The organism is Bacillus sp. FSL W8-1202, assembly GCF_038006165.1.
Taxonomy (GTDB): Bacteria; Bacillota; Bacilli; order Bacillales; family Bacillaceae; genus Bacillus; species Bacillus subtilis.
The window spans coordinates 749,730-807,400 of record NZ_JBBOUR010000001.1; the positions used below are offsets into that span (position 1 = coordinate 749,730).

At 45.1% G+C, this 57,671-nt stretch carries 56 protein-coding genes and 2 pseudogenes (2 of these 58 cut by a window edge); 10 read left to right on the top strand and 48 right to left on the bottom strand.

What is annotated here, in order from left to right; all coding sequences use genetic code 11:
- The 22 genes and pseudogenes from bacD to spsA all read right to left on the bottom strand — a co-directional run.
- Positions 1–1,245, bottom strand: partial view of an alanine--anticapsin ligase gene (gene bacD / locus NSQ09_RS03835; RefSeq protein ID WP_038427999.1) — the 5' portion only. The gene continues 174 nt to the left of window position 1, outside the view; only the first 1,245 of its 1,419 coding nucleotides appear in the window; it begins with the start codon at positions 1,243–1,245; its stop codon lies off the left edge, out of view.
- A gap of 18 nt (positions 1,246–1,263) precedes the next feature.
- On the bottom strand, positions 1,264–2,025 hold the full coding sequence (gene bacC / locus NSQ09_RS03840; RefSeq protein WP_041334816.1) for a dihydroanticapsin 7-dehydrogenase: 762 nt from the start codon (positions 2,023–2,025) through the stop codon (positions 1,264–1,266).
- 2 nt (positions 2,026–2,027) lie between these two features.
- Positions 2,028–2,722, bottom strand: a pseudogene (bacB, locus tag NSQ09_RS03845) (3-((4R)-4-hydroxycyclohexa-1,5-dien-1-yl)-2-oxopropanoate isomerase).
- The gene (gene bacA / locus NSQ09_RS03850; RefSeq protein WP_009968341.1) at positions 2,712–3,326 is read right to left on the bottom strand and encodes a prephenate decarboxylase; all 615 of its coding nucleotides are present in this window, start codon (positions 3,324–3,326) and stop codon (positions 2,712–2,714) included. The pseudogene bacB and the gene bacA overlap by 11 nt, the downstream one beginning before the upstream one ends.
- A 227-nt stretch (positions 3,327–3,553) precedes the next feature.
- Complete coding sequence (locus NSQ09_RS03855) at positions 3,554–4,906, bottom strand: IS1182 family transposase (RefSeq protein WP_014478984.1); 1,353 nt, start codon at positions 4,904–4,906, stop codon at positions 3,554–3,556.
- A 147-nt stretch (positions 4,907–5,053) separates the two neighbouring features.
- A complete protein-coding gene (locus tag NSQ09_RS03860) occupies positions 5,054–6,292 on the bottom strand; it encodes an MFS transporter (RefSeq protein ID WP_341030579.1) in 1,239 nt (412 codons plus the stop codon).
- Between the two features lie 209 nt (positions 6,293–6,501).
- Positions 6,502–7,914: an amino acid permease gene (locus NSQ09_RS03865; RefSeq protein ID WP_015250969.1), complete on the bottom strand. Its 1,413-nt coding sequence runs from the start codon at positions 7,912–7,914 to the stop codon at positions 6,502–6,504.
- A complete protein-coding gene (locus NSQ09_RS03870; RefSeq protein ID WP_017696234.1) occupies positions 7,914–9,614 on the bottom strand; it encodes a M20 family metallopeptidase in 1,701 nt (566 codons plus the stop codon). The genes NSQ09_RS03865 and NSQ09_RS03870 overlap by 1 nt, the downstream gene beginning before the upstream one ends.
- A gap of 73 nt (positions 9,615–9,687) precedes the next feature.
- Positions 9,688–11,235, bottom strand: coding sequence for an L-glutamate gamma-semialdehyde dehydrogenase (pruA, locus tag NSQ09_RS03875; protein WP_017696233.1), 1,548 nt, complete (start codon positions 11,233–11,235; stop codon positions 9,688–9,690).
- 226 nt (positions 11,236–11,461) lie between these two features.
- Positions 11,462–12,736, bottom strand: coding sequence for a glutamate dehydrogenase (gene rocG / locus NSQ09_RS03880; RefSeq protein WP_152425637.1), 1,275 nt, complete (start codon positions 12,734–12,736; stop codon positions 11,462–11,464).
- Positions 12,737–12,913: 177 nt separating this feature from the next.
- Positions 12,914–13,376: pseudogene (gene bslB / locus NSQ09_RS03885) on the bottom strand (biofilm surface layer hydrophobin BslB).
- A gap of 324 nt (positions 13,377–13,700) precedes the next feature.
- Positions 13,701–14,156, bottom strand: coding sequence for a dTDP-4-dehydrorhamnose 3,5-epimerase family protein (locus NSQ09_RS03890; protein ID WP_014481242.1), 456 nt, complete (start codon positions 14,154–14,156; stop codon positions 13,701–13,703).
- The gene (gene rfbD, locus NSQ09_RS03895) at positions 14,149–15,000 is read right to left on the bottom strand and encodes a dTDP-4-dehydrorhamnose reductase (protein ID WP_069837836.1); all 852 of its coding nucleotides are present in this window, start codon (positions 14,998–15,000) and stop codon (positions 14,149–14,151) included. The genes NSQ09_RS03890 and rfbD overlap by 8 nt, the downstream gene beginning before the upstream one ends.
- 13 nt (positions 15,001–15,013) lie before the next feature.
- A complete protein-coding gene (gene rfbB, locus NSQ09_RS03900) occupies positions 15,014–15,961 on the bottom strand; it encodes a dTDP-glucose 4,6-dehydratase (protein ID WP_072173258.1) in 948 nt (315 codons plus the stop codon).
- Positions 15,961–16,701, bottom strand: a complete 741-nt coding sequence (locus NSQ09_RS03905; RefSeq protein WP_014478328.1) for a sugar phosphate nucleotidyltransferase — start codon at positions 16,699–16,701, stop codon at positions 15,961–15,963. The genes rfbB and NSQ09_RS03905 overlap by 1 nt, the downstream gene beginning before the upstream one ends.
- A 24-nt stretch (positions 16,702–16,725) precedes the next feature.
- Positions 16,726–17,745 (bottom strand): PseG/SpsG family protein, encoded by a 1,020-nt coding sequence (locus NSQ09_RS03910; RefSeq protein WP_341030580.1) that lies wholly within the window; start codon positions 17,743–17,745, stop codon positions 16,726–16,728.
- 2 nt (positions 17,746–17,747) lie between these two features.
- On the bottom strand, positions 17,748–18,470 hold the full coding sequence (locus tag NSQ09_RS03915) for a glycosyltransferase family protein (protein WP_326228038.1): 723 nt from the start codon (positions 18,468–18,470) through the stop codon (positions 17,748–17,750).
- Positions 18,463–19,584 carry an N-acetylneuraminate synthase family protein gene (locus NSQ09_RS03920; protein WP_341030581.1) on the bottom strand — a complete coding sequence of 374 codons (1,122 nt, stop codon included), beginning with the start codon at positions 19,582–19,584 and terminating at the stop codon, positions 18,463–18,465. The genes NSQ09_RS03915 and NSQ09_RS03920 overlap by 8 nt, the downstream gene beginning before the upstream one ends.
- Positions 19,584–20,453: a GNAT family N-acetyltransferase gene (locus NSQ09_RS03925; protein WP_341030582.1), complete on the bottom strand. Its 870-nt coding sequence runs from the start codon at positions 20,451–20,453 to the stop codon at positions 19,584–19,586. Before NSQ09_RS03925 ends, NSQ09_RS03920 begins: the two co-directional genes overlap by 1 nt.
- The gene (locus tag NSQ09_RS03930; protein WP_341030583.1) at positions 20,454–21,623 is read right to left on the bottom strand and encodes a DegT/DnrJ/EryC1/StrS family aminotransferase; all 1,170 of its coding nucleotides are present in this window, start codon (positions 21,621–21,623) and stop codon (positions 20,454–20,456) included. It lies immediately after the preceding gene.
- A 20-nt stretch (positions 21,624–21,643) separates the two neighbouring features.
- A complete protein-coding gene (locus tag NSQ09_RS03935; protein WP_014481250.1) occupies positions 21,644–23,068 on the bottom strand; it encodes a CDP-glycerol glycerophosphotransferase family protein in 1,425 nt (474 codons plus the stop codon).
- Between the two features lie 4 nt (positions 23,069–23,072).
- The gene (gene spsA, locus NSQ09_RS03940) at positions 23,073–23,843 is read right to left on the bottom strand and encodes a spore coat dTDP-glycosyltransferase SpsA (RefSeq protein ID WP_015250957.1); all 771 of its coding nucleotides are present in this window, start codon (positions 23,841–23,843) and stop codon (positions 23,073–23,075) included.
- Positions 23,844–24,162: 319 nt separating this feature from the next.
- Here spsA and gerQ point away from each other — a divergent pair, with 319 nt between their 5' ends.
- Positions 24,163–24,708 (top strand): spore coat protein GerQ, encoded by a 546-nt coding sequence (gerQ, locus tag NSQ09_RS03945; RefSeq protein ID WP_003227448.1) that lies wholly within the window; start codon positions 24,163–24,165, stop codon positions 24,706–24,708.
- 43 nt (positions 24,709–24,751) lie between these two features.
- Here gerQ and NSQ09_RS03950 read toward each other — a convergent pair whose 3' ends face one another.
- From NSQ09_RS03950 to NSQ09_RS03960, 3 genes are all read right to left on the bottom strand, one after another.
- The gene (locus tag NSQ09_RS03950) at positions 24,752–25,123 is read right to left on the bottom strand and encodes a DUF423 domain-containing protein (RefSeq protein WP_003227446.1); all 372 of its coding nucleotides are present in this window, start codon (positions 25,121–25,123) and stop codon (positions 24,752–24,754) included.
- Positions 25,124–25,184: 61 nt separating this feature from the next.
- The gene (locus NSQ09_RS03955) at positions 25,185–26,507 is read right to left on the bottom strand and encodes a purine/pyrimidine permease (RefSeq protein ID WP_015384975.1); all 1,323 of its coding nucleotides are present in this window, start codon (positions 26,505–26,507) and stop codon (positions 25,185–25,187) included.
- Between the two features lie 19 nt (positions 26,508–26,526).
- Complete coding sequence (locus NSQ09_RS03960) at positions 26,527–26,844, bottom strand: YwdI family protein (protein WP_003243806.1); 318 nt, start codon at positions 26,842–26,844, stop codon at positions 26,527–26,529.
- Between the two features lie 167 nt (positions 26,845–27,011).
- Between NSQ09_RS03960 and NSQ09_RS03965 the strand changes: the two genes are divergently transcribed.
- Complete coding sequence (locus NSQ09_RS03965) at positions 27,012–28,382, top strand: aldehyde dehydrogenase (RefSeq protein WP_064627612.1); 1,371 nt, start codon at positions 27,012–27,014, stop codon at positions 28,380–28,382.
- Positions 28,383–28,406: 24 nt separating this feature from the next.
- Here NSQ09_RS03965 and NSQ09_RS03970 read toward each other — a convergent pair whose 3' ends face one another.
- The 5 genes from NSQ09_RS03970 to NSQ09_RS03990 form a co-directional block, all read right to left on the bottom strand.
- Positions 28,407–29,084 (bottom strand): uracil-DNA glycosylase, encoded by a 678-nt coding sequence (locus NSQ09_RS03970; RefSeq protein WP_003242965.1) that lies wholly within the window; start codon positions 29,082–29,084, stop codon positions 28,407–28,409.
- Positions 29,085–29,097: 13 nt separating this feature from the next.
- Positions 29,098–29,904: a glycosyltransferase family 2 protein gene (locus NSQ09_RS03975; RefSeq protein ID WP_017696218.1), complete on the bottom strand. Its 807-nt coding sequence runs from the start codon at positions 29,902–29,904 to the stop codon at positions 29,098–29,100.
- 89 nt (positions 29,905–29,993) lie between these two features.
- Positions 29,994–30,527 carry a hypothetical protein gene (locus NSQ09_RS03980; protein ID WP_017696217.1) on the bottom strand — a complete coding sequence of 178 codons (534 nt, stop codon included), beginning with the start codon at positions 30,525–30,527 and terminating at the stop codon, positions 29,994–29,996.
- 47 nt (positions 30,528–30,574) lie between these two features.
- Positions 30,575–31,210 carry a permease prefix domain 1-containing protein gene (locus NSQ09_RS03985; protein ID WP_121591270.1) on the bottom strand — a complete coding sequence of 212 codons (636 nt, stop codon included), beginning with the start codon at positions 31,208–31,210 and terminating at the stop codon, positions 30,575–30,577.
- Positions 31,203–31,541 (bottom strand): PadR family transcriptional regulator, encoded by a 339-nt coding sequence (locus NSQ09_RS03990; protein WP_121591271.1) that lies wholly within the window; start codon positions 31,539–31,541, stop codon positions 31,203–31,205. Before NSQ09_RS03990 ends, NSQ09_RS03985 begins: the two co-directional genes overlap by 8 nt.
- Before the next feature lie 143 nt (positions 31,542–31,684).
- On the opposite strand from NSQ09_RS03990, the gene NSQ09_RS03995 reads away from it, so the two are divergent.
- Positions 31,685–32,500 (top strand): bifunctional hydroxymethylpyrimidine kinase/phosphomethylpyrimidine kinase, encoded by an 816-nt coding sequence (locus NSQ09_RS03995; RefSeq protein WP_014481258.1) that lies wholly within the window; start codon positions 31,685–31,687, stop codon positions 32,498–32,500.
- 90 nt (positions 32,501–32,590) lie between these two features.
- Here NSQ09_RS03995 and NSQ09_RS04000 read toward each other — a convergent pair whose 3' ends face one another.
- The 3 genes from NSQ09_RS04000 to scrA all read right to left on the bottom strand — a co-directional run bounded on the left by NSQ09_RS04000 (position 32,591) and on the right by scrA (position 35,754).
- The gene (locus NSQ09_RS04000; RefSeq protein ID WP_003243437.1) at positions 32,591–32,839 is read right to left on the bottom strand and encodes a hypothetical protein; all 249 of its coding nucleotides are present in this window, start codon (positions 32,837–32,839) and stop codon (positions 32,591–32,593) included.
- Between the two features lie 93 nt (positions 32,840–32,932).
- Positions 32,933–34,372 carry a sucrose-6-phosphate hydrolase gene (sacA, locus tag NSQ09_RS04005; RefSeq protein ID WP_341030584.1) on the bottom strand — a complete coding sequence of 480 codons (1,440 nt, stop codon included), beginning with the start codon at positions 34,370–34,372 and terminating at the stop codon, positions 32,933–32,935.
- Entirely contained in the window at positions 34,369–35,754 is a 1,386-nt protein-coding gene (gene scrA / locus NSQ09_RS04010) for a PTS system sucrose transporter subunit IIBC (protein WP_341030585.1), read from the bottom strand. Before scrA ends, sacA begins: the two co-directional genes overlap by 4 nt.
- 301 nt (positions 35,755–36,055) lie before the next feature.
- On the opposite strand from scrA, the gene NSQ09_RS04015 reads away from it, so the two are divergent.
- Complete coding sequence (locus NSQ09_RS04015) at positions 36,056–36,826, top strand: formate/nitrite transporter family protein (protein ID WP_041334568.1); 771 nt, start codon at positions 36,056–36,058, stop codon at positions 36,824–36,826.
- 38 nt (positions 36,827–36,864) lie between these two features.
- Here the strand turns inward: NSQ09_RS04015 and sacT are convergent, their stop codons facing one another.
- Together sacT and NSQ09_RS04025 are read right to left on the bottom strand one after the other, a co-directional pair.
- On the bottom strand, positions 36,865–37,695 hold the full coding sequence (gene sacT / locus NSQ09_RS04020; RefSeq protein ID WP_041334565.1) for a sac operon transcriptional antiterminator SacT: 831 nt from the start codon (positions 37,693–37,695) through the stop codon (positions 36,865–36,867).
- A 39-nt stretch (positions 37,696–37,734) separates the two neighbouring features.
- Positions 37,735–38,037 carry a hypothetical protein gene (locus tag NSQ09_RS04025; protein WP_003222155.1) on the bottom strand — a complete coding sequence of 101 codons (303 nt, stop codon included), beginning with the start codon at positions 38,035–38,037 and terminating at the stop codon, positions 37,735–37,737.
- A 529-nt stretch (positions 38,038–38,566) separates the two neighbouring features.
- Here NSQ09_RS04025 and vpr point away from each other — a divergent pair.
- Positions 38,567–40,987 carry a serine protease Vpr gene (gene vpr, locus NSQ09_RS04030; protein WP_041334562.1) on the top strand — a complete coding sequence of 807 codons (2,421 nt, stop codon included), beginning with the start codon at positions 38,567–38,569 and terminating at the stop codon, positions 40,985–40,987.
- Between the two features lie 37 nt (positions 40,988–41,024).
- On the opposite strand, the gene NSQ09_RS04035 is transcribed toward vpr, so the two are convergent.
- The 3 genes from NSQ09_RS04035 to rodA form a co-directional block, all read right to left on the bottom strand.
- Positions 41,025–42,026 carry an LLM class flavin-dependent oxidoreductase gene (locus tag NSQ09_RS04035; RefSeq protein WP_017696212.1) on the bottom strand — a complete coding sequence of 334 codons (1,002 nt, stop codon included), beginning with the start codon at positions 42,024–42,026 and terminating at the stop codon, positions 41,025–41,027.
- A 173-nt stretch (positions 42,027–42,199) separates the two neighbouring features.
- On the bottom strand, positions 42,200–42,949 hold the full coding sequence (gene nfsA / locus NSQ09_RS04040; RefSeq protein WP_017696211.1) for an oxygen-insensitive NADPH nitroreductase: 750 nt from the start codon (positions 42,947–42,949) through the stop codon (positions 42,200–42,202).
- Between the two features lie 105 nt (positions 42,950–43,054).
- Entirely contained in the window at positions 43,055–44,236 is a 1,182-nt protein-coding gene (rodA, locus tag NSQ09_RS04045) for a cell shape-determining peptidoglycan glycosyltransferase RodA (RefSeq protein WP_015250943.1), read from the bottom strand.
- Positions 44,237–44,730: 494 nt separating this feature from the next.
- Here rodA and ywcE point away from each other — a divergent pair, with 494 nt between their 5' ends.
- Positions 44,731–44,994, top strand: a complete 264-nt coding sequence (gene ywcE / locus NSQ09_RS04050; RefSeq protein ID WP_003227411.1) for a spore morphogenesis/germination protein YwcE — start codon at positions 44,731–44,733, stop codon at positions 44,992–44,994.
- Positions 44,995–45,036: 42 nt separating this feature from the next.
- On the opposite strand, the gene qoxD is transcribed toward ywcE, so the two are convergent.
- Genes qoxD through qoxA form a run of 4 tightly spaced genes read right to left on the bottom strand, consistent with a single transcriptional unit; the run spans position 45,037 to position 48,983 of the window.
- A complete protein-coding gene (qoxD, locus tag NSQ09_RS04055) occupies positions 45,037–45,411 on the bottom strand; it encodes a cytochrome aa3 quinol oxidase subunit IV (protein ID WP_003227410.1) in 375 nt (124 codons plus the stop codon).
- A 1-nt stretch (position 45,412) separates the two neighbouring features.
- Entirely contained in the window at positions 45,413–46,027 is a 615-nt protein-coding gene (qoxC, locus tag NSQ09_RS04060) for a cytochrome aa3 quinol oxidase subunit III (RefSeq protein ID WP_003227409.1), read from the bottom strand.
- A gap of 13 nt (positions 46,028–46,040) precedes the next feature.
- Positions 46,041–47,990: a cytochrome aa3 quinol oxidase subunit I gene (qoxB, locus tag NSQ09_RS04065; protein ID WP_003227407.1), complete on the bottom strand. Its 1,950-nt coding sequence runs from the start codon at positions 47,988–47,990 to the stop codon at positions 46,041–46,043.
- Between the two features lie 27 nt (positions 47,991–48,017).
- Entirely contained in the window at positions 48,018–48,983 is a 966-nt protein-coding gene (gene qoxA / locus NSQ09_RS04070; RefSeq protein ID WP_010886637.1) for a cytochrome aa3 quinol oxidase subunit II, read from the bottom strand.
- Positions 48,984–49,498: 515 nt separating this feature from the next.
- On the opposite strand from qoxA, the gene NSQ09_RS04075 reads away from it, so the two are divergent.
- Positions 49,499–49,744, top strand: a complete 246-nt coding sequence (locus NSQ09_RS04075; protein WP_009968363.1) for a GlsB/YeaQ/YmgE family stress response membrane protein — start codon at positions 49,499–49,501, stop codon at positions 49,742–49,744.
- Positions 49,745–49,814: 70 nt separating this feature from the next.
- On the opposite strand, the gene galT is transcribed toward NSQ09_RS04075, so the two are convergent.
- The 4 genes from galT to slrC all read right to left on the bottom strand — a co-directional run bounded on the left by galT (position 49,815) and on the right by slrC (position 53,682).
- The gene (gene galT, locus NSQ09_RS04080; protein WP_041052938.1) at positions 49,815–51,356 is read right to left on the bottom strand and encodes a UDP-glucose--hexose-1-phosphate uridylyltransferase; all 1,542 of its coding nucleotides are present in this window, start codon (positions 51,354–51,356) and stop codon (positions 49,815–49,817) included.
- A 3-nt stretch (positions 51,357–51,359) separates the two neighbouring features.
- Entirely contained in the window at positions 51,360–52,532 is a 1,173-nt protein-coding gene (locus NSQ09_RS04085) for a galactokinase (protein ID WP_041334557.1), read from the bottom strand.
- Between the two features lie 77 nt (positions 52,533–52,609).
- Positions 52,610–52,993 (bottom strand): GtrA family protein, encoded by a 384-nt coding sequence (locus NSQ09_RS04090; RefSeq protein WP_003227398.1) that lies wholly within the window; start codon positions 52,991–52,993, stop codon positions 52,610–52,612.
- Between the two features lie 17 nt (positions 52,994–53,010).
- Positions 53,011–53,682: a transcriptional regulator SlrC gene (gene slrC / locus NSQ09_RS04095; RefSeq protein WP_341030586.1), complete on the bottom strand. Its 672-nt coding sequence runs from the start codon at positions 53,680–53,682 to the stop codon at positions 53,011–53,013.
- A gap of 354 nt (positions 53,683–54,036) precedes the next feature.
- Here slrC and slrA point away from each other — a divergent pair, with 354 nt between their 5' ends.
- From slrA to NSQ09_RS04110, 3 genes are all read left to right on the top strand, one after another.
- On the top strand, positions 54,037–54,195 hold the full coding sequence (slrA, locus tag NSQ09_RS04100; protein WP_014478351.1) for a transcriptional regulator SlrA: 159 nt from the start codon (positions 54,037–54,039) through the stop codon (positions 54,193–54,195).
- A gap of 442 nt (positions 54,196–54,637) precedes the next feature.
- Complete coding sequence (locus NSQ09_RS04105) at positions 54,638–54,946, top strand: DUF485 domain-containing protein (RefSeq protein WP_341030587.1); 309 nt, start codon at positions 54,638–54,640, stop codon at positions 54,944–54,946.
- The gene (locus tag NSQ09_RS04110; protein WP_041334550.1) at positions 54,943–56,484 is read left to right on the top strand and encodes a solute symporter family protein; all 1,542 of its coding nucleotides are present in this window, start codon (positions 54,943–54,945) and stop codon (positions 56,482–56,484) included. The genes NSQ09_RS04105 and NSQ09_RS04110 overlap by 4 nt, the downstream gene beginning before the upstream one ends.
- A 12-nt stretch (positions 56,485–56,496) precedes the next feature.
- Here the strand turns inward: NSQ09_RS04110 and NSQ09_RS04115 are convergent, their stop codons facing one another.
- Both NSQ09_RS04115 and efeB read right to left on the bottom strand, forming a co-directional pair.
- A complete protein-coding gene (locus tag NSQ09_RS04115; RefSeq protein WP_014478353.1) occupies positions 56,497–57,117 on the bottom strand; it encodes a DsbA family oxidoreductase in 621 nt (206 codons plus the stop codon).
- A gap of 90 nt (positions 57,118–57,207) precedes the next feature.
- Positions 57,208–57,671, bottom strand: partial view of an iron uptake transporter deferrochelatase/peroxidase subunit gene (gene efeB / locus NSQ09_RS04120; RefSeq protein WP_341030588.1) — the 3' end only. The gene runs 787 nt beyond the window's last position; only the last 464 of its 1,251 coding nucleotides appear in the window; its start codon lies beyond the right edge, outside the window — the gene reads right to left on this strand; its stop codon occupies positions 57,208–57,210.

The window sequence follows — 57,671 nt, forward strand, 5'->3', positions numbered from 1 at the left end:
GATTTCAGTATCCCCTTTTAAAAGCCCGTCAGGCAGATCGATCGCTTCAATGACCAAATCCTCAGCAGTTTCTGGAATCTGGCCATTTTGTTTGAAATGCTGCGGGTACAAATGGCAGTCGGCGACATAATAAGGCTCTTGATCCAATAATCCGTCCGGCAGATCGGCGTCTTTTCCGAAACAGAGGACATCTAATAATAATTGCGCCATATCAAGGCCGAAAACCTTTTTAATGTTAGGGATCATATTCCAGCCGGCAAATCTGGCTGCTGATTCTATTAAACCCGGTTCTCTGTTTTTCATTAGCTTGATCTCTGTATGTGTTGCGCAATTTTGCAGGCCAAGCCCTTCATTTGCCTTTTTGGCAGCTTCGACAATTTTCTTTTTTGCCTCTTCATCCAGAATGGACGGCGTAATGTGGGATGTCTCTGTAAACCCGATTTGCGGCGTTTTATCATGAATGGCGATCGGGAAATACTCACCGTCAGCCATGATGCCTTCTATACTGATATAGTCGGAGTATCCTTCTGTTTGATACCAGTCTCCGTACTCACCCTGTAAAAATTCTTCAGCGATAAACGGCGCTTCAAACGTAACCGCCTTTGGCACGTTAATTGATTTCAGATAGTCATTGACTCTGTTAAATTCATCTTCTGCCGTCTCAGTGTCCGTAATCAGCGTTACACCGATTGAACTCGCTAAGTATGTAGGCTTTAAGATAAGAGGTGTGCCGATCTCTTCAAGAGCAGCACGGAAATCTTCAAGAGTTGTGACTCGTTTGTTTTTGATCGATTTGACTCCGGCCTTATTAAAAGCGTCCCTCATTTTATTTTTATCTCTGGCATTTTCGGCTGCCTGCACGCCGGCACCTCTCAAGCCCAGACGTTCACAGGCTTTCGCCATCGGAGCAATGAATAATTCATTGTTTGTTGTGATGGCATCCGCCCCAAACATTTCGGCAACCTTGACGATTTGCTCGACGACCTCTTCCTCAGGCTTGTTATGATCCTCATGCGCCCAATAAATGGAATCAGGATGCTCAAAATCAGCTAAACTCTTAAAATAGTCTTTATCTTTTATGACCGCGACCGAGTATTTTTCAATCAATGCTGCATGGGAGGCTGTAATTGCAAAAGGTCTTGGAATAAAGCTGACCAGGTTATATTTTTCAGCAGCGCTTTTATAAAACATGTGCGGCGGGCAGCCTCCAAGATCAGCGATGACCAATACTGTTTTTCTCTCCATATGTAAAACACTCCTTCTCTATTGTGCGGTGTATCCTCCGTCTGCGGTGATGGCGCTTCCGGTCATATAGCTTGATAAATCCGAGGCTAAAAACAGCATCACGTTTGCTATTTCTTCAGGTTTCCCAAGCCTCAGCAGCGGATTTACCTTCGCCTTTTCTTCTTTGATCTCTTCAAGTGTGCCTTCATTATTTTCAAGGAATGATTTTTCATTAAGCGGTGTGTCAATGATCCCCGGGCATACGCAGTTCACGCGAATGTGATGCTTCGCATAATCAACGGCCATTGATTTAGTCAGCTGCAAAACCCCGCCTTTGCTGGCGTTATAGGCAGGAATATCAGGCCATGCCACGAGTCCGCCGACAGAGCACGTATTAATGATGTTACCCTTGCCGGCGGCCAGCATATGCTTGAGTGCATGTTTGCTCATTAAAAACATGCCGGTCAAATTGACTTGCAGCACCTTGTTCCAATCGCTGAGCTCCATCTCGTGAATGGGCGCCACGATTTCGATGCCTGCATTATTAATCAAGACATCGAGTCCGCCAAATGTATGAACCGCCGATTCAACTGCGTGCTGGCAGGCAGCTTCGTCTGTGATGTCCGTTTGCACAAAGTGCAGCCTGTCATTATTTTCTTTTCGTACCATTGCTTCTCCCTGCGCTTCGTCAATATCCGCCACAACCACATTGGCCTGCTGGCCCAAAAAAGCCTGAACCGCAGCATAACCAATGCCTGATGCGCCTCCTGTTATGAGGACGGTTTTATCGGTGAGGTTCATGATCATTCATCCGCCTTCATTTTTTTTGCTTTTGCTCTGTTGTAGCGCGGCGGGAAGAAGATATTAATCGATTCGAACGGTTGATGGCACCGTGATCTTCGCGAGGCTCACAGAAATAGGCTGTGCCGAATTTCATCTCGACTGTGCAGCCTTCGACCGTCATGTCATAGCCGCCGCCGATGCAGATGCCTATTTGTTCATTCCGATGTTTATGGAAAGGCATTTCTCCGCCATTTCCAGGGATTTTGGCAAGCATAATTTCTACCCAATCCTCAACAAAGAACGTGACTTCCATGCCCGGCAGCAGGTCTCTTGTTTTGAAAATATCCAAAAAGTAGTCCTCAGGACTTGTATATGTTTCATCAGCTTTCAGCCGCTTGATATCAATAGCAATCACTTCTTGGTCTGTGTCGTTTCTTGCCCCGTGAGGCACATGCGGCGGCGCGATATAGGCAGATTCCAAGGCTGTCATTTTTCTTGTCACATCTCCGACAGTCATCATCAGCTCGCCAGAAACGACCATGCCGATTTGGACCTCCTTATGCTGATGGGGTTCAACATTGGTATGCGGCGGGACGTAAGACATTAATACTTCAGTATCCCCTCGTACGGTTGAATACTGCCTCACTCCGTTTTCCCATTCAATTAATTTCGGTGTCGGGAAATAAAGCTCCTGCATATCTTCTTTAGTTTTCATCATCAACGTCTCCTTTTCCAAATAATGACCAGCTCATTGGAATGCTTTTGAATGTTTTTACAAAGGTTAGCCCGTACTTTTGCCGTGCAAGCTCATTGGTTAAGGCAATGTCATACAAACCTTCTTTTACTTTTCTTGCGGCTTGACTGGTTGAATTGACTAGTTTGAAACGAACATCTTTGCGGGTAAAATATTTGATTAAATTAATAGGTGAAGGATGTGAAACAATAACAGATGTATCAAGCATATCGTCTCTGAATTCAAAATCAGGACGAACAGCCAGGCCGTACATCGGTGTATCGCACCTGAAGATCTGCAATAGCTGCAAATCCGGCCTCATGTAGAAATGCTTAATGCCATCGTAAGCATGTGGGACGATGGTATATTCCAGCGGGCTTTGGAGCGTCCTTTCGATACATGATTCAAAAGTATCATGCAAGGACAATTTACTGTTCAGCCCTTGTAGAAGAGTAAAATTGGAAATGAAATGCTTTGCTGCGTACTCACTGCTTGTCCCCTCAGGGCCGAGCGTGTTGACTGTAATGAGTTTGGATAGTGAATCAGTTCTTTTTTTTGTCTGAATGCTATTATCCAATATAATCATGAGCACCAACCAATCTTTTAAAATTTTAAGTAAATTTTATCCAGCAGAAATTGAACTATCAATGTTTTTTGAAAATATTGATAATTATTCCCATACAAACAAAAAAACCCTTTAAAAAGGGTTTCAGCTTGTAGAGAAAACGCGTTTTTTCTACAAGCTTTTTTGTTTTATACAGTTTCTTTAGATATTCATCAGGTTTCAGATGCAGAAAAAGCGCTCCCACATGCCTAGCCCTGCTTGGCTAGGTATGTGGCAATTTTCTTCATGTTCTGGCATGCGGCTGTGAGGAGAACTTGTTCACTCACATTTCGTTTTCCCCTCAACCTGCAATAGCGAAGCCCATGCAGCTGTTTTGAATCTGCAAAGCTTCGCTCTATTTTTTCTTTTCTTTTTTTGTAGAGGTTTTTTCCTGAAACAGACAAGCGATTTTGTCTGACCTTTTCTTTATGATCTTCCCATACATGTCGAGTAATCACTTTCTGCCGATTCTTTGATTTTGTACAGTTTTCAAGCAGTGGGCATGAGGAACATATTTCAGGATTTGATTTATATGACCGGTAGCCTTTTCGGTCAGTTGTTGAGTATGTAAGTGTTTGGTGATTTGGACAAATGTATCTGTCTTGTTCACTGTCATAATGAAATTTCCATTTTGGAAACAAGCCTCGGATAGGGTGATAACGTCTATGTGCGATGACACCAAAGATTTGGCGGTCAGATAATCCTTTACAGATCGGAGTCGTTAAATATCCGGAATCAAGGGCGACGGCTTCTACTTGAAAACCAAATCGTGCGATTTGGTGGTCTAATCGGTCAAGATAAGGCACAGAATCATGGACATTTCCAGGTGTGACGTAGGCATCGGTGATAATGTTGTATTTCATATCTGTTGTGCGGTGATCTAAATAGAAAAAACCTTCTGGTTTGTTTTCACGATACAGATAGCCACTTTCCGGATCGGTTGTACTGTGGCGGATCTCTTTTTCAGCTTTCACCTCCTCTTTGGCTGTTAATGGCTTTTTTCCGTGTTCCTCCCGATCCTCTTGAATGGCTTCATTTAAATCCTTGATATAGTTTTGGGTATCCTGCGCAATTGTTTTTCTTGTGTATTTATGCTTGTTGGCATTGGCTTTAAGGTGTGTGGAGTCGGTGAATAGGACTCGTCCGCCCACCATGTCATGATTGATGGCCTGAAGAACGATCTCATCAAAAATGTCTTGGAAGATGGTTGTATCTTTAAAGCGTGTGCGTCTGTTCCAGCTGATGGTGGAGTGGTGTGGAACCGGGTCGTTTATGTTCAATCCGAGAAACCATCTGTACGCCATATTGTAGTAAATTTCTTTTTCAAGCTGTCTTTCTGAACGGATACCATAGAGGTATCCGATAAACATCATTTTAAATAAAATAAGCGGATCAAGTGAGGGGCGGCCTTTGTTTTCACTGTAGTAAGGTTTCACCTTTTCAATGATGAAAGAGAAGTCTATGTGTTTATCAATTTTCCGAAGCAGGTGATCCTCTTCAACGAGTTGGTCAAGCAGAACAAATTCGGCTGTGTTTTGAGAAGAGTTTCTTGTGTGGAACATGAGAAAGACACCGTCCTTTTAAGTCTTTCTTTTATTTTATTACAGAAGAATGGATATTTTAAGGAAAAATAAAGGCTGTCGAGATTTTCTCGACAGCCTGAAACCCTTTAAAAAGGGTTTTTAATTATAGGAATTTAGAAACTTTGTTTATTGAAATAAGGACTGATCGGCCTTCTGCTCAAGTTTGCCGTACTTTTTATATGCGAATACACTGAGCACAAATCCGAGGACTGTGATGGCGGCGCAAATCAATCCGACAGCTGCATAGCCGTATGCTACATATACGGGTCCCATTAAAGCAGAACCTAATGTCACGGCCAGATTCGAGGCGAGGCTGTAAAACACCATGACTTTTCCGCGATGACGCTCTGAGCAGTCACTCAAAATGGTGCTGAGCAGCGTCACCGTCAAACTTTGCATTAATCCCCAAATAAATAGGCTGGCGATTAACAGAAACATAGACGCCGGCGCATATGGTAAACACGCCAGCAGAACGCTGATGACCCCCAGCGCAATCAAAAGGGAGCGCTTTTTTCCGATGCGGTCGGCTATCTTTCCTGTAATCACACTCATGGAAAACCCGATTCCATAAATCATGATAAATAAGCCCGCAGCCGTGTTTCCTCCGGTAAAAACGTCCTGAAGATAGGTGCCTAAAAAGGAATACATACCGTAAAAACCAATCATATTACAAAAGGTTATCGTGATATAAACAGGTACACGAGGGACTTTTAGCGCATCCCGGAATGTTCCTGCCGGCTCTTCTATTTCTTCCTTGCCGCTGTTTTTATGTTGGGCATGGCGGCGCATTTCAAGGAGAATCAGCAGGACAACTAAAACGCCCATCAAGGTGAAAATCCAAAACGTCCATCTCCAATGCAGGACGCCGCCGATAAATGATCCGAGCGGCACTCCGAAAATCAGCGCCAGCGACCAGCTTGAAACGATCAGTCCCATCACCTTGCCCCGGTATGTATAAGGAACACGATCACCGACAACTGCGTAAGCGGTCGGAACAAACGCTCCCGCAGCTAATCCCGAAAGCGCCCGGCCTAAAAAGAAGAAAAAAATATTTTGAGCCAAAGCGCATATCACCGTTCCTATGATAAAAATCATAAGCCCGGCCAATAAGCTTAGTTCTCTGGAGTATTTATCGCCTAATGGAACCAAAAGCGGCGCACCGATAAAAATCATAACGCCGTAAATACTGATAGATAATGCAAGGACACTGACATCTGAGCTGAAGGCTTTTGCTAAATCCGGCAGCAGCGGTGAGATCACAAGCTCTTCAGATCCGGCCGCAAATACCCCCATCGTTAAAGCCAGTGCCAACAATAACGGAAAATGATGTTTTGTTTTGATGCCATTGTTTTGATTGCTGTTCATTCTTTCTCAAACACCTCTTCCATAATCTTCTTATCATAAAGTTGTATTATAGTTTAGCATTGTTTTTTCACTATTTACAATTCGAACGAAATATTTATTAGTTTTATTATTTTCATTTAAATCCCATTATATATTTCTATATTTCATTCTGAAAATACACGAGGGTGTAACGCGTAAAAAAAGCTCTCCGGCCTCCCGGAGAGCTTTTTCTATTGCGCCTCTGTCTGCTTTTTTTCAATCGGTTCATGATTTATACGCTTTTTGATGCTTAGATGATAGTATGCATAGCAGAAAATAATGATCGGCACACCGCAGTACAAGCCAATTCTTTGATCCGGAATGAAAATAAGGCTGATCAACACGCAGCCATATAAACAAAATCCGAGAATCGGGACTAGCGGATAAAGCGGCGTTCTGAACTCCAGATCATTCACATTTCCGCCTTCGGCAAGGAAACGTCTGCGAAAGAAAAATTGCGACGCACAAATGGACATCCACGCGACAACTGTCACCATGCCCGAGATTGAGATACACCATAAATACACTGTTTCTGCGGCCATGACACTTGTCAGCAGCGAACAGCCTGAAATGCCTAGCGTAATCAGCAGGGCATTCATCGGCACGCCTTTTTTTGTCAGTCTGGTGAGAAAGGATGGACCCATTTGATTTGATGAAAGTGACCACATCATACGCGACGCCGCATACAACCCCGAATTAGCAACAGATAAAATGGCTGTTAAGATGACAAAGTTCATGATATCTGCCGAAAATGGGATGCCGATTTGATCGAGTACCGCTACAAACGGGCTTTCAATCACCCCCGCCGTTTTGTACGGAAGGATGGCAACCAAGACGAACATAGCGAGCACAAAGAAAAACAGCGTGCGCCAAATGACATTTCGAATGGACTTTGGCAGTGTTTTTTCCGGGCTTTCACTTTCCCCTGCCGCAATGCCGACAAGCTCCGTTCCCTGGAACGAGAAGTTCACCATGACCAGCGTAAACATAACGGCCAGCACCCCATTAGGGAAAAGTCCTCTATCAGTCATAAAGTTAGACAAAAAGGGTGTCTCCTGTCCGCCTTTAAAGTCAATCAAACCAAACACAGCGGCTCCGCCAATCACAATAAATAAAATGATCGCCGCCACTTTGATGCTTGAAAACCAAAATTCCATTTCCGCAAAGCTTCTGACAGAGAGCGCATTAATCAAAAAGATAACGATGCCGAACACGAGGCACCATATCCAGATTGGAACGGAGGGCAGCCACCTTTGCATCAAAATGCCTGCTGACGTCAGCTCTAACCCCACTGTATTCGCCCAGCTGAACCAATACAGCCAGCCAATCATAAAGCCTGTCGACGGTCCCAGAAATTTAGTGGCGTAGGCCTGAAACGATCCGGCCACCGGCATGGCAACAGCCAATTCTCCTAAACAAAGCATGACGAGATACATTAAAAATCCGCCGATGATATACGCGGCAATGGCGCCGAGCGGTCCCGCCTGGCTAATGGTAAAGCCAGAGCCTAGAAACAGCCCAGTGCCAATCACCCCTCCCAAAGCAATCATAAACAAATGTCTGCTTTTCATGCTGCGCTGCAATTCATTTTTATGATTCTGCATCATCCTTCCCCCTTTGGTTCTTTTGCCGTGATGGTCATCCGGTAGCTTTGCAAAAGATGAACGGTGGTTTGCTGTATGAGGAGAGGCAATACATGAAATGTGTACGGTTTATAGACTCGTTCTGTCCATTTATGGCCGTCTTTTCCGTACACGCCCATATTAATGGATGGAATATTCAGCTTGCGTATGTCTTTGAACGGAATGGTCCCAATCATATTCCACCCAGGGAAGTTCCTGATAAAAGAATCAATTTCGCCATCGGTTTCGTGCAGTGATAAAAAACTGCCGTCTGCCAAGTAGGGGAAAAACTTTTTGAAGACAAATGTTTCGCCTGTCGATTCAGCGGTTTTGTCAGCCGCTTCTTTTATCACATGCTGCAAAAGCTGATCTCTTGCGCTATCTTCTTTCAAATAGTTATGCGGCAGGTAAGGAGGTGCGTAAAATAGAATGACTTTTGCGCCTTGATCGGGGTCAAGCTTTTGAAGCTCTTCGATTGCCTGAAAGCATCTCATGCGAAGTTCAAGGTGCTCGTTGGCTTTGAATGTCTGCTCGATACACTGCTCGGGATCTATCCCCCGGTTTCTCAGCTTTTCTAAGTATTGCTCCAGGCTATACACTTGAATGTCCCATGATAAATGTTTCTTTGGCAGGTTGGCTCTTTTTGCATATTCTTCATAATAATCTGATAATTTTTGTTCTGTCTCTCGGCATGCTTCCTCAGTGACTTCAATAAGCAAATCCATCATTTCTTTTGCTGTTCTTTCATAAATAAAACAATTGAAGTACAAGCTGGTGCTGACAGCCGTTTGCACATTATAGGATTCCTTGTTATCACGCTGATACAAACAGGATGGGGGCAGAACCAACTCCCCTTCAACCTTTTCTGCCAGATGGATGTTATTGTGGAGACGGCTTGTGATTTCAGATGAAATGAAATTTGGGTCAATTCCTGCCAGTGTATCGCCAACATGGACTTCACGCCCGTAAATGTAAAAGCAAGGCAACAGTTTTCCCGCGGCTCCGGTATAGATATATCTTGTCTGATCACCATCGTAAAGCGGGGTAATAAAATCCGTATTAATAGCAGCCAAATAGTGAAGCTGTTTTTCTTTTTTTAGCCGGTTCAGCTCTGAAATGCTGGCAAGAATGCCCGAATGCTGGCTCTCCTCATCGGGATTGGCCATAAACAATACATTTCCCGGCAACGTCTCAAGGTTCTCCGAAAAATGCAGGAGATTGGCTAAATGCACGGCGATGCCGCTTTGCATATCAACAGATCCTCTTCCGAACATCCAATCGCCTGATTTGGCATCCCGCTGAACATCCTGATCGAACTCATAGCGGCTGAAATACTCGGCCAATTTCTCACAATCAAAAGCGATATCCTTTAAAGGGCCGAAATCTTCAATTCCAACTGTATCCAGATGGGCATGGTAAATGACTGTATTTCGGCTTTCTCCATGTCCTTTAATAAACGCAAAAATATTTTTGCGATTGTATGGGTCATTGGGAATGGCCTGTTCCCACACATGACTGGGGTTTTCCTGAAAATAAGGATAGCTCGTGATCACTTCTTTGATGAAATCTGCTTTTGTCCCTTCTCCAACGGTGCCGTTCACGCTGCTGAGGCTGACCAGAGATGCTGTCAGCGCCTCCACTCTTTCAGCCGGATTCATGTGACTGATTTTTGTATACTGCATAAATTGTCCTCCTGATCAAAAAGTTGAAATCGTGCGATCCGCTAAAGAATCGCACGATTTTATTTCTCTCAAATCAAAAAGCTTCGGACGTTGTTTTGGCTTGCATATGAAGAATTAAGTAATCAGGACCGCCTGCTTTTGAGTCTGTTCCTGACATATTAAAACCGCCGAACGGCTGATAGCCGACAATTGCTCCGGTACATCCTCTGTTAAAATATAGGTTTCCGACATGGAAATCCTCGCGCGCCCGTTCAATGTGCGCACGTTTTTTCGTCAGAAGCGCACCTGTTAATCCGTATTCCGTGTTATTGGCAATCTCCAGCATATGATCGAAATCACGCGCTTTGCAAATCGCAACAACCGGGCCAAAAATTTCTTCCTGCATCAAGCGGGCGTTTTCATCAACATCTGCAAAGATCGTCGGCTGAATAAAGTAGCCTTTTGAATCATCGCCTTCTCCGCCGGCCAATAGCTTGCCTTCAGATTTGCCGATTTCAATGTATTTCATCACTTTGTTGTAGGATGCTTCATGAATCACGGGACCCATATACGTATCAGGATCTTCTGGATTGCCGACAGTCAGCGTTTTGGTCAGCGCCACAGCTTTTTCCACCACTTCATCATAAACATCCTGATGAATGACCGCGCGGGAGCCCGCAGAACACTTCTGTCCTGAATATCCAAATGCTGAATACACGATAGAGGATGCAGCAAGGTCAAGATCAGCGTCCTTGTCGACAAGCACTGTGTCTTTTCCGCCCATCTCAGCAATTACCCGTTTGAGCCATTTTTGGCCCGGCTGCACTTGGGCGGCTCGCTCATAAATCCGGCAGCCGACTGCACGGGAACCTGTAAATGAGACAAACCGTGTCTTCGGATGCTCAACTAAGAAATCACCGATCTCCGCACCATCTCCCGGAATGTAATTCAGAACGCCGTTTGGCAGACCCGCTTCCTCCATGACCTCGACAAATTTTGCTGCCACTACCGGGGCTGCGTCAGCCGGTTTTAAGAGAATCGTATTTCCTGTCACAATCGCTGCCGCCGCTGTTCCCGCCATAATCGCAAGCGGGAAATTAAATGGAGAAATGACGATGCCCACGCCAAGCGCTTCGTAATGATATTGATTGAACTCGCCAGCACGGCTCTTCACCGGAGCCCCTTCCTTGAGCTTTAACATTTGGCGCGCGTAGAACTCTAAAAAGTCTATCGCTTCAGCCGTGTCCGCATCTGCTTCCTTCCACGGTTTTCCCGCTTCCTTCACAAGATAGCTTGAAAATTCATGCTTTCTTCTGCGCAAAATAGCCGCTGCCTTAAAGAGAATATTCGCGCGGTGCTCAGGTCTTTGTTTTTTCCAGGAATCAAATGCCTGCAATGCGGCTTGCATCGCTTTTTCAGCAAGCTCTTGATCCGCTGTAGACGCGTACCCAATGATCTCTTCTTTATTTGCCGGGTTAATGGAAATGATTTTGCGGTCCGTTTCAATTTTTTCTCCATTTATGACAAGCGGATAATGCTTGCCGAGCTGAGTGTTTACAAAGGCCAATGACTCCCCAAATGCAGTTTTATTCTTTGCTTCCGTAAAATCGGTAAATGGTTCGTGCGCGTATGTGACTGTCATATGTAGTCCCCCTCGTGTTATGAAATATATCTTCGCATATGAATAAAAATGCAAGAATCATGCCATTTTCTTGTCTTTTGCTGAAAAAACTTGTTGAATCGAACAGAAATTTGTCTAACAGGTGATCACCTTTCTCTTTTTCCGATCTTGAACGCAAATTTATTTTGCGATTTTTGCTCTTTACGCAAAAAACAAATGCAAAATTATTTTGCGGAGGCTTCTCAAATTACACCCATCCGCGGAAACGCGATGCTTCTGCCGATTTCCTGATGCCCGTCATGTAAGCCGCCAAACGCATATCCACTTTATGTGTTGCCGCTGTTTGATAAATTGTTTCGAACGAGCTGACCATGACGCTTCTCAGTTTTTCTGCAACCTCTTCTTCCGACCAATAATATCCTTGGTTGTTTTGCACCCATTCAAAATAAGAAACCGTGACGCCGCCGGCACTCGCCAGGATATCCGGCACAAGCAGCACGCCTCTTTCATTCAGGATCTTAGTGGCATCAATGGTTGTCGGGCCGTTCGCCGCTTCAACGACGATTGACGCCTGAATGTTATGTGCGTTTTTGGCTGTGATTTGATTGGAGATCGCGGCAGGCACTAAAATATCGCATTCCTTTTCAAGCAGCTCCTCATTTGTGATGACGTCAGTAAATAAATTGGTGACCATACCGAAGCTATCCCGTTTATCGAGCAAATAAGGGATATCAAGGCCGTCTGGGTTGTAGAGCCCGCCATTGGCATCAGAAATCCCGATCACCTTCGCGCCCGCATCGTGCATGAATTTGGCCAGGAAGCTACCCGCGTTTCCAAAGCCCTGTATGATGATGCGCGCGTTTTGCAGCTTGATCCCTTTTTTCTTCACCGCCTCTTCAATACAAATCGTGACGCCCTGTGCCGTCGCTGTTTCCCGTCCTTGCGATCCTCCCAAAACAAGCGGTTTACCTGTAATAAAGCCCGGAGAATCGAATTCCCGCAGCCGGCTGTACTCATCCATCATCCACGCCATAATCTGCGAATTGGTGTACACATCGGGAGCTGGAATATCCTTTGTCGGACCGACGATCTGGCTGATGGCACGGACATACCCCCTGCTCAGCCTTTCCAGTTCTCCAAATGACATTGTCCGCGGATCACAAATAATACCGCCCTTCCCGCCGCAGTAAGGAAGATTGGCAATCCCGCATTTGAGCGTCATCCAAATGGATAATGCCTTTACTTCCTCTTCATTAACTTCTGGATGGAAGCGAACGCCCCCCTTTGTCGGACCGACAGCATCATTGTGCTGTGACCGGTAGCCTGTGAACACTTTGACGCTCCCATTGTCCATTTTGACCGGAATGCGGACAGTGAGCATTCTCTGCGGCTCTTTCATGAGTTCATACATATCTCCCGGATAACCCAGCTTCCGAAGGGCTTCCTTAATGATTGTTTGGGTAGACAGAAATAAGTTAAGAGCTTCTTTTTCTTCATCTTTCGAGACTTGCTTTGCTGACATCTTTTTTCACCTCATTGTTTTTTTGGCCGGCTGTAATGTAAGCGCTTTTAAAAATCAGCCCGCCAATTCCTTTCTGCATTGAATTCACCCTTATCATCATGCAAGATCCGTACCAGCTTTTGAATCCACAAAAAAAGAGACTGAAAACATCTCAGTCTCTGACTACAAATCTATCGATTAACGGGGATCAATCACCAGCTGCGTTTCAGCATAAAAACTGCCGATTCCCAAACCGTTTACTACATCGCCTTTAATCGTGTAAGTGCCTGCGCGAGGAAGAGTTTTGCGCACCATGACGAGGTCAAATTCGGATGCGCCTAACAAATCAAGCGTAAGCGGGAGTCTGACTGTTTTTCCATCGTTTAAAATCTGTGTTTCTTTCAGTGTTCTTCCATTCACTGAATCTCTTGTCGTAGCATGAAACCCGTCAGGAAATTGAAATTCTACCGCTCCAAGAGAAAGCACCGCATTTGGTTTATATGTCACTTCAATATCAGAAGTGGTCCACTCTTTCGTGCTGTTAACTGTTATTGCCTCGATTGATGGACTGTGCATGAGCTTGGCCCGAAGGAAGTAAGATTGATAGTAAAACAGCTGAACTGATGAATAATGAAGATACGAATGAAGTTCTTTTTAGCATGACATTTCCCCCTAATTGATTGTTGAAATTTGGCCAGAGCGTCCTCTGCAGAAAAAGCGCTTTTTCATAATTCGCGAATTACCAGTTCTTTTTCTTAAAAATTAATCTACCATCATTTTCCATGTAAGTAAATGTTTTTCAAAGGAATATTAACACTTGGAATTCAATGAGAATTCCTTCCTGTTTATACAAGGTTCAAATGGACGATTTCTCTCTCTTTTTCTAGTAACATCTGCCCGACACTTTCTATCTTTTATCCTATTTTAAAAAAGTGCAAAAAAAGTCGAAGATGCCTCTGCTCTTCGATTGATCACGTTCCTATTTTTATCTGAATTCAGTGTTCCAGTTAAAACCGATCGTCTCATCATTCCACGGAATTCTTTTTTCATCAGGCTGATCCGGGTTATACGACATGGTGGTAAAATAGATAATTGTCAGCGGCGTCTCTCCCAGCACTCTATATCCGTGAGCCACCCCTTTTGGGATTAATAACAGCATCGGGTTGTCTTCGCCCATATAATAGACGTCCGTTTCTCCTTTTGTCTTTGAATCCTCTCGAAGATCGTATAGGACAACCTGAGCGTGGCCGGTTGGGAAGAACCAGAGATCATCCTGCTTCTCATGATAATGAAATGCCTTAATCACACCCGGATAGCTTTTCGACCAAGAGGCCTGCCCAAAATGCTCAAGGAGATTCTCATCGTCCCGGACCAGCTCAGCAAAAAAGCCTCTGTCATCGCTATGCTTCATCAATTTTTTCACCTTGACTCCATCAATCACACGCACTGCTCCTTTCCTGCAAATACTCTCGTAACGCTTCCCGCCAGTGGCGGGGGCGGATGCCGGCTTCTTCAATAGCCCGATGGCTCAGCACAGAGTATGCCGGGCGGGGCGTTTTGTTCCCGTATTCCTCTGTCGTTACAGGCAAAATGGCTGTTTCCAGCCCGCTTTCCTCCATAATTGCCGTCGCAAACTCATACCAGCTGCATATGCCTGAATTGCTGACATGATAGATGCCCGGCGGATGGCTGAACAGCTTGATGACCGCTTCTGCTAAATCCTTCGTATAAGTCGGCGAACCAATTTGATCGCTGACAACCCGAAGCTCTTGTTTCGTTTCAGCAAGCTTCAGCATGGTTTCAACGAAATTACTGCCGCCATGTCCGTACACCCACGATGTTCTGATGATCGTGCTGTCTTTTGTCGTTAATCGTATCAGTTCTTCTCCGAGCCTTTTGCTTTTGCCATAAATGGTTTTCGGATCGAGGGGATCGTCTTCCCTATATGGCTGGGTTCCTTTCCCATTGAATACATAGTCCGTGCTGATATGAACATATTGAGCTCCGATGCGGGTTGACTCAAGCGCTGTATAATAAGCGCCGATTCCGTTAATCAAGTACGCTTTATCAAGCTCTTCCTCGCATTGATCAACCGACGTAAACGCGGCGCTATTGACCACGATATCCGGCTGATAATGGCCAAACGAATGCCGTACTGAGCGCTGGTCAGCAATGTTCATCAGCTTCTTTGTTAACGCAATGACCTCATATCCGGCTTGCTTCAGCTGGCGGCATAGTTCCAAGCCAAGCTGTCCTCCCGCCCCAGTCACCAATACCTTTGTCAATCAGATCACCTTCTCATCGGTCATTGTCTGTATACCACTGAATCGTACGCGCAATGCCTTCTTCAAACGTCACTTCCTGCCGCCAGCCCAGTTCGTTTTTCAGCTTTGATGCATTGATCGCATAGCGCCGGTCATGCCCTTTTCGGTCTTCCACGTGGGCGAACAATTCCTCACAGCCCAGATGCTTCAAAATGGCACTCGCCAGCTCTTTATTCGTGCGTTCATTTCCGCCGCCGATGTTATACACCTCGCCGTCGGTTCCTTTTTCTAAAATCAGTTTGATTGCGCGGCAATGATCCTCCGCAAACAGCCAGTCTCGGATCTGGAGTCCATCGCCATACAGCGGAACAGGCAGGCCCTGCTTCGCATGACGGATAATCGTCGGAATCATTTTTTCGCTGTGCTGATAAGGTCCGTAATTGTTGCTGCATCGTGTAATGATGGCCGGAAGCTTGTGGGTTTTCACATAAGACAACACGAGCAAATCTGAGCTTGCTTTGCTGGCTGAGTATGGGTTATTAGGAGAAAGCGGCGTCGTTTCTGTAAACGCGGGATCATCCGCTTTTAAATCCCCGTACACCTCATCTGTTGAAATATGAATCAGCTTCTTGGCTTTTCCTTTCAAGACCGCTTCCGCCAATCGGTATGTCCCCATGACATTTGTGGTGATAAACGGCTCTGCTTGGGAAATGCTTCTGTCCACATGCGATTCTGCTGCGAAGTGAATGACGCCATCGTAGGTCTCATCAAACGCGCGGTCGATATCCTCCTGAACGCTGATGTCCCCTTTTACAAAGCGAAAACGGCTGTTTTGTTTTAATTTTTCCATTTCCTCCGGGTGGCTGGCGTACGTCAGTTTATCTAAAACGGTAATGCGCGCATCCGTTTCCCTCAGCATGAGCTTTGTAAACGTGAGCCCGATGAAGCCGGCACCGCCTGTAATTAAATATGATTTTGCCATCACTTTTCGTCCTGTCCTTTCCGTAAAGCCTGGTGTACAAGCTGGGAAGCGAGATAAAGCGATTCGTGAGTTCCGGCATCTACCCACCAGCCTGATAACACATCATACGTAAGCTGGCTGTTTTCGATGTATAGATTATTCACATCGGTGATTTCCAGCTCGCCGCGCTTTGATGGTGATATTTGTTCAATATACGAAAACACCTCTGCATCATACATATAAATGCCGGTAACACAAAGGTTGGTCGGTGGCTGTTCGGGCTTTTCGATGATGGAACGAATCCGCTTGTTTTTCTCATCAATCTCAGCAATCCCGAAACGTTCCGGGTCATCAACTTCTTTCAGAAGCACTTTTGCTCCTTTCCCCTGCTGTTCAAAGCGTTCTGTATAAGGCTTTAATGAATCTTCAAATATATTATCACCTAATAATAAAATGAAAGACTCTTTTTTCGTAAAGCGCTTTGCATAAGACAGCCCATCCGAAATGCCCGATGCTGCCGGCTGTACTTGATAAGTGATAGTAACGCCAAGCTCTTCCCCGTTCCCAAGCAGTTTGTAAAATTGCGGCATATGCTCCTTTTGGCTGATGAGTAAAATGTCTTTTATTCCGGCTTCCTCCAGCTTCATAATCGACCAGTATATCATCGGATACGGGCCTACAGGAAGCAAATGCTTGTTGACGGCTTTCGTTAAGGGCATAAGGCGTGAGCCGTTTCCTCCGGCTAAAATAACACCTTTCACATTAACACTTCCTTACATGCATTTTTATATCTCTTGTTCATATAAATCTTGAAGAATAGCTGTTACCCGTATAATGCCTTTGCCATCCACGAGCGGCCTTCCTCCCTTGTGCAAAGAAAGGCGAAGAGGATAGCTGCTCATAATGCGTGACATCTGATAGATGAGTGTTTCATCCGGTACAAGCTCACCCAATCCAAGATCAAGAGCGGCGCCTTGGCCAGCAAATGTTTTTGCTGTTGCCGTTTGATGCTCAACCTGAGAAAGAACAAGGCACGGCACGCCGATGCAAATGGCTTCATATAGAGAGATGCCGCCGGCGACAATGGCTGCGTCCGCTTGTTTCATCAAACCTGCCATATCATTTGTCTGTTCGATCATCTTGTACTGCGGCTTCTTTTCGATCCGCTTTCGGACTGCCTCTTGATGCGGTGAAGCGCTCCCCATCACAAACATTATGTTTTTGTCTTTTATGTCGGGGACTTGATCAGCGGCAGCCAGCACTTTAAAAATAAGCTGCTTCGGATCACTTCCTCCTAATGCAACAAGGATATTGCGGCAGTCTTTCTTAAGTGTGTAATCCTCTCTTGCGGCCTGAAAGGCGGGGTGAAGAATAAGATAGTCCGGACCTTCATAGATGCGTGTGTTTCCCTGAACGTACACCTTGCTTCTGATGTCACCGTAAATTCCGTTAATGACTGCGTCACTATATTGAATTGATTTACCGTTTTTCTCTTCAAAAAGAACAATTTTCGCATCTGTCTCCGTCTTTATTTTCTTTAACAGCTCTGCAGGCGCGCCTAGAATATCAAACAAAAGCAAATCAAGCTTCTTGCTTTTTATTTCCCGGAGAATAAATTCGTGCTGCTGCAGCTCCGGCTTTACGATGACACGCCAATGCTCTTCATGAAGAAACGCTTCAGACTCCTGATTCGTATAAAACGTAATCAAGCATCGCTGTTTGAGCCCCTCCGCAAGTCTCTTCATCCGGACAACATGGCCCATTCCCTTTTCATAGCCGCCGTCTGCGAAGATCCCAACATGCATGGCTAGTCAGCCTCTCGTTCGATTGCCGCATCGGGATTCCGGTTCAGAAGGGTGATGAGCTCTGAGGCGGATACATCGGGGCGCTCGCCTGCTTTTTGATAGAGAGCCTTTATCGATTCATAGTCTTCCTTTGTATCAATGGTCAGCCGATATTGAGGGGCGCGAAATCGTTCAGGCGCCTCTAAAAACTGCACACGATAAAGAGCTGGATGATTCCTTATATATAACGTGACATGCTCCTGATATTGATCCTCCAAATCCTGAATACGGCTGATGTCAATTAACAGGTTGGCGTTGACCACTTCGCCGCAAATCCCTAATGGGGCATTCAGGATATACGTATAATCCGAGCCTTGATCAAAATGCGCCTTAATCATTACATCGAGCAGCTCCGGATCGACAAACGGATTATCACCCGTTAACCGGATGATGACTGACGGTTTAACAGCTTCTATGACCTTCACAAACCTATCGAGGACACGTTCTTCGCTCCCGCGGAAAACACGAAAGCCTTGTTTGATACAGTGCGCTTCTAATATGTCGTCATTTTCTTTGTCAGACGTGGCGATGACAAGATTATCCCGATCCTTCTGGTAAAACGCGCTTTGCCGGACACGGTGAACGAGAATGTCAAGTAAACGACTCGATCCGAGCGGCCGAAGCACTTTTCCCGGAAGCCTTGTTGAACCCATTCTCGCTTGAATGATATAGAGAATATCATTCATGAAACGGGCTGTCCTTCATTAAAATGTCATCCCAGACAATGCCTGTGTCGGCCGGAATGTCTCTTACAGCCCGAACACCGCTGGTTAGCAGTTCAAAAAATCTCGGGTGCAGCCCCTGCGGCTTTTGTCCGGGCCGAAGCACTGCGATATTGTCTTCACTAAAGGCTTCACCTTTTTGAATCGGAGCTGTTGTAAAAATGCCTCTGTATGCAAAGTTTCTGATTTCTCCTTCGATGGCGGTTGTTGTTTTGTATGAACTGCCAAGCAGTTTTTCAGAGACCGGCTTTGTGATCCCCTGTTTCAGCTCAGCTTCCGTTTTCCTGATGCCATCGACCATTTCTTTCAATTGATCCGGATTTAATGCAAACGAGTGGTCGGCACCCGGCAGATTTTTATCGATCGTAAAATGCTTTTCTATCAGTTTTGCTCCGAGCCGAACCGCGGCACACGGCGCTTCTGTCGGATGCTCGCTATGATCGGAGAAGCCGATTACCGCCTCAGGAAAAGCGGCGGCAAGCATCGGAATGACGCTGAGGTTGCTGTACTCCGGCGGTGCAGGGTATTTCGCCACACAATGCATTATGGCAATTTGATTGTTTCCCTCTGCCCTGATGGTGCGCCAAGCTTCGTGAACATCAGAGATTTCAGCTCCGGCTGTCGAGAAAATCATCGGCCTGTTCAGCCGGGCGACATATTTGAGCAGCGGGAGATGGTTAATTTCATAGGATGCGATTTTAAAAGCGCTCGGCGAGGTAGACTGAAGCAGATCAGCTGACCCCTCGTCACATACCGTACTTAAAAAGATCACCTGCTTTTCGCGGCAGTAATCCAATAGCGGTAAAATCCACTCAGCAGGCATTTCCATAGATTGAACCAAAGAAAAAATAGAGACGTCCTTGCCCGCTGCCGTCTTGTACAAACCAGGATCTTTCTGGTACATCCTATCAGCTTGGAACATTTGAAATTTCACGGCATCCGCTCCCGCTTCCGCCGCGGCGTCTATCAGCGCAAAAGCCTGATCAAGCTTCCCGTCATGATTAATCCCCGCCTCAGCAATAATAAAAACAGGAGCGTCTTTGCCTACAGTTTTATTCGCGATCTGAAACGCTGCCATTATTTAGCCTCCTTTCCCGGCCAAATATGATAATAGTAATACGATTGTTCAGCGGTGAAGCCCATTCGTTCATAAAGGCGGATCGCCCTTACATTGTGAAGCTGCGTCCCCGCTGTTACCGTTCTATGCTTCTGGATCTCCGGTTGTTCTATGAGATTCGCCAATAAATGAAATGCAATACGTTTTCCTTCAAATCCCGGCTTTACAGCCATCAAATCGAGAATGCATTCATCATCTCTTGATAAGCCCTGAAGATAGCCGATGACCTCGCCATTGTGTTTAGCGACAATATTGACCGCCGCCCTTCCATTCAGATTGTTTCGTGTCCACTCCTGAAATATTTTGTTTGCTGCATCGCGGCTGAGATGAGGATCCTGAAAATATCTGCTTTTTGTAAACGAGTCTCGGGCCAGCTCACATATCGCTTCTGTGTCTCCGGGCTCAGGCGGGCCCAGTTCAAAAAATGGCGGTGTTTTGTCATAAAAAGACGGAGGCATCGCCAGCTTCAGCAAACTCCCGACAAAGTAAGAGGATGGCTGCTGCTGTATCACATGCGCGGCTCCGATATCTTCAGCCGGAACGCGGACAAAGATAAAATCCGTTTCATCCATTTGGCGTACAGTATAAAAAGCTTCAAACAGCCTCTTTAGCTGCCCGGTACTATTTGCGGCAAGAAGTTTGACGTTCATGACTTTCTTCTGAAGCACCTTGCTTTCCCACAAAGAATCTTCGTAAAGCAATACGCCTTGGAGCCTGCTGTTTTCAAAAAGGCCGAGGGAAAATTGATACGGAACATCCAGTGTAAGCTTTCTGCTTTGGAGAAATTCCTCAATCGCCTCTTTGGAAACATTTTCTTTTACCGTATACACTTAATCAGCCCCTTTTACGATATCCCGCACAGCTTCAATGACATCATCTACATCGTCGTCAGACATTGATGGATAGAGCGGGAGAGAAAGGGTTCGTTTATAGTAATTCATGGCATTCGGAAAGTCCGCTTCCTTATATCCAAATTGCTTTTGATAATATGGATGAATGTGTACTGGAATAAAATGAACGCTAGTGCCGATATTGTATTCATCCTTTAAAGCCGTAATCATTTCGCTGCGCGTAACCCCGGCCTTTTTGTCATCAACTTGCAGAACATATAGATGCCAGGCGTGCCTGCCGTCATCATGGACAAACGGCGTGATCAGCCCAGGAATCTGCTGAAAAGCGGTTTGATAGCGGCCGGCAATCTCTTCTCTCCGTTTCTGCATATCATCCAGCCGTTTCAGCTGATGAAGTCCGAGGGCCGCCTGCAAATCAAACATATTCATCTTATAGCCGGGCGATTCGACTTCATAGTACCAGCTGCCATTTGAAGAATAACGGTTCCATGCGGCTTTACTCATGCCGTGAAGGCTTAGCACCCGGATCTTATCGGCAAGCTCCTCATCATCAGTCGTCAGCATGCCGCCTTCCCCTGTCGCGAGGTTTTTGGTGGCGTAAAAGCTGAATGCCGTTGCATCCCCGATAGAACCGATCATTCTTTGCTTATAAGTCGTATATACCGCATGTGCCGCATCCTCCAGCACGAATAAACCATGATTTTGGGCAATAGCCAATATTGCATCCATATCGCAGGACTGCCCGCCAAAGTGGACGGGCACAACTGCTTTCGTTCGCGATGTGACGGCCGCCTCAAGCTTTACCGGGTCAATATTGAGCGTGTTTTGGTCAATATCCGCAAACACAGGCGTCGCTCCCGTATGAATAATCGTATTGGCAGTCGAGCTGAACGTAAGCGGAGAGGTAATGACCTCGTCCCCGGGCCCGATCCCTTTTGCTTTCAAAGCCAAAAATAAAGCTGCGGTACATGAATTTACCGCCACGGCGTGCTTCGCCCCGACAAACGCGGCAAACTCTTTTTCAAACTGCTGAACCTTCGGGCCTTTAGAGAGCCATCCCGATTCAAGCGTTTCTGTAACCTCCTGAATTTCTTCCTTACCGATTAACGGCAATGAGTAAGGGAGAAAATGATTTCTCTTTTGCACCATTTCTTTGCGCTCCTATCATTTTATTCAGTATCTTCCCGCCTGTAATCAACCCCTGTTTTGGCTTTCAGTTCTGCAAATAAAGCATTTGTTGATTCTGCCACCGGATAATTAGCCGCTATGAATGCCAGGCGCGCCTCTTCTGCTTTTTGATGCACGTCGGGACTTCGAAGAACTTCAACCAAGGTGTGCGCTAGTTCATCCGGCTGGTCAAACATAAAATCGCCAAGAGACTCATAATACGGATACGAGCGATTTCCGGACGATTTTCCGATCAGCACAGGCTTTTGAAACAGCATGGCTTCAAGACCGACTGTCGAGGTCTGCGTCACTGCGGCATCAGCATACGGCAGCAAATCATAAAGCTCCAGCTCCTTTTTGATGACTCTGCATGCTTTATGTTTTTTCGCCGCCTCGTGATACAGATCAAGCTTGTTTTTTCCGATTTCCCACGGGTGGGGTTTGATAATAATCTGCAGCTGCTTCTGATCAGAAAGCCCCTGCAGCACACCGGAATAAAAGTCTTCTGAAAAGGGCTGAGTGGCAATGAGCACAATTTTTTTAGTCGGCTGAAAAGCAAGTTTTCGATAGAATATGGACATATCCATAGGCGTTCTGTTAAAAATCTGATCGAAGCGGGGATGTCCCGTTACGAGAATCTGCTCGGGTTTACAGCCTTTTCGTATGAACCACTCTGCTTCATACGCACCAAAAACAGCTTGATAGGTTGTAAAAACAGGAATGAAGGCTTCATCTCCCATCAATGCGCCATGCTGAAGACAAATGCTGACGGCCCCTTTTCTTTGACACATGAGAGCGAGCACCCTGCTATAAATGTCTTCTGCCGTTCCGACAATAACAGCTGAAATCTTTTCCTGTTCAAACAGCGCATCAACTGTATCAATGGCCTCTATAAATAAAGGAATATCTTTGAAAAGCCGGTCGCGAAACGCTTGATCACCAAATGCCGGGTGATCATCATAAGGGGCGAGAAGCGAACAGGCTGTTTCGAGATACTGCTTCGAATCGCCTTTTTGGCATGAATCCGCTATCTCCCGCTTGCTAATTACAGGCAGATCACAATAATGCGGCAAACTCCATCTGGCCAAAACAGCCGTTTTTTCAGGATCAAATTGATAGTAATTTCCGTTTGAAAAACGCAGGTAATCAAAGTGCAAAATGACTTTCCCTTTAACAGGTTTGTCATTTGTTTTAACGATGTTTTGGATTCTTTCTTCAAAAAACGGCTGAATCTGTCCCTCATCGATATGCTGATCCACCGATCCGAATAATTCCGGTTCTTCTTCCATCATCACCCTCAGCTCAGGGCTGATGTATTGATAAAAATTACTGATAAGCCCAAGCGGAATCCCTTTGTAGCGAAGTTTGTCAAAAAGCTCCACGTACTTCCGGTACAGCACCCAATAATTGCTTAAATAGGCCGACAAGCTCTCACCCCATTCCAAGCTTTTTTAATGATTCACGCAGCTCTCGGCAATTTCGCTGCGGAGGAAGGTTCCTGACAAATTCATTTTTTTCTGATTCAAACAGCTGAAAGTGAATCGATTGGTCGGTAATATAATTCAGGTCTAGCTCCTCATCCAGCGGGTAAAACGGATAAAAATGATTGACTCTCCAAAAGAACCGCGCATCTCCTATACGGTAAAACGCCGGGCTTTCATCCCAATAGGAGCCAAACTTCTCCTTTACCTTCTCAAGCACCGAATACCTGTGCATCACCGAGCAATGATCAATTGCGCACGGTGCGTTCCATGTCACTTGAGCGGCAGGCCTGACAGTTTCTTTTACAATGTCGCGATTCTCGTTTAAATGATAGGTTTTGGAGGCTGAGTAAATCACAGCCTTTTCAGGATGGGTATCGAGCTCCCGCACCATTTTCAGGAGGCGGTCCGGCATATAGATGTTGTCATCCGTCGCATAGGTGATATATTCACCCTCCGCCATCTCAATCGCCTGATTGATCAGTGCCGCGTATCTCGTTTTTTCTGTTCTTTCCTTCACTCCAGATATATCGCTTTGATAAAAACGCACTCGGTTATCATTCAAAAAAGGACGGATTACATTCAGCGTCTCTTCATTGGAGTTGTCATCCATAATAAACAATTCAAAATCTGAAAACGTTTGTGAGAGTATGCTAGAAATGGACTTTGCCACATAATCGCTTTTGTTATAGCTCGTCATAATGACTGATACTTTAGGCAAATCCTACACCTCCTTCTTGGAACTTCACACCTGAAACTATCGTTATCTTATGTTGCTTATGCTCAAGTTGCGCTAGGGATACAAACCAATATGCGAAAAGTTTGTGTATGTCTCTGAAAAACAGCGGCTGCCCAGAGCGAAATCTGATCGGTCCGCTGTTCTTTTTCAGCATAATCCAAGCATCAGCCTCATAAGGTGAAAGAGATAAAAATCGCACCAGCGACTAAGATCGTTTTCCATCGGAGGTGAGTCATCGCGGAGCGTTCACCTATACATCCAGAACATGTTTTGAATGGTTTTCATAAAAAGGAGGAACGATATGAAACCGAAAAAAAATCAATATCAGCAAATGCAGGCATTTGATAATATGCAGGGGTATCAGCCTCAGTTTGGCGCCAACCCGTACCCGCAGCAAGGCCAAGGCTCACAAATGCAGACAATGGGGATGCAGCCAATGATGCCAATGCAGCAGGGACAGCAAGGACAACAAGGACAGCAGGGATTTGGATTCCCGGGCCAGCAGCAGGGCGGCGGTTTTCAAATTCCATCGGGGCCTACACCGTCAGGACCGGGCCAAAGCGTTCCCGGCATGCTGCCTGTTGAGGAATCTTACATCGAGAATATTTTGCGCCTGAATCGGGGAAAAACGGCCACCATTTATATGACATTTGAAAACAGCAAGGAATGGGGCTCGAAGATTTTTCGCGGCGTCATCGAAGCTGCGGGCCGGGATCACATTATTATCAGCGACCCGAAATCAGGAACACGCTACCTGCTCCTGACAATCTACCTCGATTACATTACATTTGATGAAGAAATTGCTTATACGTATCCATATTCCATGGCGTCCTATTCGCCAAGATAAGAAAAAAGCCAATCACTCATATGATGAGGATTGGCTTTTTTGTTTATAGATATTTGACGGCTGCGACAACGATCATAATCCAAGAAATAATAAACGCCACACCGCCGAGCGGGGTGATCGCTCCAAGAATGGAGATTTGCGTCACACTTAGAATATATAAGCTTCCGGAAAACAGCACAATTCCCGCAAACATCAGCCAGCCGGCTGTCGTGACACTGCCTATGCCGGATAATTTATCAGCCAGAAACGCGACAACGAATAACCCAAGGGCGTGATACATATGATACTGCACGCCTGTGTGCCAAACCTGAAGATACTTATCAGGTATTTTCCCTTCTAATCCGTGAGCGCCGAATGCTCCGAGTCCCACGGCAAGCAGGGCGTTAATGGCCCCTAATATGATAAAAACTTTCATCTATCTCTCCCGCCTTTTCGTTAAACTCATATCATTTATCTTATCGCACCTGCACCAAAATTCAATGTTTGTTCTCCGTTGACACGAGATTGTCGGATTTTCTCCTGCGCCAAAGCTGGAACTGGTCAGCCGCTATTGCAGCAAGCGTCCCTAATACGAGGCCGTTGCTTAATAGAGAAATAAATACCGGATGCAATCCCTTTAACGCAGTTTCAGGAACAAACATGATACCGACCCCTGTGAGCAGCGAGATGCCGATGATAGACCTCACCCTTTTTGATTCTTCTTTCTCATATGAATCAAATTCGGCAAAGGCCAGACCGCCCATTGCGGAGAACACAACAAAATTCACCGCAAATCCAACGGGTGACGGCAGGCTCGCAAACGTATTCATAAAAAACGGGATCACGCTGATCACGATAACCAGAATACTGCCGAGCATAAACGGTTTTTTAGAAGGCATTTTGGTCGTTTCAATAAAACCTGCGGCTCCCGAAATCGGAACAGGCGCAATGGCTCCCGTCAAACCGCTAAGCAGATGGCTGAATGAAGCGGCAAAACCGGCATGGCGTTCATGATGCTTTCCATCAGGCTGTTTGCTGAATTTTTTCACGGCGATGTCCACGACCTTCATGCTCGCCAGCATATTCACGATCAGCAAGATGGTAATAAAAATAGAAGTGATGATCAGGCCGCTGTTAAATAACGGGGTCCCAAAAGGAAACAGAGAAGGCAGCTGAAACAGCCGGTCCGGCATTTCAATCGGCTTTGCGGCTCCGGCAGCCGCAAACAGCACCCACCCGCCGAACAAGGCTAATAAAATAGAATATTGCTTAAAAAACATGATGTTCGAATTTGTCATTATAAAAGCGGCAGCGATCACAACAAGCGCCAGGCCAAATACAAGACCGTCCACCCCGTCCTGTCGATAACCGATTCCGAGAATTCCTTTTATAATGGGCTGACTCAGCTGCATGACAAGAAGCAATAAATAGACGCCCGTTACAACCGGAGTAAACAATTTTGCAAGTCTGTCAATGACCTTGAAAACACTTAACAAAAAGAAACATACAGCGCTTACAAGAAGAGCTCCCTGCAAACCCCGCAGTGTGTCTCCATATGTCGCAAACACAGTTCCCGTCAGCCCTGCGTAAATCGTATACACTCCCCACCACAAGCCGGCTGGGCTTTCATTGATCGGCAGTCTGTGGCCTTTCAAACACTGAATGACGGCGGCAATTCCCAGTACAAAAAAAGTGCTTTGAATCAATCTCGCAGAATCTGAGTGATCCAGATGAAACGACTGGGCAACCGCCACCGGAACAACAATCGCCGCAGCAATAATAAACGCTGTCCATTGCAGCGCGCCAAGAACCAATTTCACGTAAGCTCAACCTCTCTCTTTAAAAATCAAATAAAGACTCTCCGTTTCCATCCTCTTCCTGCTTCTCTTTTTCTTGCTTTCGATATTTGTTTAATCCCGCGCTCCCCATCATTTTTTCCATCATCAGCTGGTCTGTCGATGGCGGCGCGGCGGGACTTGGCGTAACGCTCGGCTGTATGCGGGGCGCGCTCGCGTTCTCCGGCTGATCAAGCACGACATCACACAGAGAACGGACAACCGCTACATAACGCTTCAGCTCCTCATCCCGTTCAGCCGTTTTTGCTTTTTTCAGCTCTTCTTCCATCTTTTGAATCAAAGCAGATATATGAATGTTCATGAAGCACCCTCCAAAAAAATAAATGTTGTCTTCCTGCATTTTATCAAATTCCTGCTGTAAACGCAGATATGAGTTTGTTATTTTTTCTGACAAACCTTTCACGATTGACAAGCAGAAGAGATTTTTCACATAATAAATCACCATACCTTACAAAAAGGAGAAACGGAATGAACAGCATCCCCTCTATCATCAGCAAGCATAAAGCCTATTTTGCGGCGGGACATACGAGACCGCTTGAATCGAGACTGAACATTTTGCGGAAGCTGAAACAAGCCGTCAGAACTCATGAAGCCGATCTCATAGCCGCTCTCTACCAGGATCTCCATAAATCCGAGCAAGAAGCATACTCAACAGAAATCGGAATCGTCTTGGAGGAAATCAGCTTTGTCATGAAACGGCTGAGAAAATGGTCCAAGCCGAAACGAGTCAAAACGCCTCTGACTCATCTAGGCTCCAAAAGCATCATCATCCCTGAGCCGTATGGAACCGTTTTGGTGATTGCGCCTTGGAACTATCCCTTGCAGCTGGCGCTTTCTCCGTTGATTGGAGCCATTGCGGCGGGGAACACGGTCGTTCTCAAGCCATCGGAATATACGCCGGCTGTTTCTGCTATTCTTTCCAAACTCATCAGCAGCGTTTTTCCAACTGATTATGTCGCTATGGCAGAAGGCGGGCCCGATGTCAGCACAGCATTATTACAGCAGCCCTTTGACTACATTTTCTTTACCGGCAGCGTATCCGTGGGAAAAGTCGTCATGGAGGCCGCCGCCAAACAATTAATTCCCGTAACCTTGGAGCTCGGCGGCAAAAGCCCCTGCATCGTCCATAAAGATGCTGACATTCAGCTTGCCGCCAAACGCATCGTCTTCGGGAAATTTACAAATGCGGGACAAACCTGCATCGCACCGGATTATTTATTTGTACACGAGGACATCAAAACGAAGCTCACAGAAGAAATGAAGCGTGCGATCAGAGAATTTTACGGCCCTAAGCCTGAACGGAATCCGCAGTACGGCAAAATCGTCAGTGAACGGCACTATCAGCGGCTGCTCAGCTTTCTGAATGACGGCATCCCACTCACAGGCGGACAATCTGATCCCAATCATCACAAAATTGCGCCGACCATTCTCGAACAAGTGAGGGATGACTCTCCAGTGATGCAGGAGGAGATTTTCGGGCCGATTCTTCCGCTCTTTACATACCGCAATATCGGGGAAGTCATTGAAAAAGTCCAATCGCGCCCTAAGCCGCTCGCCCTGTATCTCTTCACCACAAACAAAGAAATTGAGCGCGCTGTTTTAGGAAATCTGTCGTTTGGCGGGGGCTGTGTCAATGATACGTTAATGCATGTGGCGACGCCGTATTTGCCATTCGGCGGCGTCGGGGAAAGCGGCATCGGCAGCTATCACGGGTTTGACAGTTTTAACACATTCACGCACAAAAAAAGCGTCGTCAAACAAACGAACCGCTTCGACTTCGCATTTCGTTATCCTTCCTCCAAAAACGGGCTGCGAATGATTCGAAAAATACTCAAATAAAAAAGCGCAGATAACCTGCGCTTTTTACAAATCCTTAATACACCAATCAATCGGCGCCTCTCCCATTTTCTCCAAATAGGCATTCGCCCGGGAAAACGGTCTGCTCCCGAAAAATCCGTTTCTCGCCGAAAACGGGCTGGGATGCGTCGATTCAATGATAAAATGCTTGGACGTGTCGATCCGTTCTTTTTTCATTTGAGCATGCCGTCCCCACAAAATAAAGATAACCGGCCGCTCCCTTTCACTCAGCACGTCAATAATTCGGTCCGTCAGTCGCTCCCAGCCTTTTCCCTTATGGGAATTCGCCTGTCCGCGCCTTACTGTCAGCACAGTATTCAGCAAAAGAACGCCTTGCTTTGCCCAGCTCACAAGCGACCCGTGATTCGGGATGCTGCACCCGATGTCCTGCTGCAGCTCAAGAAAAATATTTTTTAACGAAGGCGGCTGCTTTACACCGGGCTTGACAGAGAAGCTTAAACCTTGAGCCTGTCCCGGCCCGTGATACGGATCTTGTCCCAGAATGACGACCTTGACATCATCATATGATGTATAATGCAGCGCATTGAAAATATCCCGGCTGTCCGGATAAATCGTTTGCTCCGCGTATTCCCGCTTCAGCATTTCTCTGAGCTCTTGATAATACGGTTTCTCAAACTCTTCCTTTAGCTGATTCCACCAGCTGTCTTGTAAAAGCTGTTTCAAGATTCAGGCCCCCTTACGAACGATGAAGTCTGGAATAGACAGGCTCGCCATCCCAAACCATTTCACTTTTTGCTTCCCGCCTCTTCATCTCAGGCTCTTCAAGCAGGACGGCAAAGTTTTTCGTCGGCAGCTCCCCGAGTCCGTGCTTTTCACTTAAACGATCCAAATATTGCTTCCGCTTGGCGCCAAGGTCCGCAGACTGATTGTCTCCCGCGTCACTGAAGGCATAAATCACACTGGCGCAAGGGACACGCTTCACCCGGTAATCCTTGGCTGCGCGCAGATAAAAATCCCAATCCCAGTAATTGTGCACATCAGCATCGAAATACCCGATTTCATCATGCAGAAAACGTCTGTACATGCTGCCCGACGGCACGTATGTAGAAAACACTCTCATATCCTCATAGTCAGCGGTATAAGCAAACAATTTCCGTGACACTGGATATCTTGTTCCGTTCTTCTCTTCAAACGAAACTATTTCCGCATCAGAATGAACGAAGTCTGCCGTTTCTATTTCCTTTGCCATTTTCTCGACATGCCCTGGCGTAAAGAAATCATCGTCATCACACAGCATAATGCAATCGCCAGACGCCTCTTTTACACCGGCATTTCTCGCAGCCACATGCCCCGAGTTCTTTTCTAAATTGATGACAGCAATCGGCAGCTCCGGATACAGTGCTTTGACCGGCACGACCGATTCCCCGGCATCATTCACAATAATAATTTCATACGGCTTCAAGGTCTGGCGGGAAATCGACTCCAGAAGCTCACACAAAGCTGGAATCCGATTATAGGTCACAATTACGATAGAAATCTTCATGATGCTCTCCTTCTCATTTTCATAGTCATGTACTATTAAAACATATATTGGACGGGAGATCAGTGGGAATATCCTACTGAAACGGCATACTACAATGATAGAAACAGCAAAGTGGCTCCGATCAGAAGCACCATGATCAGCATCAGATCTCCAAAGACATGAAAGAGATCTTTCAGGCGGACGCCATTCGGAAGGATAAGACGCCACAGCTTAGATTGATAGACCGGCAGCAGCACCAGTGCATAAGAAAGACACAAAAATGTAAAAGCCGGCGGCACAAAAGCACAGCCTGCATCGTCCCAATTCATCATGATGTCTTTCATACTAGATCCATCCAATAAAAACAAAGATATCATGAGGGCCAGCAACACAAAGGACCCCAATTGAACCTCAAACAGGCGCATTTTCTGGTTATATGCAAATCGGACCGCCCAAAACCAGACATAAGCATATGAACATAGCAGCGTAAGAATGGCACCTGCTGTAAAGACGACATCAGGCAGCCGATCAAGCAGAAAAACAAAAGGCAAGCTGGCTGCCATAGCCAAGAGCATGCAGCCACCAGTAAACAAAAAAACTGCCCCATGAGCTACAAAACCATATAAACAAGAGCTAATCCTCACGACATACACCTCCTTTACATAGAAATTCTATGTATATACCTAAAAAATCAGACAAGCTGACGCCTGCCAATATAACAGCCCATTCGGCCAAATAACGGAAATAACAGCGTTGCAAAAGCACAAGTTCCAACAAACCAAGGTGTCAACAAGGATTGAAACAGCGCAGCAGGAATTACATTGAATAGAAAAACAAGCATAAAAATGACGTTTGGCACCATTGAGATCAGAATCGTATGTAGAACAAGCTTTTCTCCGCGTTTTCCAAACTCCTTCACGCCTTGATACCCAATCAGCACCCAGTAGATCATATATGCAGCTAAGATCAGCCAAACAGAAACAGAAATGCCTTTCCATACTGCTTGAACAAACGGTGATTCAAGCCATACATGCATTATTGTAATCGCAATGCCGACAGCGAATAGGGCACTGTTACAGAAAAGATGGAACATCAAAAACGCACGGAACGTTACTGGCTGTATTTTCTTAAACGAAGAAACAATGTCAGTTGGTGTTCCAAACGCCTGCAATAAAGTCTGCATAGCTTCCTCCTCACTCTTTCCTTCCTGAAAAGAGCAAAACAGATGATGTTCAATATGGCTCTCAATCTCTTCTATCATCGCCTCACCCTCAGGAAGCCCTTTAAGCCCGCTTTTGATTTCGGATACATATGTTTCTTTATTCATTTTGTCCGCTCCACTTCAGTATTCGGTCCATCATGGCTGAAAATACGCTCCATTCCTTCGTGCGTTCCGCCAGCACTTCTTTGCCCTCGTCTGTAATCCGGTAATATTTGCGGTCCGGTCCTTTCTCCTGCTTCTCCCAGTAGGAAGAAATATACCCTTGGCGTTCAAGCTTGTGAAGAGAAGGATACAAGGTCCCTTCTTTCATCTGCAGTTCGTTTCCGCTGCGGCTTCCCATTTCTTTTACAAGCTCATAGCCGTACATCGGCCGCTCGTTCAGAAGCGTCAATACCAATATAACCGTGCTTCCCTTAACCAGCTCACGATTTAACATCTCAAAACCCCTACCTAGTTTTCTTATGTAGCATTTTACGAAAGCACCTTGAGATTGTCAAATGATTCCTATAGATCTTCTATATTGTGATACAGAGAAAACCTAACTATAATGAAAGACAAAACACGATGGAGGTTCAAGACATGTCTATGAATAAAGCACTCACCATTGCCGGCTCAGATTCCAGCGGCGGTGCTGGGATTCAAGCTGATTTAAAAACATTTCAAGAAAAAAACGTATACGGGATGACCGCCTTAACGGTGATCGTTGCGATGGACCCAAACAACAGCTGGGACCATCAGGTATTCCCGATCGATACTGATACAATCCGCGCCCAGCTTGCAACAATTACGGACGGCATCGGTGTGGACGCCATGAAAACAGGAATGCTGCCAACCGTTGATATTATCGAGCTTGCGGCAAAAACGATCAAAGAAAAACAATTAAAAAATGTGGTAATTGACCCGGTTATGGTTTGCAAAGGTGCTAATGAAGTCCTTTATCCGGAGCACGCCCAAGCCCTGCGTGAGCAATTGGCTCCGCTAGCCACTGTCATTACGCCAAACTTGTTTGAAGCCAGCCAGCTCAGCGGCATGGATGAACTAAAAACAGTTGACGATATGATCGAAGCCGCGAAAAAAATTCACGCACTCGGCGCTCAATATGTCGTCATTACAGGCGGAGGCAAACTCAAACATGAGAAAGCCGTTGATGTTCTCTATGACGGAGAAACAGCGGAAGTCCTTGAAAGCGAAATGATCGATACGCCTTATACACATGGCGCAGGCTGTACATTCTCAGCAGCCGTGACAGCGGAGCTTGCCAAAGGTGCGGAAGTCAAAGAAGCCATTTACGCAGCGAAAGAATTCATCACAGCGGCCATTAAAGAATCCTTCCCGCTAAACCAGTATGTTGGTCCTACGAAGCATTCTGCACTGCGCCTGAATCAACAATCATAAACAAAAGGGGCTGCCTTACAGAGAGGCAGCCCTTTTTAAATCACCGAAGACTTTTCACAGAAAAAACTGCCGATCCCATCGGCAGCCTGTTTATTTGATTTTTAAATTGTTTGCAGATTTCCTCAAAAATGTTTCTATCGACTGAACAAAAAGTGCATATTCCTTCATTTGTTCATATGCCCGCGTGAGAATTTCCGCCGTTTCACTGTGCGGCGTTGTTCCGCCAAGCATTTTTTTCAGCTGAAGCAGCACATCCTTATATTCTTCCCGCTTATCTTCAACTTGGTTAGCAGCCTTTTCCAAACATTCCGGTGTTATCTTCTGTTCATGTATATTCAAGAAAACAACTCCTTTTACAGAAAAAAATAGTAGGTTATCGTTGAAGAATAGCACAGATGGCTCAGATTTCACATAAGAAAATAGAAGGATTTTCTACATAAGTGTCCAAATTCCGACATTCATTTCAGATTTCCCGGTCGAACTGGCTGTTACTTCATGATTTCCCGGGAAAGGAAAATATCTCGCACTAAAGACCTCTTCTCCGTTATTGATAAAGATTTCCACAGATGACGCGTCGAGAAACATGTGCACGGTATGCAAATCCTTGATGTGGCAATGTCTCGCTTCTGTTCTTTTTCCGTCAAAGCTCTTTCGTTCCAGCGTAACAATCCCCTCGTCTTTTTGGAAGGAAAACGTAGCCGTTCCGCGGATACTGATTGAAAAGCCAGACTCCGTATGAATGTCTTCCAGCAGAATCTCAGCTCTTTCAGGTTTTTCCACTGGAAGCGTACCAGATGATCCATGCATATTGATGTGTATTTTTTTCTCATTTCTGCGCATGGCTTTTAGCTCAGGCAGCGGCTGCTGAATCAGCTTCTCTCCTGAAAGCGTCAGCTGTCTCGGCAGCGTCATGCAGTGAATCCAGTGATAGTCAATCGTCGGATGGGACCCTTCATCCTGATCAGGCACCGCCATCCATGCAAACAAAATCCGCCTTCCCTGATCGTCTTCAAGTGTTTGCGGCGCGTAAAAATCAAAACCTTGATCAAGCTCCATAAATTCACCATGCTTCAGTTCAGGCTTGTTATAATCAAGACGGCCGACAAAATAACCTGATTGATATACGTTATGATAACGGAAACCGTCAGCCTCAAGCCCTTGAGGCGAAACAATCAGCACATCCGATCCTTGAAGGGAAAACAAATCAGGGCATTCCCACATGTATCCAAAATCGTCCAGCCAGTTGAAGCCCGCGCCGGTTATCGGGCCAAGAAATCTCCACTCTGTCAGGTTATCAGAAGCAAACAATACAGCCTGCCCTTTCAAATTCTCTGTCTGCGCACCAATCACCATATACCATGTGCCTTCATGCTCCCATACCTTCGGATCGCGAAAATGCGCCGTATATCCTTCCGGAAGGCGGGCGACGACACCCTTTTTCTCAAAGGACAGCCCGTCGTCAGAAACAGCAAGGCATTGATACGTTTCCCGGTTTCCATCCTGATCCCTGACATTTCCTGTGTAAAACAGATAGAGCCGATCGTCTTTCGTGACAGCGCTGCCCGAGTAGCAGCCGTTTTTATCAAACCAATCACTCGGAGCCAGCGCAATCTCTTCCCGCTTCCAATTCACAACATCCTGTGTCGTATAATGCCCCCAAAATTTTGCGCCGTGCCCCGTCTGAAACGGCTGCCACTGAAAGAATACATGATAGCTGCCCTTCCAATAAATCAGGCCATTCGGGTCATTCAGCAGCCCAACCGGCGGCATGATATGAAAATGCTGGCGGTGCGGATCGCTGTCAGCGATGGGCTCTTTTTTCTCCACTTCTTCATAAGCCCGGCGACGAAGCTCCTGATCATGTGCTGTCATTTTTTCCTCTCCTCATCCTCATTAATCTTCATGACAAATGCTGCAATGAACGCTGACACTGCCGCAATCGCCATGCCAATCAGATAGTGAATCAAGTTGCTGAAGCCAAACGGAGCCGCAATGGCGATCATCGGAATACCCGTTAACCCGTAAGCGTTTGCAGCTACATGTGTAAAGACGACATATGCCCCACCCAATGCGCCTCCGATCATCGCGGCGATAAACGGTTTTCGGTAGCGAAGATTGACTCCGAATATGATGGGCTCAGTAATGCCGAGAAAAGCGGAAAATGCTGCCGGAAGCGCGATTTCTTTTGTCTTTGCCTTTTTCGCCATAAAGAAGACGGCAAGACCTGCCCCGCCCTGTGCGACATTCGCCATTGACCAGATCGGCAGCAAGTAGTTTTTGCCTATATCTGCAATTAGCCCTGCCTCAATCGCATGGAAGCTGTGATGAACGCCTGTCAGCACGATAAGTGAATACGTGCCCCCGAAAATCAGACCCGCAACAAAACCGGCATGGTCATATACATAAGTTAAAGCAACCGTAATGCCGGAGCCAAGCGCTCTGCCCAGAGGGCCAATCGCGATAAAAGCAACAAACCCGGTGACAATCACAGTAACAAATGGTGTAACAAGCAAATCCACCGCATGTGGAACCACTTTTCTCGTCCATTTCTCTACCTTGCTCATCACATACACCGCAAGCAGGACAGGGATAACAGTTCCCTGATAGCCTAGAAGCGCGATATCAAATCCGAAAAGATGCATATAATCAGGTGTCGCTTCCGCCAATCCCCATGGATTTAAAAGAGACGGATGAATCATGATTCCCCCGATGACCGCTCCCAAGTATGGATTGCTGCCAAACTCTTTTGAAGCGCTGACCCCGATTAGAATCGGCAAGAAAATGAATGCTGCACTTGAAAACATATCAAGCAGCTGCAAAAGCGCAGAATCCTTGCTCATCCAATGAAACGCATTGATCATACCCAGCAATCCCATTAACAGGCCGCTGGCCACAATAGCCGGGATAATTGGGACAAAAATATTAGAAAGCGTTTTCGCAAATCTCGCAGCGGGATTCAGCTTTTCTTTTGCCGCATCCTGATGATTGACGTGTTCCTCACGCTCAATATCAGCTTCTTTAGAAAAAGCATCGAATACTTTATTCACAAGACCTGTTCCGAAAATGATCTGGTACTGGCCAGAGCTGCTGAAAGCCCCTTTGACGCCATCAAGCTCTTCTACTTGTGCTTGATCTATCTTTGATTCATCTTTCATCACTAAACGCAGTCTTGTTGCACAATGAGCCGCGCTGATAATATTTTCTTTCCCTCCGAGAAGCTCAATAAGGCGTTTTGCAGTCTCTTTGTAATCCATCTATTTCTCCCCCTTTTATTTAAACAAAAAAGACCTAAAATTCGCCAACGAATAAAGGATACAGCGATCCTTTTTCATTTACGCAAATTTTAGGTCTTGCCTGCTTTACCAGTCACAATCCCGCTTATTCAGATTAAGAATACGCTTTCATCATAAATTATGACAGCGTTTTCGTCAACTATTTTTTTAGTTAAATAGTTTGATAAAACATGTAGACAAAAATTCGTAAAAATTAATTGTGAAATACTTCACAATATCATGCTATACTATGCTCAATCATGAAAGAAAGCAGGAAAAGACAATGGAAACTCAAGCATTGCAAAAGGTTGAACAGTACGCTTTGAAAAAACAAAACATATTCGCTTCAAGCAAAATCCGTTATGTGCTTCGGTCCATATTGGCCAGTATGTTTATTGGTTTTGGCATTACAGCCGCAAGTAAAACCGGCAGCTATTTCTTTATGGCTGATTCTCCGTTTGCCTTTCCGGCAGCCGCTGTCACTTTCGGGGCCGCTATTCTGCTGATTGCTTACGGAGGCGGAGATTTATTTACCGGCAACACCTTTTATTTCACCTATACCGCGCTACGGAAAAAACTCAGCTGGCGCGACAACCTGTACTTGTGGATGTCAAGCTATGCCGGCAATTTAATCGGCGCCATTCTGTTTGCCATCCTGATCAGCGCGACGGGACTTTTTGAGGAGCCTTCTGTTCATTCCTTTTTGATTCATTTGGCAGAACACAAAATGGAGCCGCCGGCTTCCGAATTGTTTTTCAGAGGAATGCTGTGCAATTGGCTTGTGTGCCTCGCCTTTTTCATTCCAATGTCTCTCAAAGGTGAAGGAGCAAAGCTTTTTACCATGATGCTTTTCGTTTTCTGCTTCTTTATTTCAGGCTTTGAACACAGCATTGCCAATATGTGCACTTTCGCCATCTCGCTTTTGATCGAGCACCCTGATACAGTGACACTGATGGGAGCAGTCAGAAACTTAATCCCCGTTACGCTCGGCAATCTGACCGCGGGAATAGTTATGATGGGCTGGATGTACTACACACTGAATCCTGATCAATAAAAAAACTTCCAGAGATCACTCCCTGCAAGTCAAAGCGGTTATTCCGAGAGATCTTGAAGACGCTGGACATGCAGCGTGATATAGCCGGCCTCGGATTCCGGCAAATGTAATTGATATTCATTTTTCAAAAACTCCGCCAGCTCCAGCGCACATTGATAGGAGAATGAATACTTTTTTTGGATGAAATAAAGCATCTCCTCGTCCATACGATGGAGCGCTTCATTTGATTCCAACCGGCTGACCGCGTATCGCAAATGCGTGACTAGGCGTTGATAGGAAATGCTGTTTTCATCCACCTTTCGATTAAAGTATTGTTCTATTTTCTCTATCATTTCTTTGATCATGGTCGTATGCTTCAGCGCCGAATACATGCTCTCCGCATCCATCTTCGCCGTATGGATGTGAAGGGCAATATAACCCGCTTCATCTTCAGGCAGAGACACGTCCAATGTCTCTTTTACATGTCCGATCGCCCACAGGCCGATCTCGTATTCTTTTTTATAGAGCGCCTTTATCTCATGCAGCAATTTATTCTGCACAAGCAGCCCATTTTGAATCCTCTCGATCGCAAAGGACAAATGGTCGGAAAGCGCGATATGAATGTGATCGCTCAGCGGCGCCGCGAGCTCTCCTTCCGCATAGCTGATGATATCCTCAGCTATTTCTATATGCTCCTCCGGCAGTGTTTGCAGGATTTGTTTGAACTTTTCATTCTCGTCGCGCACGACAAAGATCTTTTCCACTTTATTCATAGGGATGAGATCATTTTTCTTTTTTTGAAAAGCGATTCCCGGCCCCATCACGATTTTTTCCTGATCATCCTCTTTTATTAAAGCCGCATTGTTGTTTAATACTTTATAGATTTTCAAGAGGTTATCTCTCCCGCCAATTTGCTTTTGACTGGGATTTTACCTCCTTTTGACCGCCATGTAAAGATGCGGGCCCGCTCTCTCCTGCTTTGGCGATTCCTTGAAGGCTTGCAAACATCTTCTTTTATAAAGCGCGGCGGCTTTCGCTTTCTGCTTTTCTTCCTCATTCACAGCCATCCGCCATTCATAAAACGAAACAAGTCCCGCGGCCTGCACTGCCGCCTTTCTTTGGTATGTACGCTGAGCCGAATAGACCGCGGCAGCCGCAGTTTTTCTGTCCGGCGTCACCCAGTTCATCAAAAAGACCATCCACACCCGTAAAGATACAAGCAAACGTTTCATAGAAAAACATCCCTCCGCTTCTTTTTGGCAGGCAGCCTTTTTAGCAGCCCGTTTTCTCAGCCGCAGCCCGCAAGAAAAGACGGCCGATTTCTTTTCTCGCAAACTAGCGGCTCTAGCAAAACTCATGACTCTATGATAGACCGTGGAAAGAGAATTCTTTGTCACAATATGAGTGAAAAAACCAACTAGTTTTTAGAAGTTTTGTTGAAAGCTGAAAGAATTGAAATGAAAATTGGAGAACCGCTTTGAAAACTTTATACACAAGTTATCCCAAAGATAAGAACAACTTAATCACAAGAGATATCCACATGTCCACAAACTCTATCTATATTTTGTATACGAACGTATATTCCCAACTATATATATACACAGGTTTATTCACTTATACACAGGGTTCTGTGTGTAACTCCTTCGTTATACACAAACAAAATTCAATAAATGGTCCAAATGACACAAGGATTTTTTTGAATTTTCAAGAAATATATACTAGATCTTTCACATTTTTTCTAAATACAAAGGGGGAAACACATTGAAAAAGGGGATCATTCGCTTTCTGCTTGTAAGTTTCGTCTTATTTTTTGCCTTATCCACAGGTATTACGGGCATCCAGGCAGCTCCGGCTTCTTCAAAAACGTCGGCTGATCTGGAAAAAGCCGAGGTATTCGGTGATATCGACATGACGACAAGCAAAAAAACAACCGTTATAGTGGAATTAAAAGAAAAATCCTTGGCAGAAGCGAAGGAAGCGGGAGAAAGCCAATCGAAAAGCAAGCTGAAAACCGCTCACACAAAAGCAAAAAACAAAGCAATCAAAGCGGTGAAAAACGGAAAAGTAAACCGGGAATATGAGCAGGTATTCTCAGGCTTCTCTATGAAGCTTCCAGCTAATGAGATTCCAAAACTTCTCGCGGTAAAAGACGTTAAGGCAGTGTACCCGAACGTCACATATAAAACAGACAATATGAAGGATAAAGACGTCACAATCTCCGAAGACGCCGTATCTCCGCAAATGGATGACAGTGCGCCTTATATCGGAGCAAACGATGCATGGGATTTAGGCTACACAGGAAAAGGCATCAAGGTGGCGATTATTGACACTGGGGTTGAATACAATCACCCAGATCTGAAGAAAAACTTTGGACAATATAAAGGATACGATTTTGTGGACAATGATTACGATCCAAAAGAAACACCAACAGGCGATCCGAGGGGCGGAGCGACTGACCACGGCACACACGTAGCCGGAACTGTGGCTGCAAACGGAACAATTAAAGGCGTAGCGCCTGATGCCACACTTCTTGCTTATCGTGTGTTAGGACCTGGCGGAAGCGGCACAACGGAAAACGTCATCGCCGGTGTGGAACGTGCAGTGCAGGACGGAGCAGATGTGATGAACCTGTCTCTCGGAAACTCTTTAAACAACCCGGACTGGGCGACAAGCACAGCGCTTGACTGGGCCATGTCAGAAGGCGTTGTCGCTGTTACCTCAAACGGCAACAGCGGACCGAACGGCTGGACAGTCGGATCGCCGGGCACATCAAGAGAAGCGATTTCTGTCGGTGCGACTCAGCTGCCGCTCAATGAATACGCCGTCACTTTCGGCTCCTATTCTTCAGCAAAAGTGATGGGCTATAACAAAGAGGACGACGTCAAAGCGCTCAATAACAAAGAAATTGATCTTGTCGAAGCGGGAATCGGCGAAGAAAAGGATTTTGAAGGGAAAGACCTGACAGGCAAAGTCGCCGTTGTCAAACGAGGCAGCATTGCATTTGTGGATAAAGCGGATAACGCTAAAAAAGCCGGTGCCATCGGCATGGTTGTGTATAACAACCTCTCTGGAGAAATTGAAGCCAATGTGCCAGGCATGTCTGTCCCAACGATTAAGCTTTCATTAGAAGACGGCGAAAAACTCGTCAGCGCCCTGAAAGCTGGTGAGACAAAAACAACATTCAAGTTGACGGTCTCAAAAGCGCTCGGTGAACAAGTGGCTGATTTCTCATCACGCGGCCCTGTTATGGATACGTGGATGATTAAGCCTGATATTTCCGCGCCAGGGGTCAATATCGTGAGCACGATCCCAACACACGATCCTGACCATCCATACGGATACGGATCAAAACAAGGAACAAGCATGGCATCGCCTCATATTGCCGGAGCGGTTGCCGTTATTAAACAAGCCAAGCCAAAGTGGAGCGTTGAACAGATTAAAGCCGCCATCATGAATACCGCTGTCACTTTAAAGGATAGCGATGGGGAAGTATATCCGCATAACGCTCAAGGCGCAGGCAGCGCAAGAATCATGAACGCAATCAAAGCAGATTCGCTCGTCTCACCTGGAAGCTATTCATACGGCACGTTCTTGAAGGAAAACGGAAACGAAACGAAAAAAGAAACGTTTACGATTGAAAATCAATCTTCCATTAGAAAATCATACACACTGGAATACTCATTTAATGGCAGCGGCATCTCCACATCCGGCACAAGCCGTGTTGTGATTCCGGCACATCAAACCGGGAAAGCCACTGCAAAAGTAAAGGTCAATACGAAGAAAACAAAAGCTGGCACCTATGAAGGAACGGTTATCGTCAGAGAAGGCGGAAAAACGGTCGCTAAGGTACCTACATTGCTGATTGTGAAAGAGCCCGATTATCCGAGAGTCACATCTGTCTCTGTCAGCGAAGGGTCTGTACAAGGTACCTATCAAATTGAAACCTACCTTCCTGCGGGAGCGGAAGAGCTGGCGTTCCTCGTCTATGACAGCAACCTTGATTTCGCAGGCCAAGCCGGCATTTATAAAAACCAAGATAAAGGTTACCAGTACTTTGACTGGGACGGCACGATTAATGGCGGAACCAAACTTCCGGCCGGAGAGTATTACTTGCTCGCATATGCCGCGAACAAAGGCAAGTCAAGCCAGGTTTTGACCGAAGAACCTTTCACTGTTGAATAAGAAAAAGCCCTGCCGATTCGGCAGGGCTTTTTAAAGATCAGTCAGCAAACGCCTCCTGCAATAATCGATACGATCGGAGCTTATCTTCAAAATGATGCGTGATGGTCACCACCATGATTTCCTCTGTTTCATACGCTTTACTCAAAGCTAGCAGCCGCTCCTTAACCTGTTCTTTCGTACCGACAATCATTCGATTTCGATTATCAGCAATTCGTCTCTGTTCATAAGGAGAATACGTATTTTTCCGAACAGCTTCATACGAAGGAACTCCCTCTAAAGGAATACCCTGCTCTCCCGCCAAAAGTGTAAAATCAAGCACAGCCCCAAGCTCCTCTGCCTTCTCCTCCGTGTCAGCACAAAGAACAAAAACAGCAACTGCCGCTCGAGGCGTATCTCCTAACACAGACGGTTTGAATCGTCTCTTATACTGTCTGACAGTACCCTCTCCGCCCTCTCCATTGATAAAATGGGCAAACATATAGCCAGCGCCAGATTCAGCTGCAAGCAGCGCGCTTTCTCCAGATGAGCCGAGCAGCCACACATCCGGAGCCGTTGAAATATGCGGCGCAGCGGTCAGATTCGGAAAACGGTGTTTGTCATCCGTCAAATCATGCAAATACATGGTCAGCTCCTTAATTTGCTGCGGATACTGATCAGCATTGCGCTTTCCGCCGTCATTCAGCGCCCATGATGCAATCGGCATTCCCCCCGGTGCTCTGCCAAGCCCCAGATCAATTCTTCCTGGTGTCAGCCCCTCCAGAACACGAAAGTTTTCAGCTACTTTATAAGCACTGTAATGCGGCAGCATGACTCCTCCTGATCCAACACGAATTCGCTTTGTTTTCGCTGCTATATGACTGATTAGCACCTCAGGACTGGACCCTGCCAGCCGTTTTGAAAAGTGATGCTCAGAAACCCAAAATCTCTTATATCCAAGGTCCTCAGCAGCTTGAGCAAGCGCAACGGTTTGCTGTAAGGCCGTTTCAGCATTGCTGCCCTCTGATACTGGAGATTGATCTAATATACTTAATGAAACCATCCCTACCACCTCATCCTCATCGTATCACTGATCTTCTATTTTTTCTCCAAAGCCGCTCACACTGCTTATCAGTGTCCCCTATCATTCGCCATTTATTTGTGAAAGCCTGTCCCTATTTGTCGGAATATGTTACACGTGAAACATAAAAACCCCTCCAGACGGAGAGGTTTGCTTTAGTTTTTATTAAAGCCCTTTTCTTTCACGTAGTCATTTAAATACGTACGCGGCTTTTGCTTCATAAAGTTCAGTATTTGATCGGACCACGTTTCTTCCCGCTGCCCGTTTGTTCTTTCTCTATAGTAATCAGAAATGGTTTTGTCATACGTATTCATAGTATGACGGAAATCGTCTGTGTTCACATTATACGTATTCTCATGATAAACGGCCTGCTTTGGCAATCTCGGTTTTTTGCCGGAAAGGTTCGCAGGATGGCCTACTGCCAGTCCGAAAAGCGGGAGCACATGGTCAGGCGTTTGCAGCACCTCTGTCACCTTGTCCAGTTCATTCCGAATGCCGCCGATATAGCAAATGCCAAGCCCCATGGATTCAGCGGCAATGCTCATATTTTGCGCTGCCAGCGCCGCATCAATCAAGCTAACCATAAACATTTCTGTATTCTCGAGCAGCTCAGAAATATGTTCACCTTTTTCCTCAGCCAGTTTTTGATGGCGGTACAAATCCGCACAAAATACAAAAAAGTGTCCGTTCTTCTCAACGTAAGGCTGATTCCCAGCAAGCACGGACAGCTCACGTTTTTTCTCAGGATCAGAAACCCCGATAATCGAATATGCCTGCACATAGCTGGATGTAGACGCAGCCTGCGCACTTTTCACTAATGTATCAATTTCTTCAGCTGTCAAAAGCTGATCAGTAAAAGACCGGATTGACCGATGATTCAAAATGGTTTCGATTGTGTTATTCATCACAAAAACCTCCTTATCACTTTTTATCATATCCGAAAAAAAGTGATCTCAAAAGCGAAATGCTCTGCACAAAAAAAGACAGCCTCTGTAAAGGCTGTCTGCATATTAAGAATTAAAAAGATAACTTCTGTATTTCGTCAGCTGCACACTTGCATTATATACAATCCCAAATCCGATTAACGTGGAAAGTGTCGAGCTTCCCCCATAGCTGACAAACAGTAGCGGAATCCCGGTAACAGGCATAATGCCGATGTTCATTCCGATATTCTGGAATGTGTGGATCACAATTAACGCCGTATAGCCAACGCAAAAGAAAGAAGCGAAACGGTTAAACGGATGTATTTTGTCTATCAGAACAACAAGCCTGTAGATTAAAAAGAAGAACATGATGACAACAATTGCACAGCCTATAAAGCCAAATGACTCACCTATTATAGAAAAGATAAAGTCAGTCGTACTCTCTGGAACATAAACCTTCAAATTAGAAATACCATTACCTAAAATACCACCAGATCCTATTGCCATGATGGCCTGGTCAACTTGCCAGCTGTCATTTGAATCTTCCTGTGTCTCATTTGAAGCAGACACCCAAGAAGTGACCCGCTTAATTTGATAATCCTGTATTCCAACTGATTTAGCAACGTCAGGAAAGTTTATCATTACTAATAAAATTAATGAAATGAGTAAGATACCTGAACCAGCTATGATCGCAATCAATTTCCAATTTATACCTGACATAAAAACCATTACAAGAACGATAAACATACATATTCCCGCAGTCCCAGCATCCTGCATCAGGATAAGACCTACAGGAATAACTGCGACACCCGCAATCTTTAATAACAAGTGGATATCATCCCTAAGCGTCCGAACTCCTTTAGGATTAGCTTTTCCAATAACTGAAGCAAGCATCATAATCAAACCAACCTTCATAAACTCTGACGGCTGTATTGTAATTCTACCGATCCTAAACCAACTTTTTGCCCCTTTAATAACAGGTGCAATAGACTCGGGACTGATTTTAAGAATAATCAAAGATAAAATACCAATGATAAAAATATATAAACTTAACTTTTCAAGCTGTTCTAAATCAAAGTACAAAAGAACTGTAATGGCAACAGCCCCCAAAAAATAAAACACAATTTGCTGAATCCAATCCGTGTTCCCATACTGCCCAAACTGACCGGCAGCATAAATTGATACTACGCTTATAATAAAAAACACACCAAATATAAAAATCAAATCCCCCTGGTAAAAGGGGCTTTGCTGTTTCTTATATCGACTCATTCTATCCCGCCTTACATTTTCATCGGAAAATCACTAATGTTTATTATACATGAACCACGTTCAAGATGACACGTGAAGCTCGCTTCCTTTTATGTTTTTTCAGCATTTGCGGTGCTTTTTCAGCTACACGAAATATGACGTATCATAAACCGAAATGTTTCGATTGACACAAAACTTTTCAAATGAAAAAAACGCCATACCAAAAGAATTTGTTAAAAAACGAATGCGATAATGTGTTATGTTCCCAAATAATGTGATACCTCATAAGAAACAGCTAAAAATTCAGAGCCCCATGCCCATACATTCTCCTAGCACATTAAACGAAAAAATAAGACGATAGATCCAGTCCATTTCTGCAAAAACACGTATCAATTTCTGGAAAACATGGTATAATAATTGTAACAGAATGTTCAAAAAACAATCACAAAACAGACACAACTCAGTTCCTCTATTTCATTTTTGTAAACGTTATCACAAAATGAAAGGAGACGGGTATGATGGACATGTTTTTTGCTTACTTATTGGTTGCCAGCGCAACGCCTCTCTTTATTTGGCTTGATAACAAAAAAGTCGCACTCTCAGCTATTCCGCCAATCATCTTAATGTGGGTATTCTTCTTCTTTTACGCAACAGAAAGCCTTTCTCCACTTGGACACACTCTCATGATTATCTTGTTTGCCGTCAACGTCATAGTCGCTCATATCGCCGCATTTATCATTTACGGCCTTCCGTATCTTCGCAGAAAGCGAAGCAGCTGAAGACAGCAAAAAACCCTCTTCCAATGAAGAGGGTTTTTTGTATTATTCGTTATGGCCTGAATGCTCTGAGTGTTCAGCGCCTCCAGGAGGATTTCCGTCCATATGGTCACCATGGTGATAGTGAGCCGCGAAAATCCAGATGGATCCAAGTACGATAACGATCGCGCCAAAGAATCCGAACAGCGTGTTTCCGACTTGGATCGTGCCGTTTTCGCTCTCTGTCATATGCATGAACATGAGAAGCTGCAGCGCCGCCTGAATGAAGGCGAAGCCGAAGATTATCCAAAGTTTTGCTGATGAGCTCAGGTCAGTATACACTGCAACCCATAGAGCCAGCAGGGTCAAAACGATAGACAGGATAAAACCTACAATGTGTTTCCATGGAAAGTGACTGTGTTCAGCAGATTTGTTTGCCATTTTACAGACCCCCCAATCCCATGAGATAGACACCTGTAAAGATGAAAATCCATACAACATCTAAGAAGTGCCAGTACAAGCTTGAGATAAAGATTTTAGATGAAGTTTGCGGAGTTAAGCCGCGTTTCTTCAACTGAATCAGAATTCCTGTGATCCAGAAAATCCCGATTGTTACGTGAGTTCCGTGAGTTCCAAGTAAAACAAAGAATCCAGACCAGAACGCACTTGTACTGAGAGCCGCTCCTTCATGTACATAGTGAACAAACTCGTTGATCTCGCATCCGACGAAGCCGGCACCGAGAAGAAGAGTGATAATTGTCCAAATGACTACGCCTTTTAAACTTCCGCGGCGCATTTCATGAACAGCGATCCCGCAGGTAAAGCTGCTGATCAGCAGCAAGAACGTCATAATCATTACCAGATTGACTTCAAATAGTTCGTCTGGCAAGACACCTCCAGCTGTTCTGTTTTTAAGAACGAAGAAGGTTGCAAATAGTGTTGAGAACAACACAATTTCTGCCCCTAAAAAGATCCAAAACCCGAGAATATTAAGTCTGCCGGTTTCAGATTGATATTCCATAGGCGCGTTAGAATTGCCGTGTTCTGCATGTTCCATAACTCACGCCTCCTTATTCGGAAATCTTTCTTTCCGTCTCTTTTATTTCATCAACACTAATGTAGTAGCCGTTGTCGTATTCGAATGAACGCAGAACCATGCAGAGCAGGACTCCGATCAATCCGACTACGCCCATCCAGTACCATTCAAAGACAAGTCCAAAGCCAGCGAGACCGAAGGCAACAGACATAAAGAACGGTCTGCCTGAGTTGCTTGGCATATGGATTTTCTTGAATTTGCTTTCAGGGTATAATTCAGTTTTTTCTTCTTTCATATGCAGGAATGCATCTTGAGATTTGACTTCAGGAAGCACCGCAAAGTTGTAATGCGGCGGAATCGCAGAAGAAGTCGCCCAATCAAGCGTACGTCCCACACCCCATGAATCTCCGCTGATTTCACGAGTAGAGTAACGGAAGCTGTAGTAGATGTTATAGCAAAGGATTAAGAATCCTACACCCATCATGAAAGCTCCGACTGTTGAGATAAAGTTCAATGTTGTCCAGCCGTCGTTCGGTCCGTATGTGTAAATACGGCGAGGCATGCCTTGAAGCCCCAAGAAATATTGCGGGAAGAAACAAATATTGAACCCGATCATAAAGATCCAGAAGAACCATTTTCCGATTCTTTCGTTCAGCTTGTGGCCGAACATTTTTGGATACCAGAAAATAAATCCGGCGAAACAAGCAAATACAGTACCCGCGATCAGCACATAGTGGAAGTGAGATACAAGGAAGTACGTATTATGGTATTGATAATCCGCTGCTGCCATCGCAAGCATAACCCCTGTAACCCCGCCGATAACGAAGTTAGGAATGAACGCAAGCGCCCACAGCATAGGTGTTGTAAAGCTGATTCGGCCTTTATACATTGTAAAGAGCCAGTTAAAGATTTTAACCCCGGTTGGGATTGAGATTGCCATTGTCGTAATTGAGAAGAATGAGTTAACGGACGCACTGTTCCCCATTGTGAAGAAGTGGTGAGTCCAAACTAAGAAACTCAATACAGAGATGGCGATAATAGAACCAACCATCGCTTTGTAACCAAACAATTGTTTTCTTGCAAAGCTTGAGATGATTTCTGAGAAAATACCAAACGCCGGAAGAATAACGATATATACTTCAGGATGTCCCCAAATCCAGAACAAGTTAGCCCAAAGCATCGGCATACCGCCTGCTTCCAATGTGAAAAAGTGAGCGCCGAACAAACGATCAAATGATAAAAGTGCCAATGCTACTGTAAGTACAGGGAAAGCAAACACGATAATAACCATTGTGATCAGTGTTGTCCATGTGAACATTGGCATACGCATTAATGTCATGCCTTTTGTTCTCATTTTTAAGATTGTTACCATAAAGTTGATCCCTGTCATCAGGGTACCGATACCGGCAATCTGAAGTCCGAGGAGGTAGTAGTTCTCACCCGGCCCAGGGCTCATGTCGTTACTTGCAAGCGGCATATAACTCGTCCAGCCTGCGTTCGGAGAACCTCCGATAACGAAAGAAATATTGAAAAGCATCGCCCCTACAAAGAACGTCCAGAAGCTCAGGTTGTTCAAGTAAGGGAACGCAACGTCGCGGGCACCGATTTGAAGAGGCACAACAACGTTAATAAGACCGATTAAGAACGGCATCGCCATGAAGATGATCATGATTGTACCGTGAGTTGTAAAAATTTCATTATAGTGGTTTGAGTCTAAAAAACTGTTATTCGGAAGCGCTAGCTGGGCACGCATCATCAGACCGTCGACACCGCCGCGAAATAACATTATTACAGCAGATATAATGTACATGATTCCGAGTTTTTTATGGTCAACAGTAGTTATCCATTCAGACCACAGCCATTTCCACTTTTTGAAGTAAGTCAGTACAAAAATAATGGCAATGGTTGAAAGCGCAATGGAAACTTGTGCGCCCAGAATTAATGGGTCACCAGTTACGAAAAATTCGTCCCATTTGAATTTCATGCAGGCTTCCTCCTTTCCTGATCAATATCATTCTTCTGTATCATCAGACTTCTTAAATTCGTTTTTCTTTACGTTTTCAAACGGATCTGTTTTAGAGTGCGGTGAAACGGCTTGATAGCCAAGGCGTTTGCGCGCCTCCATCGCGTACTCAGCGTCTTGTCCGTGATCAACGTATTTCAAGTGAGTAGAAGAGAACGTTAATTCGTCCACATTTTCAGGAAGCATCAATTCATCATACTTCTCTTTTGTCAGCTTAGGAGCCTCATTCTGAGTCTTTTTCACCCAGCTGTTAAAGTCTTTTTCTGTGACTGCATTCACATCAAACTCTTGGTCTGCAAAATGTTCACCTGTGAAGTTCGCGTTGCGGCCTTCGTAAGTACCCACTTTGTCAGCCTGTAAGTATTGATCCATCAGCATTCCTGCCATCGCATATTTTTGCCCTCCAAGCTGAGGAATCCATAGCGAAGCCATTGAATCTGCAGATGAGATTTTGAACAAGATCGGGCGGTCGACAGGAATGTTTAAGTAGTTGACCGTTTCAATATCCTGTTCAGGGTAGCTGAATACCCATTTCCAGTCTACCGAAGTAGCATAAACAACAAGAGGCTCTTTGTCTTTTGTTGCTTCAGGAGCTTTTTCTAACGAATATATCGTCTGTACTGTTGGCACAGAAAGTGCAATGACGATTAAAATTGGGATCACTGTCCAGACTACTTCTAAAAACGTGTTACCGTGAATTTCTGGGTTATAAGATCCATTATCTTTGCCTTTACGGTCGCGGTATTTTACTAAAATAATGGTAAATAGAACAAAGACGACCCCGACGATAAACAGCATAAATCCGATAGATAACAGGATTAAATCACTTTGCTGTTCAGCTACAGGTCCTTTCGGATCTAGTACTGAAGCATTGCTGCATCCCCCAAGGACGAAAACCACAGTTAACAGCGCTAATACAAGCAACGGTTTTAATGCTCTGAACAAGAAGATCACCATCCTTCCTATTGATGTAATAAATCTGAAGTGCATACTTCCTCAAAATCTTTTCTCTACTTTGTTATGCTATCAAAAACTTCACTTATTAGCTTTATTTTTTTATAAACTTCATCCCATTTTCGCTTAAATGTCATAAAATCGACAAAAATTGCTCCAACTTTATTCACATCTATCGCTTAAGATGAAAAGTTTCTAGTTATTTCCGCATATAAAGTAAAGAAAGATGATGAAGAACTAATTCTGACAAATTAAGGTTTACCACAATAAAAAACTTAGGTCAATCAAAAATTTCATTTTGTTAAACTTTCTAGATAGGAATTATTTTTTCCTCGTCTAGCATCTTTTCACACGGTTACCATTTTAACGCATCAAATATTGAAAGAAAAGGCGCAATGAAGAGCCAATATGCTCTGAATTGTCCGTATTTTTTTATGAGAGCATCCAGTTGTTTATCTTATACAAAAAAGAGGAATGATATAAGCAAATAAATAAAAAATAGGATGTGTTGCATGATGAGTTTTCTTATTTCACTTATCGTCGCTATTATTATCGGATGGCTTGGAAGCCTGTTTGTAAAAGGAGATATGCCCGGAGGAATTATCGGGTCTATGATCGCAGGTCTTATTGGCGCCTGGATCGGACACGGGCTGCTTGGAACATGGGGGCCGCACCTAGCCGGATTTGCCATTATTCCAGCCGTAATCGGCGCAGCCATTGTTGTCTTTCTAGTAAGCCTGTTAACCAGAAAAAGAGGATAAAAGCAGCAGCACCCGAAGCGTCAGCGCTTTGGGTGTTTGTTTTGCCATAAAAATCGAAAAAGCCTCAACCCTAGCGGTTGAGGCTTTTGACTGGTTTGACGCCCAACTGATCGATGAACCTTCTGAAGGCCTGTTTTCCCTCTGCTGTCTGCTTAAACACACCGGCGTGTTCAAGGATGCGCGCGAATACATGTCCCAGCTCTTTTTTTATGACTAGATCTGCATTCTCTTTTGTTATGGTTCTTTTTTCCATCATTCGAAGAGCCCATTCACTATGCTTTGCCGTGAGCGGATTTTGTTCTAAGGCTGTTTTCGGATCAGCAGAGCATAGCGCCGCTGCCGTTTCTTTCATTTCCTCCTGTAAGCGGCCCGGCAATATCGCCAATCCCATGACCTCAATCAGGCCGATATTTTCTTTTTTAATATGGTGGACTTCCTGATGAGGATGGAATATTCCTAATGGATGCTCCTCATTCGTCCGGTTGTTCCTCAGGACGATATCGAGTTCGTACAGGTCTCCCCTGCGCCGCGCAATCGGTGTGACCGTATTATGAGGCGTATCGCCTGTATAGGCGGCAATGCCGGCTTTTTCATCGGAATACGTCTGCCACGTGCGAAAGATATGGTCAGCAGCTTCGGCGACATGCCCCGGTTCGTCTCCTTGGAGCCTGAGCACAGACATCGGCCACTTCACTAAGCCCAGCGACACGCCGGGATAATCATTTAATTCATAAACGTCTTCCGCTTCTGCACGTGCCATTGGAAAATCATGCGCGCCGCCTTGGAAATGATCATGGCTTAGGATGCTGCCGCCGACAATCGGCAGATCCGCGTTTGAACCGATAAAATAGTGCGGATACTGCCCGAGAAATGACAGCAGCCTTTCAAATGTTTTTTTGCTGATCTCCATCGGTTCATGTTCACCTTTTAAGACAATACAGTGCTCTGGATAATAGACATATGGCGAGAATTGCAGGAACCATTGTTCGTCCTCAAGGATGACCGGAATGATTCTGTGATTTTGCCGGGCTGGATGATTCACGCTTCCCTCGAACCCGACATTTTCTTTACACAGCAAACACATCGGATAATTTGTCTGTTCCTGCTCTCTTGCAGCCGCAATCGCTTTCGGGTCCTTTTCAGGCTTTGATAGGTTAATGGTCATTTCCAGCTCGCCATATTCGGTCGGCACCGTCCAATGAACATTTTTGGCGATTCTGTCAGTCCGTATATAATAGACATCCTCTGAATATTGATAGAATTCCTTTGTCGCCTGTTTTGGGCCGTATAATGCTTTTGTCTCTTCAAATTTGCGAATGACCTCGGACGGGGCAGGTACAAAACAGCCCATCAGCTTTGCGCTGAGCAGGTCACGGTACGTATCTGTATCCGCTTCCATTCGGCCGGTTTCGGCAGCCCATTTATAGATGGGGGCGAGCAAGTCCGGCAGGCTTTGTGACTGCTTGATGCTGGTGCTGGAGACCGGCTCGGGATGTGTGATGCCCAGCGCTTCATAAAGACGGTTTCTCGTATATTCCCGATCCCAGATCGAAATCAATTTTCGTTCCAGGCCATACTCAAGCAGCTGTTCCAGATGTTCAATAATACTCATATGTCACTCCCCCTTTAGTTCTCTCGCTCCCTCTCCGATATCCGCGACATAAAAGTCCGCTCGGAGCCCTGTTTTTTCTTGATATCTGTCTCCAACCTTCTGAATAAAATCATCAACGAACTCATCTTTTACAATGCTGATGGTGCATCCGCCAAAGCCTGCTCCCGTCATTCTTGATCCAATTACACCTTCGTGATCCCATGCCGCAAACACAAGCTCATCAAGTTCAGGGCATGTTACTTCATAGTCATCCTTCAATGAAAGGTGGGATTCCTTCATTAACTGCCCGATTTCATCTATATTGTTCTCTTTGAACATATGGGCCGTCTTGATAGCACGGTGATTTTCGTATACAGCGTGCTTTGCCCGGCGTCTGTTCGTTTCATTTTGGATCAGGCTGGAATGCGCATCGAAATCAGAAGGCTTGATGTCGCCCAGTGCTGTAATATCGAGGCCTTTTTTCAGATCAAGCAATGCATCATTGCATTCTTGGCGTCTCGTATTATAGCTTGAGTCAGCCAATGTTCTTTTTTTGTTCGTATTCGCGATGACCAGCGCGAGGCCTGAGACATTGAGTTTGCTATATTCATAGTCAAGCGTGTCACAGTTCAGCAGCATCGCATGATGTTTTTTCCCCATTCCAATTGCAAATTGGTCCATAATTCCGCAATTGACGCCGATAAAATGGTTTTCCGCATGCTGCGCCATTTTCACAAGCTCAAGCGCATCTACTTCAGGATGAAAATAGTTTTGGAGCACGACCCCCATCAGCAGTTCAATAGAAGCGGAAGACGACAGCCCCGCCCCGTTTGGAATATTCCCTGAAAATACAATGTCAAAGCCATGGGGAACTGCATATCCCCTCTGTTGAAATTCATAAATCACGCCTTTTGGGTAGTTCGCCCAGTCGTCTTCTTTTTGATAGCGAATGTCGTCAAGGCTGCATTCCTTGATGCCTGCGTTTCTAAAGTTATCTGAATACATCCGGACAAGCCCGTCGTTTCTTTCTGCAACAGCAGCATATGTACCCATTGTCAGCGCGCACGGAAATACATGCCCGCCGTTATAGTCTGTATGTTCTCCAATCAGATTCACTCTTCCAGGTGCGAAAAAAAACCGTAATCCCTCTTTTTCTCCGAATACACTTGCAAATATCCCCTTTAGCTCTTCCCGCATGTGCAATCACCTTTCTGGTTTTTTTTTATTCCCCTTATTTCTCCATAGAAAACGGCAGATCATATGCTGCAGTCCTCTCATACCCCTTCTTCTTTTGTTTTTTTAAAGACGAGCCATTTGCTCGCAACATAGTTGACGACAACAATGACCGCGTTGTCGAGTATTTTGGCCAAGGTTTCATTTGTATTGAACTGGCCGACAAGAATGATCATCATGCCTAAATCTATGCCGAGAGACAGGACCCGAACGCTGAAAAAAGCAGTGAGCTCTTTCAGCAGGCTCTGCAGATCATGTGTTTTTTGCTGAAACACATATAATTTATTTGTTATGTAAGCAAACAGCACGGACAAAATCCAAGCGGCGACAGTGGCGGCTTTGTAATCCACATTCATGATCTCTACCAATATATAAAAGCTGGCGATATTCACAATGGTTGTGAAAACCCCCATAATGATATACATAATTATTTCTCTATACTTCACTGATGTTCCTCGCTTTCTGAAAAACTTTTCAAAATTCTTGGCGTCTCGTGCTCTCTGTCTAAAGTAAAAAATACCGAGAGTGCGTCTAAAAAGCTGCGGAAGGTGGCTGGCTGGCCCAATACATATGATTGTTTAATGATTCCGTCGAGGACTGCACATATTATTTTAGCCGTATATTCCGTATCAATACAGGCGTCAATCAGCTTTCTCTCCTTCAGCCACTTAATATATAACACATTTTCTTCCACCCACAATACGTACAGCTGGACATAAGCCTTGCATTTCTTTAAGACTTTATATGTCGGCATGTTCATGGCAAACGAGGTGATGTCCCACGACGGCTTATTTATGTAATAGGAATAAAGCAGTTCTGCAGCGTGTTTTGCAGCCTCGTCCAATGTCAGCGATTTCACTGACTCCCGCTCCATTTGATCAAGATACCCTATAATGATCTTTTTTTTCATCTTACGTTTTTCTAGAAGATACAGCAGAAAATCGTCCTTGCTGACAAAATGAACATAAAATGCTCCTTTGCTGTACCCGGCGGCTCTGCTGATATCTTCTACAGAAACCGGATCATACGCTCGGTCAATCAACAAATTCACGCCAGCGTCTATAAAACTTTCAAATGTTGCTTCTCTTTTAATTTGAAATTTGTTTTTTTTCATATTTTTCTCCTGGCGGTAATGATTACCCTTATCTTACACCGGATCAATCTTTAGCGGTATTTATTTCTTTTAGCGGTTATGCTATTCGGTTTCCTAGGGGTCATTTTTAATAGGCTGAATGATTTATTTTCATTTACATACTATCCAGTCAGTATTTAATTGTTTATTATTATAAATAAGGTCCATTGGTTATATTAGTCATTTTTTTAGGGAATAGGTAGGTGGTTTTTCCTTCAGTTTGTGAACACCGAGCAACTATGTGTGAAATTTGTTGTACTCGCCTCATCATCGCGCTGGCTTGTCTTTTATTGCCCGCATGTTGCAGGAAAACATTTTATACAATTGGAGGTTACTATGAAAACTCATGTTAAAAAAGATTTGGACAAAGATTGGCATATGTTAATTCAAGAAGCTAGATCCATTGGATTAGGCATTCATGATGTGAGGCAGTTTTTAGAATCTGAGACAGCATCGAGAAAGAAAAACCACAAAAAAACCGTCCGGCAAGACTAGTCCGAACAGGCGGATCTATTTACCTCTGGCTTTTCTATCACCTGATCTGAGTTTTCACCATATCCTCTATTCAAAAGCAAATCGCTGCACTGAGCTTGAGGACAAACGGTGTGTCAGCTAACTACGACAGACAGCCGGTGATGCGATCACCTCTTGGCACATGCATTGTCATAAAGAGGTGATGCGAACATGATAACCGTGCTCTGGTAAACAGCAGCTTTGCTGAGAACAAGCTGCATTCGGTGAGGTTTTGAAAGCAAACTCGTTTATACACGGCCGAGCTTGAAAACCTTCGCCTGTCTTTAGACCACTGTGTTCACCTCTTCACGACTTCCTTCTTTTTTCATCCTCCAGATATTGTTCAACGCATAAATCGGACTTTCAGTACATACCTATTGGTGTACCTTTTTGCTTACGTTTAGCGAATAAAAGGAGGAAATCCATGTACAAAGCTGATTATAAACAGATTGCTGCAACGCCGTCTTTTCAAGCTTTTTTAAAGCAGAAACGCGCTTTTATTGTTCCTTCTGCGATTTTCTTTTTTGTTTTTTATTTTTCACTCCCTGTTTTGACATCTTATTTCACCTTTTTGAATGCACCGGCCATTGGAGCTGTTTCATGGGCTTGGCTGTTCGCCATCGCCCAATTCGCTATGACCTGGATACTGAGTACTGTGTATTCCCGGAGAGCCGCCCATTCCGATAAGTATGTAAGCGCTTTAAAAGAGGATCTGAAGGGTGAACAGACATGAATATGACTGCTTTTTTATTATTTTTGGCGATTGTTGGCCTGACGCTTATTATCACGTATTTTGCCGCGAAGCGGACGAAAACGACGAGTGAGTTTTATACGGCGGGCGGCGGGCTCACCGGCGTTCAGAATGGACTGGCAATTGCCGGTGACTACATGTCTGCCGCCTCGTTTCTCGGGATTGCCGGAATGATCGCGTTATATGGATTTGATAGCTTCTTTTACAGCATCGGTTTTCTGGTGGCTTATCTCGTTGTCTTGTACATCGTGGCGGAGCCGCTTCGGAATCTTGGAAAGTACACGATGGCAGACATGATTGCCGCTCGCTTTAAAGAAAAGAAAATCCGCGGTGTCGCGGCTCTCAATACCATTGCCATCTCTACTTTTTATATGATCGCCCAGCTCGTGGGGGCGGGCGCGCTGATCAAACTGCTTCTAGGGCTGGATTATACCGCGGCTGTCCTCATCGTCGGAGTGCTGATGACCATTTATGTCGTGTTTGGCGGCATGATCGCGACAAGCTGGGTTCAAATTATTAAAGCCGTTTTGCTGATGGCCGGCACACTCGTGATTTCGATTATCGTGTTTTCGAAATTCGGCTTTAGCCTTAATACCATGTTTGAACAGATGAAAACGGCTACTCCGCTTGGCGCTGATTTTATGAATCCCGGAAATAAATACAAGGTGCCGCTTGAGACCTTGTCGTTAAACTTGGCACTCGTGCTGGGAACCGCCGGGCTTCCGCATATATTGATCCGGTTTTATACCGTTAAGGATGCCAAGACGGCCCGTACATCCGTTGTGTCAGCGACATGGATTATCGGTGTGTTTTACATTATGACGGTGTTTCTCGGCTTTGGTGCCGCGGCATTTGTCGGTTTTGACGCGATTACAGCGGCTGATCAAGCGGGAAATATGGCGGCTCCGCTTTTAGCAAAAGCGCTCGGAGGAGACTTTCTGTTCGCGTTTGTATCAGCCATCGCCTTTGCCACCATTTTGGCTGTCGTGACAGGGTTGGTGCTGTCTGCCGCCTCAGCATTTGCCCATGATATTTACAGCCAGATCATCAGAAAGGGAGAAGCAACTGAAAAAGAACAAATGAAAGCGGCCAGATGGGCTTCTGTCGCCGTGTCAGTACTCTCGATACTCCTTGCGATTTTTGCACAATCCTTAAATGTGGCGTTCCTTGTTGCACTCGCGTTTGCGGTAGCCGCCAGCGCAAACCTTCCGCTGATTGTGTTTACAGTCTTCTGGAAACGATTCAATGCCTCAGGCGCTTTATGGGGCAGCCTGACAGGCCTGATCAGCGCGCTTGTGCTGGTATCGATGAGCCCTAGTGTGTGGGACCCGGCCGGAGGTGCTATTTTTACCGGTGATCCGCTCATTCCGCTGTCTAATCCAGGAATTATTTCCATCCCGCTCGGCTTTCTCGGCGCGTGGCTCGGAACGGTGCTGTCATCTGATAAAACAATTGATGAAGATACGTTTGCAGAAATTCAGGTGAAGGCGCATACTGGCGTCCATATGGAACAGGAGTAAAAAAAGCTCTCTTTATAGAGAGCTTTTTCCTTGTCTTTTCTTTTGTTCGTCAGAAATCGCTTTTTCAAATACATCCTTGCCGGCAGCACCTGGAATTACAGTGTCGCCAATAATAAAGGTTGGAACGGCTGTGATGTCAGCCTCTTCATAAGCGTGCTTCAAGGCTTGGCGCTGCACGTCCTGATATGTTCTTGTTTCCAGTGCTGATTTGAATGATGCACCGTCTAATCCCACTTCCTCGGCGAGCTTCGTCAAGATGTCAATATCGCCAATATTTTGGCCCTCCTGGAAAAACGCCTGAAAGACACGGGTGTTGTATTCATGTCCTTTATTGTATTCCTTCGCAAAATGGAAGCCTTCAAACGCGAGGTCTGTATACGGATGAGGCGAGACGTTTGGAAAATTGATCTCGACTCCTAATTTCTCCGCCATTGGCTGAATTGATGTCTGCCACATGTACTGTTTGGAAGGATCATTGACCGGATCAAGCTGAGGAGATGGGCTTGGGCGCAGTTCAAACGGCATCCACTCGACTTCAACATCCTTTCCTTTTATCGCTTCTTCAAAAGCGGCTTTTCCAACAAAACAAAATGGGCAGACGTAATCTGAATAAACTTTAATGTGTACTGTCATGATAATCTCCTTTCATACTAAATTGATTTTAAACTGTAACAATTAAAGTTACAACTGTTTTTTAAATAAAGAAGCCGATTTAGGCTTCTTTTATGATTCCAGCAAACGCTGGGCAATATATTCTCCTTTTTTACACCCGCATGGGCATGCATATAAAGCAGAACCGATTGTTTGTGTATATTCGTTTAACGCATCCTTTGCTGAAAGAGCCTTCAGCATCGGGATAAACTGGTTGTCGGGATTTTTTTGAAAACTGATAAACAGGAGACCTGCATCCATATAGCCGGTTTTCGGATCAAGTCCTTCTGTGTAAGAGAAAGCTCTTCGCAAAATTTGTTTTCCCGTAGATTTCGCTAGACTGACGTGTGAATTAGACGGAATTTGATTCAGCTTCACGGGATCTGTTTCCTTTTTCTGTCCGAAAGGCGCCCCTGAGCTTTTTCTGCGGCCGAAGGTATCCTCTTGGTCCTTGAGGGAAGAGCGGTCCCATATCTCAAGGAACATTTTGATTTTCCGGAAAGCCATATAGGTGCCGCCCGTCATCCAGTCAGGCT

Coding starts and splice junctions, on each gene's coding strand:
- galT (WP_041052938.1), bottom strand. CDS start 51,356: ATGAGTATTATTGAACATCTGGAACAGCTGCTTGAGTATGGCCTGGAA.
- NSQ09_RS03985 (WP_121591270.1), bottom strand. CDS start 31,210: ATGAATAAAGAAACATATGTATCCGAAATCAAAAGCGGGCTTAAAGGG.
- NSQ09_RS04075 (WP_009968363.1), top strand. CDS start 49,499: ATGAGTTTTCTTATTTCACTTATCGTCGCTATTATTATCGGATGGCTT.
- qoxC (WP_003227409.1), bottom strand. CDS start 46,027: ATGGAACATGCAGAACACGGCAATTCTAACGCGCCTATGGAATATCAA.
- NSQ09_RS03865 (WP_015250969.1), bottom strand. CDS start 7,914: ATGCAGAATCATAAAAATGAATTGCAGCGCAGCATGAAAAGCAGACAT.
- NSQ09_RS04115 (WP_014478353.1), bottom strand. CDS start 57,117: ATGACAGTACACATTAAAGTTTATTCAGATTACGTCTGCCCATTTTGT.
- NSQ09_RS04085 (WP_041334557.1), bottom strand. CDS start 52,532: ATGCGGGAAGAGCTAAAGGGGATATTTGCAAGTGTATTCGGAGAAAAA.
- bacA (WP_009968341.1), bottom strand. CDS start 3,326: ATGATTATATTGGATAATAGCATTCAGACAAAAAAAAGAACTGATTCA.
- qoxD (WP_003227410.1), bottom strand. CDS start 45,411: ATGGCAAACAAATCTGCTGAACACAGTCACTTTCCATGGAAACACATT.
- NSQ09_RS03910 (WP_341030580.1), bottom strand. CDS start 17,745: ATGCATGTTGGGATCTTCGCAGACGGCGGCTATGAAAAGGGAATGGGC.
- NSQ09_RS04025 (WP_003222155.1), bottom strand. CDS start 38,037: ATGAAACGTTTGCTTGTATCTTTACGGGTGTGGATGGTCTTTTTGATG.
- rocG (WP_152425637.1), bottom strand. CDS start 12,736: ATGTCAGCAAAGCAAGTCTCGAAAGATGAAGAAAAAGAAGCTCTTAAC.
- NSQ09_RS03920 (WP_341030581.1), bottom strand. CDS start 19,584: ATGGCAGCGTTTCAGATCGCGAATAAAACTGTAGGCAAAGACGCTCCT.
- NSQ09_RS03950 (WP_003227446.1), bottom strand. CDS start 25,123: ATGAAAGTTTTTATCATATTAGGGGCCATTAACGCCCTGCTTGCCGTG.
- NSQ09_RS04090 (WP_003227398.1), bottom strand. CDS start 52,993: ATGTATATCATTATGGGGGTTTTCACAACCATTGTGAATATCGCCAGC.
- NSQ09_RS03990 (WP_121591271.1), bottom strand. CDS start 31,541: ATGTTAAATCGTGAGCTGGTTAAGGGAAGCACGGTTATATTGGTATTG.
- qoxB (WP_003227407.1), bottom strand. CDS start 47,990: ATGAAATTCAAATGGGACGAATTTTTCGTAACTGGTGACCCATTAATT.
- NSQ09_RS04015 (WP_041334568.1), top strand. CDS start 36,056: ATGGAAACTCAAGCATTGCAAAAGGTTGAACAGTACGCTTTGAAAAAA.
- pruA (WP_017696233.1), bottom strand. CDS start 11,235: ATGACAGTCACATACGCGCACGAACCATTTACCGATTTTACGGAAGCA.
- NSQ09_RS03870 (WP_017696234.1), bottom strand. CDS start 9,614: ATGCAGTATACAAAAATCAGTCACATGAATCCGGCTGAAAGAGTGGAG.
- rodA (WP_015250943.1), bottom strand. CDS start 44,236: ATGAGTCGATATAAGAAACAGCAAAGCCCCTTTTACCAGGGGGATTTG.
- NSQ09_RS03855 (WP_014478984.1), bottom strand. CDS start 4,906: ATGTTCCACACAAGAAACTCTTCTCAAAACACAGCCGAATTTGTTCTG.
- NSQ09_RS03960 (WP_003243806.1), bottom strand. CDS start 26,844: ATGAACATTCATATATCTGCTTTGATTCAAAAGATGGAAGAAGAGCTG.
- sacA (WP_341030584.1), bottom strand. CDS start 34,372: ATGACAGCACATGATCAGGAGCTTCGTCGCCGGGCTTATGAAGAAGTG.
- bacC (WP_041334816.1), bottom strand. CDS start 2,025: ATGAACCTCACCGATAAAACCGTCCTCATAACAGGAGGCGCATCAGGC.
- slrC (WP_341030586.1), bottom strand. CDS start 53,682: ATGAAAAAAAACAAATTTCAAATTAAAAGAGAAGCAACATTTGAAAGT.
- NSQ09_RS04105 (WP_341030587.1), top strand. CDS start 54,638: ATGTACAAAGCTGATTATAAACAGATTGCTGCAACGCCGTCTTTTCAA.
- scrA (WP_341030585.1), bottom strand. CDS start 35,754: ATGGATTACAAAGAGACTGCAAAACGCCTTATTGAGCTTCTCGGAGGG.
- slrA (WP_014478351.1), top strand. CDS start 54,037: ATGAAAACTCATGTTAAAAAAGATTTGGACAAAGATTGGCATATGTTA.
- ywcE (WP_003227411.1), top strand. CDS start 44,731: ATGATGGACATGTTTTTTGCTTACTTATTGGTTGCCAGCGCAACGCCT.
- NSQ09_RS04035 (WP_017696212.1), bottom strand. CDS start 42,026: ATGGTTTCATTAAGTATATTAGATCAATCTCCAGTATCAGAGGGCAGC.
- NSQ09_RS03995 (WP_014481258.1), top strand. CDS start 31,685: ATGTCTATGAATAAAGCACTCACCATTGCCGGCTCAGATTCCAGCGGC.
- gerQ (WP_003227448.1), top strand. CDS start 24,163: ATGAAACCGAAAAAAAATCAATATCAGCAAATGCAGGCATTTGATAAT.
- NSQ09_RS04110 (WP_041334550.1), top strand. CDS start 54,943: ATGAATATGACTGCTTTTTTATTATTTTTGGCGATTGTTGGCCTGACG.
- NSQ09_RS03975 (WP_017696218.1), bottom strand. CDS start 29,904: ATGAAGATTTCTATCGTAATTGTGACCTATAATCGGATTCCAGCTTTG.
- NSQ09_RS03965 (WP_064627612.1), top strand. CDS start 27,012: ATGAACAGCATCCCCTCTATCATCAGCAAGCATAAAGCCTATTTTGCG.
- NSQ09_RS03930 (WP_341030583.1), bottom strand. CDS start 21,623: ATGGTGCAAAAGAGAAATCATTTTCTCCCTTACTCATTGCCGTTAATC.
- rfbB (WP_072173258.1), bottom strand. CDS start 15,961: ATGGCAAAATCATATTTAATTACAGGCGGTGCCGGCTTCATCGGGCTC.
- NSQ09_RS03860 (WP_341030579.1), bottom strand. CDS start 6,292: ATGAACAGCAATCAAAACAATGGCATCAAAACAAAACATCATTTTCCG.
- NSQ09_RS03915 (WP_326228038.1), bottom strand. CDS start 18,470: ATGAATGATATTCTCTATATCATTCAAGCGAGAATGGGTTCAACAAGG.
- nfsA (WP_017696211.1), bottom strand. CDS start 42,949: ATGAATAACACAATCGAAACCATTTTGAATCATCGGTCAATCCGGTCT.